Here is a 42,468-nt window from a genome sequence, read left to right as displayed (position 1 = left end):
GGGCGGTGCGGCCAAAAAACGCAGCGCCGCTTCGGCGGCGGCACGTTGCGCAGGGCTCAGTCCCCAGCGATCGAGTTCCGTCGCCGGGGCTGCGTCTGCCGTGCGCAGCAGGGCGGGTTTCGCTGCACCGCGCAGCAGCAGCGAGCATTCACGGTTGCGCCCAAGCGCGAGACACGTCTCGCAGTAGGCGCACGCCTTACGTCCGCACGATGCGCAATTCGTGCGGTGCACCATCCCGCTGCCACAACGGTTGCAGCGGAGTTCATGCGCACGCGCGGCAAACCAGCGCGTGCGTGGTGCTGGAGCGAGACCAGCGGCAAAGCTGAGTCGGCCTTGCAAATATGCAAGTTGCGCAGCTGAACGCCAAGTACGCTCCGAACCTGGCGCTGCCTCTGCCAGCAGCGCTTCGGCTTCCGGAACGAGCAACTGGCGTCCTGACAACAAATTAGTCAGCTCATTCGCTTGTCGTGTTAAACACTCCATATCCAATCCATCAAATCCTGTGACGAGGTTCCTTTTTTGAATAGGACGTAAAGCTCCATTTGTTTCCCGTATCTCATTCCTACTTTCTGTGCGAGAAGTCCAACCTTGTACACGATCCCAAATGCGTATATTTTCTACTCCTCCAGATAAAATTCGTGCTCCGTCAAAAGGCTCAAGAACCAGTTCACTCTTTAGCTGTGCGAGAATATAAGCCCACCACTGCCGATTCTCCCATCGCTCCATATCTGCTAATTCCCTAAATGTTTCGCACAGCCTTGCTCCCCAGGACAAGGGAAGCTCATCTCCTATTAACACCCACCTTTCGACAACATTCTCCTGCCCCTCATCTTGATTCATCCACCATGTCATATCTACTCGAATATCCACAGATAAACGGAGATTCCAATTCCCCTTATACCTGACTGCGTATACTGCAATTTTCACCTTCTAAATCTCCTTTCTTTCACAATTTTTTCTTGCTGCTTGTCACCACAGACCATAGCAAAAAAGCACACTCCTATGGCTAATAGCCTGAAGTGTGCTTCACATCAAGTAGATCTCAACGAAATCCCTATCGTCTTGCCTATGCAACTGTTTATATACATTTATATCCGATTTTGACCACGATGTCCACAATCCCCTGTCATTAAGGAACCAGTGGGGCGTCCGCCAACGGGTTGGCTGTTCTAAGATCAATAACAACCTGCTTTTCACCGCCTGACTTCGGTAAAACCGGGTTCCCAGGTGAAAAACGACTTGAAATGACTGAAACATCCATATGACTATAGCGCACCAGCCGTGTCAGAATCGGTAGCGTATCGTCCATAGATTCATCATCCAGTACCGTCACATGTAGCGGCCTCCGATGTAGCCAGGCAAGTATGCTCAACGAACGCATCACCCATTCTACACGATCTCCGTCATTGGACGTAATTACAATGTAGCGAGTCGCACGATGATCCAGAGATACCGCGCGTGCATCTTCGCCATTGTGATAAGCCTGAACCGCCTGTCGTATATACATGAGATGCACGACTGCGGCTCCCACACCGTATACAAGCAATATCCAAACCAAGTGAGCCGTCACGCGGGTTCCACCTCCTCCTATAGCGACAATATATGCCGTATAACAGGAAGAGGTGTCACGGTTATGTACTGGGTTTCCGTATGAGCGGACATATCGCTCCAAAAGAAAGGCGGTACAGCATTCATATCTATTAACAGCTGCATCGTCTAATGCATGGAAAGACTACACTTTACAGCGTAACCCATCCGTATTTGATTGAGTTAATAACCGCTTGTGTCCGGTCATCAACCTCCATTTTTTGCAAAATACTGCTGACATGGTTTTTGACCGTTTTTTCGCTAATGAATAAATATTCACCGATCATTTTGTTGCTCTTACCTTCAGCCATCAAACGCAGCACTTCAGCCTCACGGCGGGTCAACGGATTATTTTCGCCTGCAACAAACTTCACGCCTGCTTCCTTGGTATGACCCTCAGCCATAGCTCCGGTTTCATTCAGGTAGGTCATCCGACGGAGCTGCTGAATGAGCTTACCTGTTACCTTTGGATGAATAAATGCATATCCTTCATGTACTGAGCGAATAGCATTAATGAGGGACTCGGCCTCCATATCTTTTAACAGATAACCATTGGCTCCCTTGCGCAACGTCTCGAATACATAGCTTTCATCATCATGAATGGATAGAATGATAACTTTGACATCCGGGAACATCTCACGTAGTTTTTCGGTTGCCTCTACACCATTTTCAATTGGCATATTAATGTCCATCAGAACAATATCCGGTTTCTCTACATTACAGAATTCAAGCACTTGAATGCCGTCGCCACATTCTCCGATGACCTCAATGTCGTCCTCCATATTCAAAATACGTTTAAGTCCTTCACGGAACAACTGATGATCGTCCGCTAAGAGAACTTTAATGGGTGCATTACTGATTTCCTGATTTTCCATATTGTTACTCCTTCCCCTTTTCCACGTTGGTTGGGATATGAATCACTATCTTGGTGCCTTGATTCTCAGCTGATTCGATCTCCATTCTCCCCTCGAGCAGTTCAACCCTTTCCCGCATACCAATCAGACCAAAATGCCCATGATCTTTGCTTTTTTGCTGAAAAAGCTCTGGCTTGAAGCCCAGACCATTATCCTGCACCACGATTTTTACAAGCTGCGCCTGATAGGTAATCTCAACAAGCACATAGGTAGGATAAGCATGCTTGGCAGCGTTGGTCAAAGCTTCCTGGATCAGACGGTAAATGGCTGCTTCCATCGCGGAAGAGAGACGGTGTTCCTTGCCCCTTGTTTCAAAAAGCGATCTAATCTTCGTTTTTTCTTCAAAATCCTGCACATATTTTCGGAGCGTCGGAATAAGTCCCAGGTCATCCAGGGCCATAGGACGCAAATTGAAAATGACCTTTCGCATTTCCTCAAGACTGGAGCGAACCTGTTTCTTCAAGTCTACTATTTCGTCCTGAACCATCTTAAATTCCTGCTTGGCGATCATTCTTTCCACAATTTCCGTCCTAAGCACTAGATGCGCAAGGAGTTGCGCAGGTCCATCGTGAATTTCACGGGATATACGCTTACGCTCCTCTTCCTGAGCCAAAATAATTTTCAGACCAATAAACTGCCGGTTTTTGGCCGATTCGATGATCCGCGTCACTTGTCCCAATTCACCCGATAAATATTCCAGCACGACACCCATCTGCGAACCGATGGTTTCGGCCCGCTCTACAGAAGCCTCGACACTTTTGGCCCGCTTTTGAAGATCGTCTCTTCTGGCTTTGAGATACATTTCCTTCTCGCGGAAAATCATCACATCGAGTTGAAGCTGTGTTGCCTTCTCATAAGCCTGCTTGATATCCTCTTCCGAGTAGCGGACGAAGTCACGGCTGACCTCAGTCAACCGAATACGGGACCGCCGATAGTTCATTTCCAGCTGGTCCACCTTTTCGATCGTTTCCGCCGTTTCCTTCAAGACACTCTGGAGTTCCTGATTTAACGTGACCAGCTCGGTCCGGGCCGTGTCCAATATTTCGAACATCTGATATTTGCTGTTCTCCATCACCTGGATGGCATTTTTAATGACTCGGTCTATGATATCGGCTTGAAAGTCCACAAATGTTCTACTCCAATCCTAGCATTTCAAGTATATATCATACCATATCATGACTGGAGGGTGATGGTCTTCGTTTCTTGTTCCCATTTTACAGTCATTCCTAACTGCTCAGATACAAGCCTTAACGGGACTAAAGTCCTACCATCTAGCACAATGGGTGCAACATCAGTGCTCTGACGCTTCCCGTTTAGAACAACTTCCTTTTTCCCTACGGTCAAATCCATCAGCACACCGCCACGCATAATGGTGATCCGCTGATCGCCCGCATTCCATTTGGCCTGCCCGCCAAATGCGTCCAGCACATACTTGATCGGCACATATGTTGAACCATTGCGAGTCATCGGAGCTGCATCAATCGTAGTTGGCGTTCCGTTTACCGTCATTGATTTTTGTCCGATCGTCATTTGAGCTGTTCCTTTTTTGAGTCCTTCTGTACCGACCGTTCCCGGTGTATTAAAAGAAATATTATCAAAAGCGACATTGCCTGTTTTCGCGCGCTCATCCTGACCCTCGGCCACATTGACCACATAGAGACGCTTCAGCTTCGCCGGATACGAAATATTCAAACCGCTCATATCTGCGTTAATGGTTTTCCAGCCGTTCCAGTCGATCACTTTAGCGAGATCAATATATGCTGTTTTGCCTTGGGCATCCTCCAACTCCGCACGCAGCCAGTTCAGACTCTTATCCCCTCTGACATCAATCGAGATGGATGTAGCCGCCTGTTCAAGCGTTTTCCCGGATGTGCCGTTCAATTGGGCGTAAGCATACATTTTACCACTGCCGTTCGTCATGTCGTAGTTCAGCTCCAGCACTTTGGAATTGGCATGGTCGCCATCTCCTTGTACAACAGCCGCTGTGCCGGTAACACCTTCCACATTCGAAGTAAAATCAACCGGATACGAAACATTTTCGAAGTTCTCCCAGTTATTTGTACTTGTCCCGCCAGCGGACAGGAAGACGACCGCGCTGAAACCATCATAGCGACCGATGGCATAGCCCGTTTTCACACCCGCATCCACCGAATTTACCGTAAGCTGATTGTCCTTAACGCTTCCCTTAAAGCCAATGAACTCCCATTTAAGCGCATCTGACGTAATGCTGACACTCTGTCCATCTTTTGTCTTTGCCGTTACCGGTACAGCGATTTTAGCTCCAGCGGTAAGCGAGCCAGTTCCACTTCCTGCGGTGAGTGATGAAATTTCATCTGCTCCAAGCACGGTGACCTTGGTTGTAGCGCTGGCTGAGCCACTGGATGCCGTTAAAGTTGCAATTCCTGGTTTAGCTCCCTTCACAACGCCGCCGCTCACTGACACAACAGCCGGGTTGCTGGACTTCCACGTCACTTGTACTTTTGAGGTATCGAATGGATTGTAGTAGTTGTCATAGCCTTTGAAGGAATAGCTTCCGGTCTGACCAATCAGCAGCGTTTTATTACCCTTGATGGTGAAGCCTTTGAGCGTTCCTTTAGGAGCATTGGTATATACCCCCACTCCATTTACGATACTACGTTGCTCTGTACCATATTCCGTATTGAACGTAAGTCCCGCTGTCGTATCTCCCAAATCACGAGTCACCATGGTGGTAGAACCGCCCCCATCGAGGTTCATACCCTTCCAGACGCCAATATCTTTCATCAGCGTTTGCAGCTCGCTCAGGGATACACCAACGCTGTTCCCATTCTTCTCAACGGCAATGACATAAGCGTAACGCTTGTCGCGGGAATATCCCAAGGCTGTACGCGCACGCGTCCCGCCTATGCTTGTTGTGCTCCGGGAAAAAGAGGTTTTCTGACCGTCATTTACTAATATGGTATGTCCACCAATCATCATCTGAAGGTTGGAAGGATCTACTTCACTCCCTGTCGATTTAACACGAAGGCGATAGCTCGTTTCTACGGTCTGTCCCACGGTCAGATGCGCTTTGGCATAATCAGCCGCTTTACCGTGAGTACGTAAAATATAGCCATCCTGCGGAACGGTCATATTCAATGTAGCATTGTCGGAGACTTGCGTAACCACACCATTTTGTACCAATACCTCGGTAGGCGTTGTCGAACTGTTTTTGGGTCGCTCAATTGCTTTCCAAGCAGATGTATAAATATACATAGCATTGGAGTGGCTATAACTGCCCCCACTCGTCTCAGGCGAATACGAAGCCTTGTTCATCCCCGCCAAAGAGAAAGACGACCCGTCTCCAGCTTTTACTGTTCCTTCAAAAGTAAACTGCTCCACCATCGGAGAACCATCCTTGGTTACAGCAAAGGCATACATACCCGTTAAATCAGACGGAGTAGACATCAACACCCCCTTGGATACTTGTCCACCGATCGGAGCTCCCTCGCTGGAGGTATTAAAATAATCCCCGTTCACGCCAGCAACCGCCCCGGTCTCTTTTGCCATGCCGCCTGTACTCTGACGGGTCGTAAACTGTCCGTTCTTCCCCGTCATGACATCCAGCTTAACGTACGGATTTTGCAAGTCCACTCGAATGATATCAGCCAGTGCTGTTCCTTTGGACCCTTTAAAACGATATTTCAATAATGTTGCACCCGAAGTAATGATCTCTTCACCCAATTTTACAGTTGAACCAGAGGCTGCACTTGCGATTGGAGCAGACATCCAACCATTTAACGGGATTAGAGCCCCAGTTCCAGCAACCGGACCAACCCATAATACCCCTGCCAGTGTTAAAACGGCCCATCTTTTAGCGATTCCTCTGCCATCTACTTTCACTTTGCTCTGTTTTCTATTACTTAAAAACATTTGGATAATAGCTCCCATCTTCATTGTATTCAAGCGGATTGTTCCGCACGCGTCTCTACCAATAAACAAAAAAATCCTCTTATGTTAATAGACTTATTATATAGGCAAAAGTTACGAAAATCCCGTCAACTAATTCATAAAATCCAAAACTGTGAATTGACGAATGCAATATTAGCGCACTATAATACACATGAACTCATAAGTTCAAATAATACCAATCAGTTCAAGTCTAATATATGCCCCTATCGGAAGGATTGATAAACATGAATAAACAACGGGCCATCATTATACTCACTTTATCCCTAAGCATCGCAATCGCCGGATGTTCTACGGGGAAGAAAGATGCCGCTCTAGGCTCATCCGCACAGCCAACCGTTGTGCGCACCGCAATCGTCAAATCTACGCCACTTCATACTGCCTATAACTTGTCAGGCACTCTTCAAGCCTATGAGGAACGTACTCTGGCCTTTCAAAACGGAGGTATCGTCGCTAGTGCAGAAATCGCTACCGGTACGGCTGTACTGAAAGGTACAACCATTGCCCGCTTAGATGACGCTGACTACAGGCTACAGGTTGCACAGGCTACAGCTTCTATTCAAGAGGCCTTGGCCGGTATAGATAACGCACAGGCTAACCTACAGGCAGCAGCCTCTGCGATTCAATCTGCCGATGCTGGCATTACGAGTGCTCGCGCAAATGTCAGCAAGGTCAATAAGGGAGCACGCGCTCAGGAAAAACAGCAAGCGCAAGCCACTGTAGATAAGGCGCAAAGCGCCTATAACAAGGCCAAGGCAGATAGCGAGCGTACACAAAAGCTGTTTGAGGCTGGTGCAGCCACCGCGTCGGATAACGAAAATGCCCGCCTGAACGCTACCGCTACTCTTAAAGATCTGGAGCAAGCGAAAGACTCCCTGTCCCTTTTGCTGGAAGGGGCAACAACAGAAGACCATCAATCGGCCCAGGCTTCCTTTCAGGATGCGCTTGCAGGTAAAACCAAAGCTCTTGCAGCTAGCGAACAGGCTGAGGCTTCCAAAAAACAAGCCAGTGCCAACTACGAAAAGGCCCTTGTCGTCAAGGGTCAGGCAGAGCTGGCACTTTCACGCACCCGTTTAACTTCTCCTGTGAACGGCGTGATCTTAGATAAAACTGTGAATACAGGTGATTTGGTCGCGTCAGGCCAAGCCATCTATCGCATAGGCTCCATTGACCGTCTCAAAGTACTGCTTCCCGTACCGGACAGTGAAATTAGGGATTGGAAAAAGGGGCAACAGGTGAATGTAGTACTCTATGAAGAAACTCGTCAAGGTACGGTGTCCAACGTCTATCCTTCAACTAGTACCGATACGGGAAGCGTTAACGTAGAGGTTGTTATAAACAATCCACAGCGAGACTGGTTACCCGGTCAGGTCATTAAAGCTGCTCAACAGGTGACAGACAAGAACGGCATTCTCGTTCCCGCTGAAGCGGTCATTAACACGGGAAGCAAGCCTTTTATTTTCAAAGATGTTCAAGGAAAAGCTGTTAAAACCCCTGTGGAGCTTGGCAATCAGGTTGTAGAAAATCAGTTGCAAATCATATCGGGGCTTCGTGAAGGTGAACGTATTGTCGTTAAAGGGGCAGAAAACCTGTTTGATGGAAATGCGATTCAGTCGGAGGAAGGCGGGCGCCCATGATTGAGTACATCGTAAAAAAACGAAAAATTACGCTGCTGTTTTTTGTCATGTTGATTTTAGTTGGAGCTTTCGGTTTTTTCCAGTTACCGCAGCAGGAAATGCCAGATGTCACCATACAGAATGCTATGGTAACAACAGTCTACCCTGGTGCTTCACCACAAAAAGTAGAACAAACCGTAACCAAAGAGTTGGAGAAACGCATCAAGGAAGTGGAAGGCGTCAAAACGATTAATTCGACTTCTGGTAACGGATTCTCTTCTATTTTAATCGAATCCAAAAATGGAGTTGATCCTCAAACGGTTTGGGATGATATGCGTAAAAAAGTGCAGGATGCGCAAGCTGATCTTCCTCAAGGCGCTGAAGTGCCTGTTGTAAATGACAAGCTGACCAGCTCGTTTATCGGCTCCTATGCCCTGACGGCTGACTCTTCCGCACCACTGTATAAACTAAATGATTTGACCACAACTTGGAAAGATCAGCTCAATACCATTTCTGGCGTATCGAGCGTCAAATTCAATGGTCTCCCCGATCAAGAAGTACGTGTCCATATCGACAACCAGAAGCTTCTGCAATACCAGCTGTCGTGGGGACAAGTGGCACAGGCGATCCAGTCTCAGATTGATCGGGTCCCTACCGGTGATATTGAATACAACGGGCGTACCTTTCAACTCATTGTCCGGGAAACCCAAAAAGCCGAGGAATTAAATCAGGCCATTCTGACACGTACAGAGGAAGGGGCTCCTGTTTATTTGCGAGATGTCGCTACAACAGAGCTGGCACATTCTAAAACGGAATATTTTGCCTATGTAGGGGGTAAGCCTGCCATTACGCTAAGTATTGGAGCGGAAACAGGCACAGACATTCCCTCTATGAGCGAAAAGGTCAATACCAAGCTCAAAGAGCTGGAGAAAACACTCCCTGCAGGTGTTCACTTTCAAACTCTTTTTGCACAAAAGGATCAGGTATCCCATATCTTTGACGACTTAAAGCGTGAAACGATTCTTGCGATTGCGGCTGTTATTCTCGTTTGTATGTTGGGCTTGAATTTGCTCACCTCTGCTTTTGTCGCGCTGGCAATTCCTATTTCGGTTTCGATTGCCATTATCTTTTTGCCTATGTTCGGCATTACTCTAAATCAGATTTCCGTTGTCGGTCTAATCATCGTACTCGGCATACTCGTAGATGACGCCGTAGTGGTAAACGATAATATTGAGCGTAGACTTACGGAATTAGGAGAATCGCCCTCAGTTGCAGCTGTAAAAGGTACCAAAGAGGTCATGCTTTCTATTTTGGTTGCAACCCTGGCCACCATCTCAGCTTTCGCTCCATTGTTGTTTCTTCCCGGAAATGTAGGTGCCTTTATTAGACCCATTCCCGCTATTGTTTCCCTGACCATGCTTGCCTCTATGATCATGTCGCTCACCATCATCCCTATTTTTCGAGAATGGTATGAGAAGCGCAGACAGGCTCGTCACCCTCAGGGTAAATCTAAACCAGCAGGCTTGTTGGGCCAGCAGATTCATTCTTTAAACAAGCTCTATTCGCAAAAGCTGATGCCTAAAGTCATCCAGCGTCCCTTGTTGACGGCCATGGTCGGACTCCTGCTTGGGACAGCCGCTTATGGATTAGTTCCCTTTACCTCAGTTGAACTTTTTCCTGAATCGGAAGATCCTCATGTTGCGCTAAATATAAAAATGCCCGTAGGCACTTCAATTGCGGAAACTGACCAGGTGGTTAAAGACCTTGCAGGCTGGGTAAAAAAGCAACCTGAAACTTCCAAGGTCGTCTACAGCGCCGGAGGGACTGCCCCACAGCTGTTTAGTGACATTAATAGTATGGGTGGAAATATTAGTTATGACGAAACTGTAGGTCAAATTGCTGTCGTCGGCAAAGAAAACGTATTCGATCTCAATACGACAGTTGATGATTGGGAACAACATGTTAAGAAATCCTACCCTGGAGTTACGGTTACGATGTATGTTCCTCGTCTCGGGATTCCAGTGGGTAAGCCCGTTTCTATTCGTATCTCGGGTCAGAATCTGAATGAACTGCAAACCCTTGCCCAAAAAGCAAAGGAGCAGATCGCGACAGTAGAGGGCACAACGGGCATCGTGGATGACATAGGAATTGAACGATATGCACTGGAGCTTGAGGTCAACAAGCAAGCGATGGATCAGTATCTGGTAAGCTATACAGATTTGACTCGTACCCTGCTTCTATTAAAAGAAGGAGCTCAAGTCAGCCAATTTGATACTGGAAACAGTCTGGTAGATATTAAAATGTATTTGAATCACAGTGACGAGGAGCCAAGCAAGCTTTTCCAACAATTAAGTGTAGTTAATGCAGCTGGTAAGCAAATTCCATTAAACCAGCTTGTACAGATGAAGCCGTCATTTGCTATTCAGCAAATCAAGCATTACAATATGGAGCGGACGATTACGGTGGAAGCCGACTTGAACGGACGAACTGCAAGCGAAGCGATGATAGATGTAGAAAGCAAACTGGCACAAATGAAGTTCCCTGAAGGCTATAAATGGGAGGTAGGCGGCGAAACATCCGATCAGTCCACCATATTCGCGGATTTAGGGAAGCTGGCGATCGTTGTAGTCCTGCTCATTTTACTCTTAATCACCATGCAGTTTTATTCGCTGTCTATTCCTATTATCATAATGACCACCGTATACCTGGCAGCAGCCGGCGGTATTATTGGTATTTTCTTGACTGGTATGCCTATCGGTTTTATGAGCATCATGGGAATTATTGCACTCGCAGGTATTGTTGTACGGAACGGTATTGTGTTAATTGAATTTATCGAGGATGCTCGGCATGAAGGAATGGAGCTAAAGGAAGCTGTGATACAAGCAGCCGCTGCCCGCTTTAGACCGATTTTATTGACTTCTCTGGCGGCCATTGTAGGAATGATCCCGTTAGCTCTGTTGGGAAGCCTTCTCTTCAAGCCACTAGCGTTTACCGTCATTTTCGGTTTGCTATTTTCAACCTTGTTAACCTTGTTTGTCGTGCCGTCCTTGTATATGATTATGGCCAAGTTCAAAATGCGCCGTCAACTCAAAAAACAGCAACACACAGTTATCACACACGACCAACCTTTGTAAAATGTATGGAGTAAAACGGCGTGCTGTCGGATTGGCCCCTAGGGGGTAATATGTATGGAAAGCAAAAAAAATGATATTTTACAGGCAGCCATTCGGCTGTTCTCCAGAAAAGGCTATTATTCAACATCTGTTGAAGAAATCGCCAAAGAAAGTGGGATGGCGAAGGCATCCTTTTATAAATATTTTCAAGGAAAAGAAGAACTCCCTCTGCAAATGTGTATCATTCTTGAAAATAACATTGAACAAGACATCCGGGCTCTCTACAGTAAACCTGACCTTTCTAAGCACGATAAACTGCACGGTTTTATTGTACTCTACTTGAAAAATCTCGTTGAAAATAAAGTGTATCTCATGATGGATCTTCCAGAGCCATCCATGCTTATTTTTCAGAATGAACAACTCAATTGCGTGTTCGAGCAGCATGAATACAAATTGTACAAATGGGTTCGCGACTGCCTGATTGATATTTTTGGACCGAGCATTGAAGATCATGCATGGGATATAACCTTTGTGCTAAAAAGCATTGTGTTTGAATATATTCGCTTCTTTGCCGATCGGATGAATGATGAAACGATTGAACACCTGACACAGTTTATCATCTTCTTATCCAATTCCTTAGTAGCCAGCCTGAACCATTCTGATCCCGCTCCACATTTGTTCTGGAGCAAGCAAGGCTGGTTACCCGAAAGTATTCTAAGTAATCCCTTTGACCAAGGCCGTCAGATAAACGGCCTTCTCCACTCCCTAGAAGACAGTATACTGCTGTCTTCGTGGAGTTCAGAGGAGAAACAGGAGTGTCAGCAAATTTACGCTCTATTAAAGGAAGAGGCTCTGAAAGCGAACCCTCAGAAAGGCCTCCTAAAAGCCCTTTTTGCGTATTTGGAGCAGCATAAGGAACTGCAAAAGGTTTGTCGTTTACTCAAAAATTTATTGGACCTTGCACCGATATCCGAATAGTAACTCAGCATTCGGTACATCGGAGCAAGTTCATACTTAACAGCAAAACACATCAAAAAAGACTGTTCATGCAAAGCATGAGACAGTCTTTTTTGTTATTGCTTTATTTTGATAACATACGAGGAATTACAAACCCGCTTGTTCTCTCAGGATTTCAGCTTTATCTACGCTCTCCCAAGGTACATCCAAATCTGTACGGCCAAAGTGACCGTAGGCAGCTGTTTGCTTGTAAATTGGACGACGCAGATCCAACATGCGAATGATGCCTGTTGGGCGAAGATCAAAGTTATTTCGGATCAGTTCAACCAGTTTCTCATCGCTTACTTTACCCGTACCGTATGTATCGACGTTAATCGAAACAGGCGTGGCTACGCCAATGGCATAAGCAAGCTGAATTTCTACTTTGTCTGCCAATCCAGCTGCCACGAGGTTTTTCGCTACATAACGAGCAGCGTAAGCAGCAGAACGGTCCACTTTGGTCGGATCTTTACCGGAGAATGCTCCCCCGCCATGACGCGCATAACCACCATACGTATCCACAATAATTTTACGGCCTGTCAGACCTGCATCTCCTTGAGGACCACCAATAACAAAGCGTCCTGTTGGATTAATGTAATACTTGGTTTGCTCATCCAGCAATTCGGCAGGAACAACTGGCAAAATAACCTTTTCTTTGATATCTGCTTGAATTTGCTCCAAAGTAGTATCTTCTGCATGCTGCGTAGAAACCACAATGGCATCAATACGAACAGGCTTGCCATTTTCATACTCTACCGTTACTTGGGTTTTACCGTCTGGGCGAAGGTAATTCAGTGTTCCATCCTTACGCACTTCAGACAAGCGTCGTGCAATACGGTGAGACATAGCGATAGGCAGAGGCATCAACTCAGGTGTTTCGTTCGTAGCAAAACCGAACATCAGCCCTTGATCCCCAGCCCCAATGTTTTCCGTTTCTTTATCTACTTCAGCAGGATCACGGCTTTCCAAGGCAGCATTAACCCCTTGAGCAATGTCCGGCGATTGTTCATTCAAAGAAGTCAATACAGCGCAAGTATTATAGTCAAAACCGTATTTCGCACGTGTATAACCAATTTCCTTAATCGTATTCCGTACAATGGATGGAATATCCACATATTCCGATTTGGAGCTGATTTCACCAATGACAAGAACGAGACCGGTAGCTACCGATACTTCACATGCTACCCGTGCATTAGGGTCATTAGCCAAAAAAGCGTCCAATACAGCATCGGATATCTGATCACAGATTTTATCCGGATGGCCTTCTGTTACAGACTCGGACGTGAACAAATGACGGCCTTTTACAGACATGAATTTCAACCTCCCACAATTAAAATACATGAGGATTTTATAAAAAAAATCCTAACATGGCAATGGCATTATTCAGTTACCTTCAAGCCAACAAATGACGGAAGATATCTTTTACACTTGATTAACAAAAAATGAACCTTTTCCGGTAGGAAAAGGTTGCGTACAAGCCTCAAATGCCATGATATCCTATTTAAAACAAGGTGTCAATTCATGTCGCCCAATAACAACATTCGAAATTGAGGCAAGTTTACATGTGAACCATTTTTGATTCACATGTAAATAGCCCCAGGTTTTTGCTACTATATGTTCAAAATCTGTAGAAATTATTGCAATTTACAATGTACCAAATTCAGATAAGCTACGTTCAGCGGATTGTACCAATCGCTTAGTAATTTCACCGCCAACAGAACCGTTTTGTCTTGAAGTTAAATCGCGCCATGCCACATTTTCGGCCCCAGCAAACTCCCCCAATTCTGCAGCAAATTCACTGTCAGCTTTGGGATGTATATGTGCATATTGAGGATTATAAACAGGTAACCCAAACTCAGCAGCGATTTCATACTTCAAATCATCTAACCTGGCACGACTTTCGGGAATTAATCGTCTTTGACCTCTTGACGCCATCGTATACACCCTCCACTAAATGTATTGTTTTACATGAAGTTAGTGTGCAGCGTTTAAAGTCAATTTAGCCAAGAACAATTTGCTATCCCAAGCAGTATTTAAGAAAAGAGCATCTTAAGCAGCTTATATACAAAACAGTTTACTGAACAGTATAACTGCCTCGCACCATAACGACCAGACCAAACTTCTGGCCTTCTTTTACTTGAATACCTCTTCCTTCTCTAGGAAATGATAATAAATGATTTTTTTCGACAGCCTGATTATGAACAATTTCCGTTCCAGAAGTAATATCAATAGCACCACTGGTATCCATACTATACACAACAGCATTTCCATTACGTAAAATAAATTCCGAACCTGCTTTGGCAATCAGTTTTTGACCAGGCTTTACATCAACAACCTTCAAAGCCTCTGTCTGTTCCGCTGTGGAAGTTTTTTCTGCACTAGAGGCTCCTGACGTTGTTGTATTAGATGTAGCTTTTGTTGCTGGAGTAGTCGAACTAGTCGTTTTACTACTAGTGCTACTTCCTGGTGCTTCACCCTTGATTGCTTGAGCAATTTTTTGGTCAACATAGCTTTTGGTTACGACTGGATCATCAGCTGTACCAGGTTGTCCAGAACTGGAGGCTCCATTAACTGAATTGTTCATTAAGGAGCCTGCAACAATTCCTCCCCCAAGTAAAACAGCAGCCAACGATACTTTATAGCGTGATTTCATGAAATCCTCCTACAGCAGGTTATAGCAAGTATAGGTTAAGCTTTAATTATTGTGCGCTTGCTCCAGAAGAACCTTGCATAGCCCATGGCTTGTCATAAGCCAGCTTCAAAGTATCAATACTTGTAACTATATCTTCGGCCTGTTGCTCAGCGGTAGTCACTTTCAAATTAGCTTCGTAAACCTGAAGCTCTGTAGCCAACCCAACATCAAATTGCTTCTTAGCCATATCAGCCGCACTTCTAGCACTCACCAAACCAGCTTGAATCTGTGAGTACTGACTTTCCAATGCTTTAATGTTGTTATAAATTGTTCTTACGGCTTCTTCGAGCTGTCTCTTTGTACCTTCTGTAGCATACTGAGCTTTTTCAACATTAAGTTGTTCAGCTTCGTAAGGCGTATTTCCTGCAGTATTAAAATTGTAAAGCTTCAGGCTCAATTCGGCCAAATCTACTTTTTGCTCACTTAACCAAATGGCAGTGCTGCTAGTAAGTACTTGGCTTACTTTTGTCTCTACATTATCTTTAAATTCAGAATAGACAGGCTTATCCTTCAATTCATAACGCTGCTCTGGTTTGTAGCCAATCACTTGATTCAAAGACACATAAGCACTATCCAGGTCTTTTTTAGCTTTTTCTAGAGCAGCCTGATTTTGAGTCACCTGATTGGTTGCTTGGGTAACCTCGTAATCACTCGACATTTGGTTATCTCTTTTAATTTGTGCAACTTTCAGCTTGCGCTCGGAATCTTCAATATTCAAAGCAGCCAACTTAACGGCATTCTGCTTTTGAAGAAGCTTATTGTAAAGATCCTTCACATTATATTGGATACCTTCCTTGGTCATATCCAAGTTCTTTTTAGCAGCCTCATAATTAAGGTTAGTTTGAGCATAACCTTTAAAGGCTTTATCTTGACCTTCATCACCTGCTTCTGCTGGAACAAAGTCTATATTCTTGCCTGCTTCTTTCATGATTTTCCCAGATTGATCGATATTCGTTTCTGCTGTTTTAACTGAAGTACTATCAGCTATAGCCAGTTTAACTGCATCTTCATAGGTCAAAGAATCATTATAGTAGGTGTCATAAGTAACTTTGGTAACAGGAGCAGCGAGAGGCTTACTGGACAAACTATTGATCTGATCACCAGTGGTGCTTCCCTCAGATTGATTCGAAATGGTCACTGTTCGTGTAGTCTGATCCCAATTTACTTTGGCGCCTAATGATTGGCTCACAAAACGTAAAGGAACGAGTACTTGACCCTTTTGAATTTGAGTTGCTGCATCCAGCTGTACAGGATTACTATTCTTATAAGCAAGTTTAGAACCAACATTCAAAGTTAACGTATCGTCGTTTTTAGATGCTGTCACTTTTTTAGCTTTGCTATCCCAATTGACTTGCGCTCCCAAGCTTTCAAAAACGCCACGAAGAGGCACCAAGGTTGTATTTTGACTGACTATCGGGGACTGTGTATATTGTTGAGTTACACCGTTAATAATAACCTTTATATCACCTGATTGAGCTCCTGCAAGATTGGCAAACGCAGAAGTAAGAACCAATGTGGACAGCACTGCCACTCCAAAACGTTTCATAATTTCTCTCCTTTGTCAATAAGACTAATAAAAGAAAAGGGCTCCAAAAGGAACCCTCTTCTCATCTAATTCAGTTAACTCAAAAGAGTTGCTCTTAAATTAGTTGTTGTTTTCAACAGTAACTGTTTTTGCAGTTGCATCATAGTTGATGGATGCATCCAGCGCTCTGCTCACCCAGAAGATAGGCAGTACAGTACGGTTTTTGTTAGTTACAGCTTTAACGTCCATACGAACCACAGAACCGTTAATAGTCAACAGGTTAGTGTTCAGTTTGATTTGAGCAACGCGGTCACCTTTAATCAGGGTAACTGTGGAAGTTGCTTTGTCAAACAGGATGTTTTGTGGGGATACACCCAAAGCTTCAGCTGCATAACGTACTGGCAAGTAAGTGCGTCCGTTTTCAGCATAAGCAGCTACATCAGCTGTTTTACTTTCGCCGTTCACAGTGTAAGAAGTGCTTCCCAGTGTGAAGACAGCTTTAGTTTTAGTAGCACCTGGAGCTGGAGTACCAACAGTTGCGATTGCTACTTCAGCAGCTGCAGTGTTGTTGTCTTTCCAGTTTTGAGTGTTGTCAGTTGCGCCTTTGTATGCAGTGTAAGAAACTGCGCTACCTTTCAGCTTAGCAACGATGTCGCCTTGAGCTACAGTACGGTCAACAGTCAGCTTAGGAGCCGAAATTGTGATTGTACTTGGAGTAGCACTTTCGCTATCGATGTAGAAGCTCAGACGGCCTTTGTTGCTTTCGCCGTAAGTATCAGTAGATACGCTCTTCACTTTAACGTCACCAGCTGTAACTTTTACATCTGGAGTAGAAGCAAAACGTACGCCTGTTGGCAATTCCAAGATTACTTCACGGCTACCATCTTTCTTAACGAAAGCTTCTTTAGCAGCTTCAGTGATAGTGATATCGCCAACTTGTTGATCGCCCAGACCGATTGTCAGGGTTGGTTTGGAAGCAGCAGCCAAAGTAACCGCTTGTTTCACAGTAGCAACCTTAACATTACCGCTCAGACCTTGGCTACCAGCAACTTCAACGTTCAGATCGCCAGAGAAACCTGGTTGCGTTGCAACTTCAACGTTTTTCAGTTTCAAAGTACCTGGATCTTTAGAGCTGTTAACGTTTTTGAAAGTCAATCTCAAAGTACGTTTGTCGGAATCTGTGTAAGATACGTCTGCTCCACCCAAGCCGTTAGTGTTTTCGAAAGATCCAGCAAAGTTGCTTCCTGGATTGTTACTTTCGAAAGTAGACTGCCAACGAGCACCTTCAGGCAAACGCAATGTTACAGTACGGTTGTTAACGAAAGAACCAGCAACTTTTTCTTTAATTACGATGTCACCGATTTTTTGCTCGTCATGACCAGCAAGGATTGTCGTTGGAGTAGCTACAGAAACACCCCCACCGATTTGACCATAGTTACCAACTACGAGAGTACTAACATCAGTAGTTGTGTTACCAGAGATGCTAGCTGTAACATCGCCTTCTTTAGCATTTGTTTCATCATCAACGTAGAAGCTCAAAGGCAGTTGAAGAGTTGTTTCTTTAGTACTTACTTTGCTCAAAGACAATGTAAGAGTATCACCATCTACTTTAGAAACTACATCACCAGATGCGATATCACCAAAGAGAATGCTAGCACTTCCTGGAGCGTTCCATTTAAAACCGCTAGGCAATTTCAGTTTGATGTTATTATTATTAGCCAAAGAACCTGCTGTTTGTTCTTTCACTTTCAACGTTGCAGTGAAATTGTCTGTATTAGAAACGGTATCCGCAGCAGACAAAGATACTTGACCGGAAGATACTACGTTTGCAATTGTAACTTCACCGCTAGTCAAACCACTTGCGGAAGAAGCATCAATTGTAGCTTTTACAGGTCCATTGCTAGGTCCACTTACATTGATGTTGGCAAAGTTCAGATATACATCAGCAGTATCTTTAGAGTTATCAAATTCGAGTGTTACTTTCGCAGAGTTACTAGTCAATTTTTCAACTTTCAGTGCAGTAGCTTCATTATAGCCAGTAGCTGGAATGTTGTCCGAATCAGAGTTATCTTGTGGATCAAGATATACACCCAAACCATAAGTAGCGTCAGTAGCGGAATAAGTACGGCCAACCTGAAGATCTCCAGATTTACCAAAGTCAAAACCTTTAGGCAAAGTAACAGTAAAGGAAGCGCCTTTAGAAATAGAAGCTTGGCTAATGCTCACTTTCGCTCTACCCAAAAGAGCATTGTCTTGTTGGTTGGAGCTAATACTAGGAGTAAACAGAGATTGGTAGCTAGAAGCTGCATGGATTGCAGTTGGTGCAGTCAATGCTGCGATTGGAGCTGCTACACCAGCAACCAATGTTGCTGTTGCCAGCACGTTGATCATTTTTTTATTAAACTTTGTCATAACCTTTTTTTCTCCTCCTTGAATATAAACAGAAATATTATTTTTGTCTTTTTGTCGGATCTTGTCACTCATCAGTCGTTACACCTCCTTTCCGAGCTTTATGAGAACCCTTATAAAATGATATCTGTGACAATATCACAGAAGCTTGGAATCTAGTTGAAAGAAAGCGTCCATTTATGACGTACTCCAGTATTATACAATGTGATAACAATGCAGTAAAGATTTTTTTTAGCGAATTTTGTCTTTACGCTTTTGTACCCCTTTGTTTCATACTCACCCAATTAGACGTAGCATGGGTTCAAAAAGTTGCGTCAGTTTCAAAAAAAATTTTATTTTTTTTGATTATGTATTCCGCCTTCCACAGTCATAATTATACTATTAAACCTGTTCCTCCGTCATCCTACAACTTTTACCTTCTCAGCCTTAAATGCACAAGGATTATTCCCGCACATCCAAGTCAGTCTTTAATGGAGTATATTCGTTAGGAATTATCCATAGAATATATAAAGTACATAAAGACTATATATCCCCTTGAAATCTAATACTCTAATACACTTTAAGTAGTAGGTAATGACGGAGTAACAGTGATTTACTGTAAATATAACCGGAACAAATTATTTCACTACATTAATCTTCGCACCATCCGTAAGCAAACTTACTCCCTTAACGACGACATTTTGCCCCTCAGCAAGCCCCTTAGTTACTTCAACCTGTTTGGCACTTTCCTGGCCTGTTTGCACTTCTACCCGCTTAGCAACAGTTCCTTCAACTACATAGGCATACTTCTTCCCTGCCTGCTCCGTAATGGCATCCTGCGATACCAAAATGTTTTTAGGAGCTTCTGACTTCATATATACAGTTACAACCATACCTGATTTTAATTCGCCAGAACCATTAGGAACTGAAATCTCGACAGGATATGCCTTGAGATCATTATCCATTACCGGATTGACAGCCGATACTTTGGCCTCAATTCGCTTATCTAACGAGTCCACACCTACAGTTACAGATGAACCTACCTGCAACTTAAAAAGCTCTGATTCAGAAACGTTGACTTTAGCAATAATAGGATTAGTATTCGCTATTGTAGCAACCGCGGATTGTGCACTAACCATTTGCCCCTGGGTTCCTGTTACTACCGATATCGTGCCGGAAATCGGAGCTTTGACTACAGCATCCACCAGTTGGCTACGCGCTGTGTCTAAACTGGATTTAGCCTGATTCACAGAAGCTCGTGCTACGTCTATGCCCGTTTTCTGTTGTGCAAGACGCAATGATTTTAGAGCATTATTATATGTTGTTTGTGCACTTTCCTTGGATGTTTGCGCATTATGAAGTGTGATCTGTGCATTCTCCACCGCAGTTACAGCCCTTCTATGCGCTATTTGAGACTGCTCTAACTCGGATTGAGATAGAGCACCCGCGCTAAACAACTGTTGGTTGCGATTAAGGGTATTTTGAGCATCCCGCACGGAACTCTGAGCATCGACCAGACTGGTCTGTGCTTGAGTGATGGTGTTGTCTTGCTGGACAAGCGCACTTTTGGCTTGATCCACGCTAGATTCTGCCTGCTGCACCGATTGCGCTGCGCCTGACTCTGCCTGCTTTAAATTGGCCAGGGCAACCTGGTACGACTCCTGGGATTGCTTAATCGTGTCCTGTATATCCTTTTGATCTATAGTAAACAATGTGTCGCCTTTGCTTACTTTTTGCCCCACTGTAAGATTAATACTTTGAATCTTACCACTAATTTTCGGAGACACCTGAGCCGTCTCTTTGGGAGCAAAGCTTCCAATAATACCTGTTGAATCGTTAATACTACCTTTGGCCACTTTGGCCACTTGGACCGGAATGGCTTGCTGCGCCGTAGTTGGTGCGGCAGGGGCCTCCCCCCCACCGCAACCCGCTAATGCAACTGATAAAAGCAAAGTTGTAGCAATCAGAGCACTTTTTTTATTCATTATGTTTCTCCACCTCACCTTATATATGAACACTTTTTTGTAGTTTCGCTTCTTTTTTTAATTCTCTCTTCGCTTGTCTTTTTAATTTCCGATTCTTACGTTTTTCTATCATATTATCCATGATGACGTAGACTACCGGAATAAGAATCAATGTAATAACAGCTGCGAAGGATAACCCGAACACAACAACAACTGCCATCGGTGCTTGTGTCTCGTTACCACTGCCTGTAGCAAATGCCATTGGGAGCAAAGCTAGTACAGTAGCCAGCGTGGTCATCAAAATCGGACGCAACCGCTCAGACGCTCCATGAATAATAGCTTCATCCCGATCTTGGCCGTCTTTTCGGAGCTGAATTATAAAGTCAATCATAACAATGGCATTGTTGACGACCAAACCAACGAGCATGATATAACCAGTCAAAGCTGATACGCTAAGACTCGCTCCTGTAACAACCAAGCCAATAAGCACACCTATTAATGTAGGCGGAACCGAAAACATAATAACAAAAGGCGTAAGCAAAGATTCAAACTGACCTGCCATAACCATATAAATGAGCACAACAGATAGCAGTATAGCTATTGCCAGATTTGTAAAGGACTCCAGCATTTGCTCATTTTGTCCGCCTCCTGTATCTGCACTATAACCTTCAGGGAAATGAGTGTTTTTCAAAAGAACATCTATTTTTTGATTAATAGTAAGAATGTCTCCTGTTCCATCTACGTCAGCAGTAATTTGCACTTGACGCGTTTGGTCTTCACGAGTAACAGTATCCGGTACAGTCCGTTTATCAATACTTACTACTGAAGACAAAGGCACATCAATACCTTGTGAAGTAGTGATCCGTAAGGCCTGAAGATTTGACAAATCATGGCGATTTTGCTCTGGTAAAGATATCTTCACATCAATCTGATCTTCGCCTGTACGATAGCTTGTGGCGACTGATCCATTAAAAGAAGTATTCACTGCAGATAAGATTTGAGTTGCTGATAAGCCATATCGACTCGCAAGCTCACGATTAACGGTAATCTCATATTCTTCGCGAACGGCACTCAAGCTACTTTTCACATTGACTGTACCTGGTATCTTTTTCACGTCCGCAACGAGATTGTCCGAGAGTTCTCTCAGGACGTCAATATCGTCACCTTTTAGATTAATGTTAACAGCCGCTCCACTCGAAAGGCCCGTTGCAGACGCCAGTGTAATCTCTGCATCCGGAATACTATCAAATTTCTTACGAAGGCCCTCAACTACACCATCTGTTGGCTGATGTCCATCCTTCAGCGTTACGCTTAGATCCGCCGAATTGGTTGGAGTTGCACCTGAAAAGGCCGAATTTCCACCAGAACCAACCGTTACTGTCATTTTATCCAGATCAGGAACTTTCAAAATTTCTTTTTCTATATCTTGAACAACCTTTTCCGTTTCTTCCAAGACCGTTCCATTAGGAAGTTTCACGTTAACTGTGAATTCACCAGTATCGGATTCCGGGATAAATTCAGCCTTAACCAAAGGAACCAGAGCCCCTGCTGCTACAAACATTAATAAAGTAATGATTAATACAGATTTTCTATGGTTAATTCCCCACTTCAGTATACGTCGATACCCACCCTTAAATTTCTCGAAACCGATATTAAACCATACAATAGGGTTAATACCTTTATAAGTACCTGAAGAGTATATGGATTCATCCGGTATGGTAGGTAACCAACGTGAGCCGAGCATTGGTACAATCAGAAGCGATACAAACAAGGCTGCAATATGGGAAAAAATAACAGTTAACGCTAGCGGTTTAAATAGAACTCCCGCAATTCCATCAACAAAAACAACTGGCAAAAATACTACGATCTGTGCAAGTGCAGACGCCATAACGGCATTACCCACCTGCTTGGAGCCATCAATAGCCCCTTGTAGCATGCTTTTCCCTTCATGTCGCTGCCTAAAAATATTCTCAATAATAACAACGGCAAAGTCGACAAAGGATCCTAACCCCAGCAGCAAACCGCTCAATGAAATAACATTAATGGTTTGTCCGGTGAAATACATCATCATAAACGTAGCTACGAAAGAAATTGGAATAACGATAGCAGCAATAATGGTAGAACGTATACTATTCAAAAATAAAAGCAATACAATGGCTGCGATAATAAGCCCCAATATAGCATGCTCTACTAGTGAGTGTACGGAGTCGCTAATCGGTTTGGAAGCATCTGTTACCATCTCTAATTGAGTTCCCTGAGGCAATTCCTTCCGTATCGAATCTAAACTATCCTTCACAGAATTGGCGATTGAAAGGGTATTCCCCCCTGTAGCTTTAGTAACAGAAATATTGACACTTGGCTTTCCATTAAAGGTAGAAATGGTTGTAATATCATCCAAGGAATCTTCAACAGTCGCAATGTCCTTTAGCTTAACGCTCCCCTTCCCTACTGGAATTGGCGTTTCACCCATTTCTGAAACAGCTTTATATTCACCCTGAACCCGAAGTTGGATTTCTGTATTGCCTCGGTACACTGAACCAGCAGAACCAGCTACGTTATTAGACGATAGCGCTTGGCTGATTTGATCCAGCGTAATACCATAGCTTTGAAGCTTGGCTTGATCTACAGTAATCTTCACAAGCCGTTCTTGCCCGCCTGACATGCTGACTGAAGCTACTCCCGCAATTCTTTCAAGCCGCGGCTGAATAATATCCTCAGCAATAGGCTTCAGCTTGTTAACATCCTGGTCCCCTGTAAAAGAGAGTGTAATAACCGGCGTTGCGTTAAGATCCAATTTAAGTACGCGCGGTGAATTTGCCGCCTTTGGAAGAGACCCTCGAACTCCATCAATTTTATCTCGCATGTCGAGGGTTGCTTGATTTATATCTACTCCCCAATTAAATTGAATTATGACCATAGATGATCCTTCTGAAGACTCAGACTGGATCGTATCCACATTCTCAATAGAAGCCAGACTCTTTTCAATAGGTTTGGTCACCAATTCCTCAACTTCTGTCGGTGTCGAGTTCGGAATACTGGTCGCTACCACAGCGATAGGCAACTTCATATCCGGCATCTGCTCGACAGGAAGCCTTAACGCAAAAATACCGCCCCCGATTAGCAAAGCAATAATTAACATAAATACGGTTACAGGACGGCGTATTGAAAACTGAGACATCTCATCACTCCCCACTCACTTCTCTATGTAATATTTAAGCACACACATCCTCTATTACGATGAAATAGGCGTAAAGTTTCAGATAAATGTGCAAAAAAAACATATAAAAAAATAATAAACACATTTTGAGATAAACACTCAAAAAAAAGAAGTTAATTACATACGTTTAATGTAAATCCAAAATAAAAAACGTCATAATGCCTTACCCAAAGTTTTCTTTCCACTGATATTATGGCATAGGCCCTTAATCCCAGTCAAATAGCTGATTTATAAAAAACATCCCTCTCATGTATATGAAAGGGAATTACCATTTCGCATGGAGGGATGTTTAATAATTTCAGGTATTTAAATGATTAGATTTTAGGAAGCAGCTTTTTATCAGCCATAACTTTAGCTACAATAATGGCTGCATCTCCACGCAAGGTCAAGGATGTAGGATTAAACATATATCCTTTTTTCAGATCGCTTGCATCAATAGGTGAACCCGTAATAAAGCCTTTCTTGGCAATAGCCAACACAGATGCTTGCGCATAGTAATCAATTTTGTCCGCATCTTTAAAGGTTTTAGACAGATTCTTCATGATCTTGTCATGATCTGTTTCCAGCTTCAAATTCAATGCCTTGGCGATAATAACTGCTGCATCTTGACGTGTGATTACATCTTCCGGCATAAAGATTCTTGGTTGCGAACCCTTGACAATACCGGCACGCGCAGCTGTTTCAATATAACGATAATCATAGAGCGCATCTGCTGATATCGTATTTGGAATAGACACGTCGTCAAAATGCTTCGCTCCACTGAAATTAAGCGGAATTTGCAGACCTTTTACGATCATCGACGTGAATTCGCCTCTTTTAATGTAGTTGTCAGGTCCAAAACTATTAATTGGATCCATTGGGTTCATGACACCTTTAGCCAGAATGGACTCAATGTAATCCCTAGCGTACTTGTGCTTGATGACATCACTATACGTTTCTCCAACCTTAGCGACTACATAGTAGCCGAAACGATCAAACGGTACTTTAATGGTATGTTTCTTCGGATCCACCACACCACCAATGTTCTGCCAGTCTTTAAGATCAGAATCAAAATAGAACACCGTCATTTGTTTCCCTGCATCCTGAGCAATACTGTTGTCATACGTCAAGGTTAATGTAGCACGCTTGGATGGTACTAATTCGTTAGACGGGTCACGCCAGTAGAAGTTTTTGATCTTACTACTGTCATTTTGCGACTTGTTAGCCAATTGATAAGGATCGGCACCATGAGTTACCGGATCGTAAGCATCTGTTTTGATATCATCTGCTGTACCCGGGTCAATCCAGAATACCGGACTGGACATGTTAAAACGACTTGGGAAGTCTCTGTTGAAGTATCTACTTCCATCTGCAATCAAGCTCTGCATATCGGACAGTGCTTTTTCAGTTTCAAATTCGTGACGGTCCACCACACCATCTTCGCTATTTGCTATCGCAAAGTACAATGTATGACCAGAGAAAACCTGGTTTTTGAATTGCTGCGGTTGATCGTAGTCACGGCGAATCAGACTCGTTCCCTTCGCAAAGGCAAGTGTAAGATTGCCATCAAACACTTTATGCGATGTTTTCATTGCTTCCATGTACTGTTCGCCTGGAATATTAGTAGGCACGTATTTTACAGTAATAGTTTGTTTCAATTTTTCCTTGCCTACTGTAACCACTACGTCAATTTTATTATCTTTGTTTGCTTTTAGACCTGTAACGATGGCTTTATAAGTTGAAGGATAATCAATTTTGCCATCATAATCAGAGTCAAATCCCTCTTGTACTGCCTTTTCCTTACCTACCATAACGCTATCTGCATTACCTGCATTCACAACAACTTCCACAAAATTTTGATTCACGATCCTCTTTTCAGGAAGCGGACGCAAAATATCAAAAGATGTGGATTGGCCAGATACTTGCAATCGGAATGTTGCAAATGGTCCGCTCTTGCCACTGTTGTACAAAGTAATGTTATAGGCTACTGGTGTTCCATCTTGCGAAATAGTTTGGTTTTTCAACACAAAGCTGAAATACTTTTTGTCCGGATGATAGTAAACAAGCAGGTCCTTTAAATCTTTACTTGTAAATTTATCTGTAGTAGAACCGGAGTTGTATGCTGTCTTAGCATCTTCTGCTGAGTAAAACTCATTACTTAGAGTCCAGTTAACTTCACTGCCGTCCGAGCCCTTAATTTCCAAAATATATTGATCTTTATTCGCAATATCACTCAAAGAGCCATTTACCTGATCCGCTTTACCCAAATCAGCAATACTGAAAGTACCAAATACATTGATATTTTTCAGGGATGTATTGTAATTAGTATCATCTACTTTAGTGAAGTTAGCATCTTTTGCTTTCGGTGCAATTTCGCTATATTTAGGTGCACTGCTCAAGCCACTAACTGGTGTGAAAGGAATAATCCCTTGTGTATTTGGAACCGGAATTACTGGAATATTCGTCTGTGTAAAGTTTACTTTTACCGTATTGCTATACTCAATACCTGGCTTGTACACAAACTTGATTTCATTATTCCCATTTGCCAGCGCATTGGCTGCGGCTGTTTCCGAGGAAGCAGCAAGCTTAAAGTCCGCTCCTGAGCCATCCAGATCAACTAGTACATTATTAATATACAAGAATACATTTCGGTTACTTCCAGTGTAATGAATATCTGCTGCGTTGCTCACATCAAGCAATTTACCTTTAAAGTAGCCCAATTGAGTCAGTTTATAGGTATTCAAGTTAGAACTGGATGTGTTCAACGGAATTTGTTGCCCATCATAAATCGTATCGTATTTCATGAACGGACCCTGCAACAGATTCACCGTTGCTTTAATTAACTTGGTCGAGTCACCATTCAGGTAAAAATTCAGTGCGTTTTGTCCTTCTTTAGGCAAAGTGTCTACATAAGCAACGATTTTCTTCACTTGTGTTGACTTACCATTGATTGTCCGAATCACATCTTGAGGTGACCCTACAGTATGAACCGATACACCAGAAAGTTCACTGATTGAAGAAGGTGCGCCGTTAACAACGATGAACTCCATACCTACAGGAACAGATGGAGCATCTGTAGTCTTGTTCTTCATAGAGCTTCCAGTTAATTTCATAGCTTCATCTATGGCAGCTGCCTGATCAGACCCGCTTCCATTAATTCTGCTTAACAATTGGTTGTTAAAATCAGGAAGATAGTTTACATCATCAATATACGGCTGAGTACTGCTGCGCAATGTAAATTGGACAGCCGATGGAGCTGGAGGTGTACTGCTATCCGTATAAGTTATACCCAGGGATGCTCTGGTCAAATGATCAATTACAGCCTCTGAAGGTACAGTCACCTGAAATGGATATACCTTATAGCCATTTGATGTAACCACATTAGCAGTATCAATCGTGGCATCAATCCCACTCGCACTACCGACTGCACTGCCATTGTTACTTACATCTGTAAAGCGTGCATTGATTGTAGCTACCCCCGGATCGGTTGCACCGCCTGGAACCAAAACCTTACCATTCAAAACAACTCCACTCGTAGACGATACGGTAAAGTCAGGCGAAGTGGTCAGATCGGCAGAAACATTCCCATCCTTGTTCAAGGTCAAATCAGAGAATTCCGGTTTACCCGTATAAATCGTAATTTCACGTGTAACTGTAAGAGCCTGAGTTCCGTTATTCACTTTAATAGTCACTATATTTTTACCCGGACTCAGTACAACACTACCTGTTAGTTTATAGCCGGTATAAGAGGTGACATTATACGAGTTACTGCTTTTTGCAGACGTGAGCGTTACACTGTCAGCATTAGGTGCCGTACCTTGAATGACTACTTTCACGTCATCCGAACCGCTATTTTTAGCGTCTGTTAACACAGCTGTTTGGTTCTCTACCAATTGCTCAGTTTCACCATTCAGCGTAGCAGACAGATCATAAACCTTGGGTCCATCCTGGTACTCTACGTAAATAGAATCCTTCATATCAGCCGAGTTTTGGCTGCTTTGGAATGTGATTCGGTTCAAACCTGGAAACAGCTTAATGTCTGTAACTTGAAGTGTAGAGCCATTGACGGTAATTCCGCCTTTTTGACTCTCATTTTTATTCACCACGTTAAGGGTCGTTCCATTTTTAGAAAGCTGGAATACACTATATGATATCGTGCTTCCGTTCACTCCGTTAATCGTACCGTTAACTGTAATACGGTCGGTGTTTACCGATCTGGCCGAATCCGCATCATATTTTTCATTTGGAAAAATGAAATAAGTTCCTGTCGCAGCATGAGCCGTACCTACCAGGGCCGCCGGCACCAAGCCAATGATGAGACCAACCGTCAGCAACATGGATAGCAATCGTTTCAAATCATTGTCCTCCTTTAATTCTGTCGCACCTTGGGGTACGTAATCATTCAATACTTTTTTTATCGGTAGTAAACATACAAAAAATTAGTAAATTCTCAAAAAAGGAGGGAGTTTTTTTACAGCAATCAACAAAAAAGCCCTCAAACCCGCGGTATACCGCTAAGTTTGAAGGCTTACTTTTAAAATAAAATTATAATTTCGACCGCGTCTGGGAATCTGGCTTAGCCAACAACCGAATCAGTGTGTTAATAACTGGGCGTTTGGTTTTGCCAACGAGGCCAATAACCTCTGCACCAATCTGTAGGAAGAACATCATAATACATATCACGACAAAGGTGACCCAGTTCGCTTCATTAAGCGCAGCAGACGATTGAATCACGGCTAATATACCGAAAAATGCAGCAATACCGTAGATAATCAACACCGTCTGTCTGTGACTGAAACCTAGTTCGCGTAAGCAGTGATGCAAATGACCTTTATCCGGTGAGAAAATCGGTTTTTTCTGCAACTTGCGACGAATGATAGCAAAGAATGTATCTGACAAAGGTACACCGATAATAATCAATGGCGTAATAAAAGATACGATAGCAATTTGCTTGAAACCAAGCATGGATAGCATGGCCAGACAGAAACCTAAGAATAATGACCCTGTATCACCCATGAATATTTTCGCAGGATGAAAATTGAAAAATAAAAATCCGATAATGCTGCCCAGCAGCACAAGGCAAAGCATGGCTACCATGTAATTGCCCATCAGTACCGACATTACAAAGATAGTTCCAATCGCAATTCCTGAGACACCCGCAGCCAGTCCATCCAGACCGTCAATCAAATTGATGGCATTCGTTACACCTACGATCCAGAAAATCGTAAGCGGAATGGAAATCCAGCTTTCCAAAGACGAGTATGCATCCTGAAAAGGTACATTTACAAAATCCACACGAATATCAAAAGCAAACACGACCATACACGCAACGGCAATTTGAGCCAAAAATTTCAGTTTTGCATTGAGATCGAAACGATCATCGAGAGCACCAATCAGTGTAATCAGTGTACCACCAATCAGAAAGGCTGCGATAAAGTTAATATCCCGCGAGGACAGCATTCCGTCAGGCACAAAAGGTAACATCGCCAATAAGGATAACAGAAATGCCAAGAAAATCCCCAGTCCGCCAAGACGCGGCATAATTCGGGTATGTACTTTTCGGGCATTCGGCACATCGACGGCTCCAACCTTCACAGCGAATTTCTTGACGAGCGGTGTCAGTAACAGCGCAAGTCCCAGTGCCATGATGAAACCAATAATATAGATCAATAACATTTGATCATTCGACCCCCAATTTTAAAGCAATCCCTTTTCAGATGTAACCGCATTGAATTATACTCTGATCAAAAATAAATACCAAGCCTCATATTCTGGCAAATTAGCGGGTTTTGAAGGCAGATTCAAGCTATTTATCACACTTTTGTGACGTTTTCTTTTTCACGCATCACTTTCACGGCGAATTTCGGCAGCGCAAGCATTCTTTTGTAACGGCTTGGCTCTTTGATTAGCCTATAAAGCCACTCGGCTCTAAGCTTTTGGAACAATTTAGGTGCTCTTTTCATTTTACCAGAAATGATATCAAAGCTACCGCCAACCCCCATCATCACCGGCACGCTCAATTGTCCCTTATATTTACCAATCCAGGGTTCCTGTGTGTCTGCTCCACGTGCTACAAACAACAAATCAGGATTCGCTTCACGAATGGCTGCAATCACCGCTTCGTCCTCTTTAGGTCCAAAAAAACCATCACGCTTGCCACAAACCGTAATTCCAGGATAAAGCTCATGTACCCGCTGTGCGGTCGCTTGAATCACCTCAGATGTTGATCCGAGTAAATAAACTTTCCAATGATAGTTTTCTCCAGCTGCAAGCAATTCATGTAACAAGTCAAAGCCCGCTACTCGCTCAGGTACAGGATGCCCTACATAATTTGCGGCCCAGACCACGCCAGTCCCATCCGGAACAATCAACTCTGCCTGTTTCATCACGTTCATATACACTGGATCTTCCAATGCAGCCATTACCATTATCGGATTGGCAGTGATCACTTGATGGGGCCGCCGAGACTCCACCGCTTGAATTAATACATTTAATGTATCTTTCATATTAAGCCTTGATACCTGAACACCGAAAATCGGGACGGTAGGCACATTCGTAACCTTATCAACTGTCACTGTATCCATCATCCTTTGCGACACAAGTAATTAACGATATGCTGTGCCGGTAAGCGAGCCTCGCTTTTTAACAAAGCAATTGCCGCTCCCTGGCTCTCGATCCATTGACTTCGCTGATCCAGCAGCTGCATAGACTCAGTAGCCAGCTTTTGTCCATCCAAAGCTTCTGTAGTGCCTACAGGCTGGCTACCGACACGACTGAGGAAATGATCAATTTTGGGATCGTAAGATATCCCCAACGGGGGCACCTGATGGGATGCTGCATAGATCAAGCTGTGTAGCCGCATCCCGATCATCAAACTGCAACGGCTGACTTCCAAAAGCATCTGTTGAGGATCGGTGACTTGATCGCACATGCTGACAAGGCTTCCCGTTTCCCTAATATCCCCCAACAAATCCATAACCATCCTTGAAGCCTGCTCGTCATCAGGCAAATGGAAAGGTAAAAAGCGCAAGTGTACGCGGCGCTCAGCAGCTAATCTTTTTAAGCCGTCCGCGATAGCCGTTAAATCGCGATGTTCTTTATCCCAGTAACGTACAGACACGCCCACGATCGGAAGTTTATCCTTATCGCTCTTAGTTGCTGCTTTATGCAGCTCGGAACCGGAGGGCAATGGAAGCCCCATTACCGGATCAGGAACAACTTCGACAACCGGGCGCTTCAGTTTCATGGTACCCAGTAGTGCGGCAGATTGTTCATCTCTTACAGAGACATATTCACAGCGCTGAAACACAGACCGGATCATAGGATAAAATATCTTCCGTTGTACCGGGCCAATGCCCTGAGCATATACAAACGTCGGCTTTCCAGCCCATTGAGCCAGTTTCAGAATCGCCAGATAATACGGAATGCTTTTAGGGCTTGTTGCATCCTGGAGCAGACTTCCGCCGCCACTAATTAGTCCATCGCTGTTTTTAATCGCTCTCTGAACTTCCCCCAGACTCATACGCGGTACAGCTTCTACTCCGTACATTTTCTGTGTCCAAGCGGGGTCTGAAGACAGAACAACAGGCTTGACCGTAATCCCCGCCTGACGGCTCTCCTCCTCTAAAGCTGTCAAAATCGACTTGAGCACCGCCTCATCTCCACTATTGTGGAAGCCGTAATAGCCCGAGATTATTATCGTTTGAGCTGTGGTGACCATTTCTTCCAACACCCTTCCAGCACTTGCCACACGACAATTGCGATGATTCCCAGCACCAGACCCAGTCCCAATCCTAACAGCCCACGACTAAGCGAGAGTGCCGCTGGAGAATGAATGTGAGCAAAGGTATCCACCATAGAGGCTTGACCAATAGCAGCTATAATGAGCAAATAGATTGCTTTGCGGTATTTCAAAGCCAGGAATGCCCCTGCAATAAACAGTGGGTGAGCCATCAAGAATTCCTTATTGCGCGGACGTACACCAAACGCATTCTCAAGGAAATTTCGGAAAACCAGCTCCGTGTTCGACACCGTACCCGCATTTCCGGTACGAGTCAAATAGTAATAACCTGCAGCTCCGATAACAGCCAGTGCGATAATCCACAATACAGTAATCGGCGTACGTAGCAGCTTGGAAATTTCCTCGCGTATAGAAACGCCACGATAAAAGAAAATATATATCGCTGCCAAGAAGATCGGCAGAATGTGAAGCAAACTTACACCTCTAAATTGGTTCAGCACAAGGCTGTAGGCAATACTGTTCAACAGCGCAATAACGAAGGGCACCGCAGCCAACGACAAGATCGCTGTCCGTACGTACAGTATAAGCGTTTGAATTAAACGCTGACCTACAGAAAGTTCAGACTCTTGTTCACGTTTAATTCTAATCGTACGCACAGCAATGACCATTGCAACCGTAGGTCCGCTAATCGCTGCCAGCAGAGCCAAGCCTTGCTCCATCAAGCTGGAGTTCAGAACATAAAGACCTGCTGAACCTACCAAACCGAGTGCAAATGCCAGCAAGGTCAATGCCGGGACGAAATAGGACACCATGATGGAGAAGAATGCCAGCGCACCCAGTACGACGATCATCTTCAGATAGCGCTGAATTGACGAATCGACGACTTGGAACGGTTCAGCTTGTCCGAGTTCAAACCCCTTTTTCTCCATCCGTTGTACAGCGTTACCCGGCTCGTCCAAGCTATGGATCAGGTTGTCGACCGAATCCTTTACCTTGGCCTCGGCAATACTGCGGCTAGGTGCGGTATTCAGATACAACATGCGAATATTACGATCCTTGGTGGCCAGTGCAAAACGATCGGCCAACGTCTCCACATCGAGCGTTGAATCTTTATCGCTCAGTGAGTACAAACGCACAACGTTATAGTGTATATCGTAAGCGAGCTTATTGAAGCCTGCTTGCGGTTTTTTTAAGTTTTCGATAGCAGCTAGGCCAATATCGTATTTGTTCAGCAATTTAGCAAATGCCGCGAGGCTATGCTCTTTCTCGTTATCCGTGAAGCCTTTGACTGAATCACCTTCAAACAAAATGCGTTTCACACCATTCTGCTGGAAGGAAGCCAGCATTTCTTCCGTCAAATCCTGGTTGTAAGGAAGACTGTCACTCATCCGTGGAACAATAAAAAATCCTTTGCTCCGAAGCTGCTTCATGGCAATCGGGTCAGGCTGCATGGGCTTGAGATACGCATCCTCTGGAGATGTTTCCACAACTAACCCTTCCTGCCCCTGATAACTCCAAGGCTTTACGTTGATGCCCAAGCTTGTAAACGTACGTAAAATTAATGGCTTTAGTGCCTCGGCATTTTCTTTATCAGCAAAAACAACGTACGTAAAATTCTCATTTGCAGGTGAAAGACGTTTTTCCATATCAGCAACGTTCTGAGTCGTATAGGTTACGACGCGGCCCGCTTTACGGAAATCATCCAGCGTACTTTCATACATTGCCATGCTGTTCACACCCGCCTGCTTTAGGCGGTCAAGCTGCTCATTCAGATAATCCTGCGGGTGAGCCTGATATGAAGCTGCCTCCGTCAAATCCCGATAATCGAATACAATCTCTACTTTTTTACTCGAGGATTCTGTCTTCACACGATCGGCGATGACTGGAATGGAAGCCAGCAAGCCGACAGTCACCAGAATCCATAACCATTTTCGAGAAGCCGTATTCCAATACTGCCATTTCTGATACACCAAAGAACCTCCTTAATATTCAGGATTTTGCAAAATTCAATGCTGCCCACCTTGCCATACTCAGCCTTTTGGTAGGTCACTCATTGAATTTTGCAAAATCCTCCGTTCCCGGAATAAGCCTATTTTCCCAAAGCCTCTTCCAGATTATTCTGCAATACAGAAATGACCTCCACGGCGTACTGCCCTTTGCCGTGAGAGGTCACCGATTACTTATTTCATATCCAATTACCTTAACCTATTCTATTATAAAGGGATTTTTCTCAAGCGTCTACGCGAGCCATAACAGCATCGACCAGGTGGCTGATTCTTTGCTCCGCATCTGACAGCGAGGAACCGCGTACCGCAAAGTATACTTTGATTTTTGGCTCTGTGCCCGAAGGACGCAGGCAGAACCACGAACCATCCTCCAGTAAAAATTTGAGTACATTTTCATGTGGGAGTCCGTCCAGGCCTTGCGAGTAGTCCAGTACCTTGCCTACCTTCACGCCTGCAATCTCTTGGGGCGCGTTGCTGCGCCAATCCGTCATTTTGCCCTGAATTTGCGCCACTCCATCCTTACCCTTGAGTGTACGAGACTCCAGCCTCTCAAGGAAGTAGCCAAACTGCTCGTACAGCTCCTGTAAAACATCATACAGCGTCTTACCTTGGGTACTGTAATAAGCAGCAGCTTCAGCGATCAGCATAGCCGCCAAGACAGCATCCTTATCGCGAGCGTAATTGCCTGCCAAGTAGCCGTAGCTCTCTTCATAACCGAACAGGTAGGTATAATCTCCAGTTTGGTCAAACTGGTTCATTTTCTCGCCAATATACTTGAAGCCAGTTAGCGTGTTAAACACGGTTGCTCCAAAATGTTCGGCAATGACTGCGCCCATTTCGCTGGTTACGATGGTTTTGATAACCGCCCCGTTATTCGGAAGCTTGCCTGTTTCTTTCAGCTGATTCAACAAGTAGTAAACCATGATCGCGCCAGACTGATTACCGGACAATACCACATATTCACCATCACGGTTTTTCACAACCGCACCCATACGGTCAGCATCAGGGTCTGTTCCGATCAACAGATCCGCACCAATTTTCTCACCCAGCGCAATTGCCAGCTTAAATGCATCACGTTCTTCCGGGTTTGGCGACTTGACGGTGGAAAATTCAGCATCCGGCAGCTCTTGCTCAGGAACAATATGTACCTGCTCAAAACCGATTTTCTCCAGCACACGACGAACCGGTACATTTCCAGTGCCATGGAGAGGTGTAAACACAACCTTGAAGTTTTTACCTGGTCCAGTTGCAATCAGTTCCCGGTTCACACTCACACTGGCTACCGTATCTACAAACGCTTCATCTTCCTCTTCTCCAAGCCAAACCAATAGTCCCTGAGCCTCTGCTTTTTCACGTGTCAGACGGTGAATGTCAGCAAAAGAAGGAACCTCACGGATATAACCAATCACCTGTTCAGCCTGATCAGGAACAAGCTGACCACCTTCATTGTTATATACCTTGTATCCATTATATTCAGGAGGATTGTGACTCGCTGTTACAACAATCCCTCCACTGGCTCCCAAATGACGTACGCTAAACGAAAGCTGTGGCGTCGGACGCAAGGATGGGAACAACTTAGCTACGATACCATTGCCCGCCAGCACCAAAGCTGCATCCAGAGCAAACTCTGGCGAAAAATGACGCGAATCATGTGCAATGACAACCGAAGGCTTGCCTTCTTTACCAGCATGCTGCTCTAAAATATAGCGAGCCAGCCCTTGAGTGGCACGTCCAATGACGTAACGGTTCATCCGGTTACTACCTGCTCCGATCACTCCACGCAGACCGCCTGTACCGAATTCCAGCTCTTTGTAAAAGCGATCCTCCAGCTCCTGCTCGTTGCCTTCCAATGCGCGCAACTCCTGTTTGGTTTCTTCATCAATATAAGGGTCTTGCAGCCAGCTCTCAATGCCTTCTAATGCTTTTTTACTCAACTGCGTCATACGGAATTTCCCCTCTCCATTTTTGGGTTGTCAAAACAGGATTTCTATGTACACATGCACTCGGTTCAGACGTCGTGCTTATGTCGGCAGAGCTTATTTATTGGGGAGGGTCTGATAAAGCAAACATGATTTCGCCCTCAGCTACTACCGTATCGCCTACTTTAGCCGTAGCTTTCCCTTTGCCAAATGAGCCTTTGGAACGGGTAATTTCCACTTCAAGTGTCAGCGTATCCCCAGGAACCACCTGTCCACGGAAACGGAAACCATCCAGCCCTGCCAAGAAGCCGATTTTGCCGCGATTTTTCTCTAGGTGCAGTAATGCGACAGCCCCAACTTGCGCCAGTGCTTCAGTGATCAGCACACCAGGCATAACGGGATATCCCGGAAAATGTCCAATGAAATGAGGCTCAGTCATCGTTACATTTTTAATGCCTACTGCTCTTTTCCCTTCCTCCAGTTCAATAATACGGTCCACCAACAAAAATGGCGGTCGATGCGGAATAATCTCCTGAATTTGATTAACATCCAATTGTAATTTGTCCATTTATCTTAATAACTCCTTCCGCTTGCAGGTTCGACTCTGTATCAGTCATGAGTTGCTGCAAGCATAATATTACCCCGCCTGCGCTGCATAAAAACAGCTCATGACGGCAACAATGTTAGATATCCTTCACTTACTGCAGAAGTGAAGGTTGAGATAAGGGGCTTTTTCCGCCGGTTACGCAACCTGAGGCGCGAAGAAGCCCTTTTGCCCGTGCTTGGTTTTACCCCGCAGTGTTATAAACTTCCCCATCATTATACAGTTATCAGATGCAAAAAGAAAATTACGCGGAAGTACCATATTGGTTGCTCCTATTATGGGGGTGAATCGAAGTTTCAATTTGAGTCAAGGAGGACGGGCTACGGGAATGGATCATTCTTCCGATCGCTGTTAACCTCGGATTTTTTTCAATGTATAAGAATTCAAGGGTAAAATCCGAGGTTAAAGGCGAACGCTATCGCTTCTTCAGAACGATTCCATCCCCTCCGCCGAGTTACTTTTGGCTCAAAAAGAAAGCTCGCTTCAATAATGCTCGCTTGTCGTGAAGGGCGAAACAAACCGAAGGCCTCTGCGATTGCCTTCATTGGCTGCAAGCTGTCCGCGCTACGTTTGAAGGCTCCTGTCGTTAAAGGCACAACAAAACCCTGTGCCGCTGGCACAGGGTTTTGTTATTTTATATACTACCCACACAAATTGCGGGGTTGATTTACCTTAACAAGAGTGGGCCCTGATGGCGGGTAGCCAGCGGAGCGGTCTTTTCCCGCCACCTCACTCTTTTAAAGTAAACTTAAGGCGCAAATATAAGATCAATGACATGCTGCCAGGTTTTCCATTCAAATACGCCTGCCAGCCCTTGCTTACCTACAATTACATATCCTGCAATTAAGCCGCCTAACAGCGAGAACAGGAGCAGCAACGGAACTACGAAATAACGAGCAGTACGCCAGCGGGACTTAGTCATTTCAGGCACCGGACGGGAATCGGATTGTTCTTCTTTCATCACCAAATCCTTAAGCCCTCAGATTGTTGGCCAGGTTCATCATCGTATCGCTAGAAGTTAATGCCCGTGCCGCCATTTGATACATCCGCTGAACTTGCATCATATCCGTCATTTCGCCCGCTAAATCCACATTAGACTCCTCCAGATAACCGGAACGCACAGATACGTCTGCTGGAACAGCACCTGCCACACCTGCAGCTCCGAATACATTTGCCTCTGTTACTCCATTCGCTAATACGAACAGGTTATCATCCCGCTGTTGCAGCCCTTCTGGACGCTGTACATCCATTAGCTTGATTCGCTGACCAACTGTCGGATCGCCAGTTCCATTAGCACGAATCAGCAATTCGCCATCCGAGTTAATAGCTACCTTGGAACCCGCTGGCGCGGTTACAGGAACATCATTGTTATCCAGCACGGAATAACCTTCGGCAGTGGTCAACATCATCGTCGCGCTATCATTCGGATCAGGAATAAAATGAAAGCTACCGTCACGGGTCCAAGCTTTTTGCCCATTTCCCTGAACTTCAAACAAGGCATTACCCTGGATCGCCAGATCAGTAGGAAGTCCCGTCTCCTTGAGCGGACCTTGCTCCATATTTTTCATAATTGTGGCCGTTTTAACTCCGTAGCCCAAATTATAGCCGAGCGGCATCGCCCGTCCATTTTGGAGATACGTTGAAGGCTGTTGCTGCACATTGGCCAATACATCTTCAAAGGAACCCTGTTTACTCTTATAACCAACCGTATTGACATTGGCGATATTATCGGCAATCAAATCCAAACGCTGCTGCACACTGGCCATAGATACCATTGCGCCAATCATGGAGTTGTTCATCACTTACCCCCTGTTATACACGGCCTACTTCATTAACGGCCTTGTCCAAGCTTTTATCATAAAATTGAATAACCTTCTGATTCGCTTCATACGCTCTTAACGCAGCCATCATATCCACCATCGACTGTGAAGCATCTACATTAGATACTTCCAGATAACCCTGACGAACAGACACAACATCGTTAGCGGTCATCATTCTGGCTGTAGCACCGTCTGTATCATTCAGGCGGAAATTCCCATTGCCCTCACGAACGAGCTGGTACGGACGATCAATGACACTAATCCCGAGCGTAGTCCCCAACGTCTGGTTGGACTTGCTATCTACCAATTCGCCCCGTTCATTTACTTTAAGCGCTGAGACAGCCCCCGTCAATCGAATCGGTTTTCCATTCGTATCCAGCACTGCCGAGCCAGTCGACGAAAGCAATGCTCCCACTCCATTTACTTGAAAATGTCCATCACGTGTATAGCGCACATTGCCATTATTGTCCCGCACCGTAAAAAACGCTTCTGGACGATAGGTGACTTCACCGTTAGCATTGATGAATTTCCCCGCCTGATCAAAAGCCATAGGTTGGCCAGTCGCCGGGTCGTTCACATTGATATTGGACTGTATTGCAAAATCAGTTGCTTGTCCACTGTCCTTCAATGCCCCCTGAATGTAAGGGGAGAGGCTTTCCTCAGCAAAAACGCCAGTATTGAGCTTGCCGACCGTACGGTCCGGGTTATCAGGGTTACCACCCGTCATGGAAATAAGCATTTCGGGGAAAGAGCGCTGAACGCTGTTCTCCTGCTTGTATCCCGTCGTATTCATATTAGCAATATTTTGCGTCACGGTGTCATGGCGTCGTTGTTGTGTCATCAATCCGGCGGCCGCAGTATATAAACCTCTCAACATGTATCGTGCACCCCAATCCTATACTCTGCTAATCAATCATATGCTCGCGCGGAGGCACGAAAACCAAAATGCTAGGCAACCTGCCTGACCGCAAACGAGTCTCTTATAGACACTATCGGCAGATTAGAACTTTTTCTTAACCACATGATCCAAATTATCCAGCATAATTCCTGTACCTTTAACAACACAATGCATCGGATCTTCGGCAACCAGTACCGGAACACGCAGTTCTTCAGCAAGCAGCTCGTCCAATCCGCTAAGCAAGGCACCGCCGCCAGTCAGAATGACACCACGGTCAATAATGTCAGCTGACAGTTCCGGTGGGGTCTGCTCCAATACAAACTTGGCCGCAGCAACAATCGCTGACACGGGATCTCTAAGCGCATCCTGCACTTCATCCGCAGAAATACTTAACGTCTTGGGCAATCCGGTTACCATATCCCGTCCACGGATGTCCATCTCTGCACGCCGTCCGCTCGGATGCACGGTTCCGATAGCAATCTTGATATCCTCAGCCGTACGTTCCCCGATCAGAAGCTTGTACTTCGTTTTTACATATTTCATGATGGCTGTATCAAATTTGTCCCCTGCCATTTTAATTGAAGAAGCCGTTACGACATCACCCATAGAGAGGACTGCAACGTCTGTGGTCCCGCCACCAATATCTACTACCATGTTGCCGCTAGGCTCAAATATATCCATTCCTGCCCCGATGGCAGCCGCTTTTGGCTCTTCTTCCAAAAATACTTCCTTGGCCCCGCTACGCTCCGCCGCTTCACGAATCGCTTTTTGCTCCACTGAGGTAATGTTCGTCGGCGCACAAATCAGAATACGAGGGTGGCTGTACCAGCTTTTTCCCCCTACCCGATTGATAAAATACTTTAACATCGCTTCCGTCACTTCAAAATCGGCGATGACACCATCACGCAATGGGCGGATGGCTATGATATTACCAGGAGTACGTCCCACCATACGGCGCGCTTCCTCTCCAACAGCCAGAACTCTTTTTGTATCGCTTTCTATCGCAACAACGGAAGGTTCGTCAAGAACAACCCCCTTCCCTTTGACGTGAATAAGCACGTTGGCCGTACCGAGATCGATACCGATATCATTACTGAACATATTAAAAAGGCCCCCAAAGTGATATTTTAAAAAGCTAAGATTCGACAAGAAGCGGCAAATATATGTATAAACCTACGATTACATGTCATTTTTCGTCTTGTACCATCTTTTAACATATCATACTTCAGGGGGTTGATTCAATGGCTTTGCCAGCCAATTCACTATATATTTTTAAGACTTACCGGAAACGAGAATTCCCCTTCGTTTGCCATTCGTTTTTTTGTACTTAATTTTTGTCGCTTCCCCTCCCCGCAGATGGCGGATGGATTTATGGTATTCGAGAATGTGCTTCACCTGATCGGCAAGATCCGGGTTGATTTCAGGCAGCCGTTCGGTCAGATCTTTATGCACCGTGCTCTTGGAGACACCAAATTCCTTGGCAATCGTACGGACCGTATTCCTTGTTTCCACGATACAGCGACCGATTTTGATGGTCCGTTCCTTGATGTAATCGTGCACGCTCCCGCCTCCCTACTGTGGATAGTTTGGTACATTATATGAGGAGCGTGCCTATATATTCGCGGTTTGGCGGGAAGACATGCTTCGGAAGGCCTATTTATTTGGCAAAAGCAACTTATGTTTACCTTATGCACAAAAACTACACAAGAAAAAAAGCAGGGAATATGGATTCCCTACTTTGCATGCAAGGCCATGACCGAATTTATTTTTTAGGAAGCAGACCTGCTGGATTCACCGGCTTGTCATCCTGATACACTTCAAAATGCAGATGTGTTTTCAAATCCTTTTCAAGCTCGTTGCGACCTGCTGAAGCAATCACATCATTTTGTTTCACTTGATCGCCTTCTTTTACTTTCAGATCGCTCAAGCTTTGGTACACAGTTTTGAGATTATTATCATGCGTGATTTCTACGACATTACCTACCAGCGGATGTTCTTCCACACGGGATACTTTGCCACTCAGGGCGGCTCTCACTTCAAACGCCTGATCGTCGGTCCGAGAAAGATCAATCCCGGTGTTAGCGGTAAATGTCTTATCGTACTCTACCATAGCTGCCGCCTGCTCATCAGCTGTCGCGTTTTCGTCAAAGAACGGCTTTACGACCTGCACTGCGCCAGCATCTGCTACCGGCCATGCGATATTTTCCGACTGGGCAACAACTTCCACACTTTCTGGCTGTTGTCCGTTAACATCGGTATTCACTGCGCTTGTGCTTTGTACCGATGGACTAGCTGGGTCAGGTTTGAAAGACTTCTGGCTGGCATCCTGATAGACCCACACTAAGGTTAGTATAATGGCTGCTGCGGCAATGTAGGCTGCCGGGTATGCCCACCTTTTGGACAACAGCTTTTTCCACGAAGACGGCTGCGAAGCTCTTCCACCCTGAAAGGTTTTGGGTGTTTCTTCATGATTTTGGTTCTGGTTTTTATTTTGTTCACTCATTTGCTCATCACCTCAGTAACCAGTGTTACCGGGTGCAACTCTTTTATACTTCAAAGTTTCGAAAAATTTACTAACTTAGAATACGAGAGGCTTGCGCAAAAGAAATGCCAGTATAATAGTGAAGGAGAATTTGAGTGGCAGTATGGCCTTCCTTGGCCATTCCATTGGCTCCCCACTGACTCATACCGACGCCATGACCATAGCCATAGGTTGTTATAGCAATCCGGTCCCCTTCGGCCTTCCACGTAAATTCAGCCGAACGCAGCCCCAGTTTGTTACGGATTTCCGGTCCTGTAAAGACTGAGCCTCCCACCTCAATCTTCTTGATGCGATGCCCTTCTGTCTTGGAGAGTATACGAATCTCTGGCATCATACTCCCTCCTCCAGTAGAAGCAGCAATCGCAGTACGACCCAATCCCAATCTATCGAACACACTCTGACGGCTCAGTGTGACCGTTTCTGTATAACGGGGGGCCAGCTGCTTGTCCCATGGACTTGATACGCTTCGTAAATAGGGTACTGCCTTTGCCCATACATCCTCTGAATTTTCGGTATAACCGTTGCTAGTAGAAAAAAAGGAAGCCGTAATGGGTTTGCCCTCATATACCATGATCGTATCTTTGGTGTCGCGTACGGCCTTCTGAATTTTAGCTAGTTCTGCTGATTTACCAGAATGCCCCCACTCTCTAGTAAGTTTAGCTTTGGAGATGTAAGCCTGATGTTTAACGGTATCCGTCACATCTGCTCCCGCCGGAGCGCCGCTAGTGTCGTCTGCCAGCAAACGCCGGGCAATGAAGGTACGCGCGGCAATGGCCTGTGCTTTCAGCGCCTCATCCTCGAAACTGGGCGGCATTTCGGCGGCTACTACGCCGACAATGTATTGCTCCAGCGGTAGCGTCTCCGTGCGACCGGTGGACGTGACGTACACACGCACGTCCGGCTCTGCCGCTGCAGGGACGCTGCGCGCTGGAGCAGCGGGCACAGCCGGTATGGGCGGGACGCCTGGCAGACGCGTGACGGGCGTCTCGCCCTTTGCAGTCGCGCCAGGCACCGCCGGTG

28 protein-coding genes and 1 pseudogene are annotated in these 42,468 nt (G+C 44.9%); 3 read left to right on the top strand and 26 right to left on the bottom strand.

Going from position 1 to position 42,468, the window contains the following annotated elements:
• From AC6EJC_RS24935 to AC6EJC_RS24915, 5 genes and pseudogenes are all read right to left on the bottom strand, one after another.
• Positions 1–927: pseudogene (locus tag AC6EJC_RS24935) on the bottom strand (DNA/RNA helicase); the annotation flags it as partial.
• Between the two features lie 202 nt (positions 928–1,129).
• Positions 1,130–1,570 (bottom strand): hypothetical protein, encoded by a 441-nt coding sequence (locus AC6EJC_RS24930; RefSeq protein ID WP_444956244.1) that lies wholly within the window; start codon positions 1,568–1,570, stop codon positions 1,130–1,132.
• Positions 1,571–1,739: 169 nt separating this feature from the next.
• On the bottom strand, positions 1,740–2,462 hold the full coding sequence (locus AC6EJC_RS24925; protein ID WP_007432713.1) for a response regulator: 723 nt from the start codon (positions 2,460–2,462) through the stop codon (positions 1,740–1,742).
• Between the two features lie 4 nt (positions 2,463–2,466).
• Positions 2,467–3,627: a sensor histidine kinase gene (locus AC6EJC_RS24920; protein ID WP_013312293.1), complete on the bottom strand. Its 1,161-nt coding sequence runs from the start codon at positions 3,625–3,627 to the stop codon at positions 2,467–2,469.
• A gap of 47 nt (positions 3,628–3,674) precedes the next feature.
• Complete coding sequence (locus AC6EJC_RS24915) at positions 3,675–6,392, bottom strand: stalk domain-containing protein (protein WP_444956243.1); 2,718 nt, start codon at positions 6,390–6,392, stop codon at positions 3,675–3,677.
• A 263-nt stretch (positions 6,393–6,655) separates the two neighbouring features.
• Between AC6EJC_RS24915 and AC6EJC_RS24910 the strand changes: the two genes are divergently transcribed.
• The 3 genes from AC6EJC_RS24910 to AC6EJC_RS24900 are packed head-to-tail and all read left to right on the top strand — an operon-like array spanning position 6,656 to position 12,135.
• Positions 6,656–8,065: an efflux RND transporter periplasmic adaptor subunit gene (locus AC6EJC_RS24910; protein ID WP_444956242.1), complete on the top strand. Its 1,410-nt coding sequence runs from the start codon at positions 6,656–6,658 to the stop codon at positions 8,063–8,065.
• Positions 8,062–11,178 (top strand): efflux RND transporter permease subunit, encoded by a 3,117-nt coding sequence (locus AC6EJC_RS24905; protein WP_444956241.1) that lies wholly within the window; start codon positions 8,062–8,064, stop codon positions 11,176–11,178. The genes AC6EJC_RS24910 and AC6EJC_RS24905 overlap by 4 nt, the downstream gene beginning before the upstream one ends.
• A 54-nt stretch (positions 11,179–11,232) precedes the next feature.
• Complete coding sequence (locus AC6EJC_RS24900) at positions 11,233–12,135, top strand: TetR/AcrR family transcriptional regulator (protein ID WP_444956240.1); 903 nt, start codon at positions 11,233–11,235, stop codon at positions 12,133–12,135.
• Between the two features lie 126 nt (positions 12,136–12,261).
• On the opposite strand, the gene metK is transcribed toward AC6EJC_RS24900, so the two are convergent.
• The 21 genes from metK to spoIID form a co-directional block, all read right to left on the bottom strand.
• Positions 12,262–13,464 (bottom strand): methionine adenosyltransferase, encoded by a 1,203-nt coding sequence (gene metK / locus AC6EJC_RS24895; RefSeq protein WP_444956239.1) that lies wholly within the window; start codon positions 13,462–13,464, stop codon positions 12,262–12,264.
• A 333-nt stretch (positions 13,465–13,797) separates the two neighbouring features.
• The gene (locus AC6EJC_RS24890) at positions 13,798–14,088 is read right to left on the bottom strand and encodes an alpha/beta-type small acid-soluble spore protein (protein ID WP_444956238.1); all 291 of its coding nucleotides are present in this window, start codon (positions 14,086–14,088) and stop codon (positions 13,798–13,800) included.
• Between the two features lie 139 nt (positions 14,089–14,227).
• Entirely contained in the window at positions 14,228–14,806 is a 579-nt protein-coding gene (locus AC6EJC_RS24885; RefSeq protein WP_444956237.1) for a hypothetical protein, read from the bottom strand.
• A gap of 46 nt (positions 14,807–14,852) precedes the next feature.
• Positions 14,853–16,391 carry a stalk domain-containing protein gene (locus tag AC6EJC_RS24880; RefSeq protein ID WP_444956236.1) on the bottom strand — a complete coding sequence of 513 codons (1,539 nt, stop codon included), beginning with the start codon at positions 16,389–16,391 and terminating at the stop codon, positions 14,853–14,855.
• 99 nt (positions 16,392–16,490) lie between these two features.
• Positions 16,491–18,854 carry a copper amine oxidase N-terminal domain-containing protein gene (locus tag AC6EJC_RS24875; RefSeq protein WP_444956235.1) on the bottom strand — a complete coding sequence of 788 codons (2,364 nt, stop codon included), beginning with the start codon at positions 18,852–18,854 and terminating at the stop codon, positions 16,491–16,493.
• Positions 18,855–19,396: 542 nt separating this feature from the next.
• Positions 19,397–20,743: an efflux RND transporter periplasmic adaptor subunit gene (locus AC6EJC_RS24870; RefSeq protein ID WP_444956234.1), complete on the bottom strand. Its 1,347-nt coding sequence runs from the start codon at positions 20,741–20,743 to the stop codon at positions 19,397–19,399.
• A gap of 19 nt (positions 20,744–20,762) precedes the next feature.
• A complete protein-coding gene (locus tag AC6EJC_RS24865) occupies positions 20,763–23,900 on the bottom strand; it encodes an efflux RND transporter permease subunit (RefSeq protein WP_444956233.1) in 3,138 nt (1,045 codons plus the stop codon).
• A gap of 353 nt (positions 23,901–24,253) precedes the next feature.
• Complete coding sequence (locus AC6EJC_RS24860; RefSeq protein WP_444956232.1) at positions 24,254–28,273, bottom strand: S-layer homology domain-containing protein; 4,020 nt, start codon at positions 28,271–28,273, stop codon at positions 24,254–24,256.
• Between the two features lie 190 nt (positions 28,274–28,463).
• Positions 28,464–29,594, bottom strand: coding sequence for a glycosyltransferase family 4 protein (locus tag AC6EJC_RS24855; protein WP_444956231.1), 1,131 nt, complete (start codon positions 29,592–29,594; stop codon positions 28,464–28,466).
• Positions 29,595–29,731: 137 nt separating this feature from the next.
• Complete coding sequence (locus tag AC6EJC_RS24850) at positions 29,732–30,493, bottom strand: WecB/TagA/CpsF family glycosyltransferase (protein WP_444956230.1); 762 nt, start codon at positions 30,491–30,493, stop codon at positions 29,732–29,734.
• 8 nt (positions 30,494–30,501) lie between these two features.
• The gene (csaB, locus tag AC6EJC_RS24845; protein WP_444956229.1) at positions 30,502–31,638 is read right to left on the bottom strand and encodes a polysaccharide pyruvyl transferase CsaB; all 1,137 of its coding nucleotides are present in this window, start codon (positions 31,636–31,638) and stop codon (positions 30,502–30,504) included.
• Complete coding sequence (locus AC6EJC_RS24840) at positions 31,614–33,629, bottom strand: DUF5693 family protein (protein ID WP_444956228.1); 2,016 nt, start codon at positions 33,627–33,629, stop codon at positions 31,614–31,616. Before AC6EJC_RS24840 ends, csaB begins: the two co-directional genes overlap by 25 nt.
• A 260-nt stretch (positions 33,630–33,889) precedes the next feature.
• Positions 33,890–35,608: a phospho-sugar mutase gene (locus AC6EJC_RS24835; protein ID WP_444956227.1), complete on the bottom strand. Its 1,719-nt coding sequence runs from the start codon at positions 35,606–35,608 to the stop codon at positions 33,890–33,892.
• Between the two features lie 97 nt (positions 35,609–35,705).
• The gene (gene fabZ / locus AC6EJC_RS24830; protein WP_444956226.1) at positions 35,706–36,152 is read right to left on the bottom strand and encodes a 3-hydroxyacyl-ACP dehydratase FabZ; all 447 of its coding nucleotides are present in this window, start codon (positions 36,150–36,152) and stop codon (positions 35,706–35,708) included.
• 784 nt (positions 36,153–36,936) lie between these two features.
• Positions 36,937–37,149, bottom strand: a complete 213-nt coding sequence (locus tag AC6EJC_RS24825; RefSeq protein WP_444956224.1) for a DNA-directed RNA polymerase subunit beta — start codon at positions 37,147–37,149, stop codon at positions 36,937–36,939.
• Positions 37,150–37,159: 10 nt separating this feature from the next.
• Complete coding sequence (locus AC6EJC_RS24820; RefSeq protein ID WP_444956223.1) at positions 37,160–37,987, bottom strand: flagellar hook-basal body protein; 828 nt, start codon at positions 37,985–37,987, stop codon at positions 37,160–37,162.
• A gap of 13 nt (positions 37,988–38,000) precedes the next feature.
• Positions 38,001–38,885, bottom strand: coding sequence for a flagellar hook-basal body protein (locus AC6EJC_RS24815; RefSeq protein WP_444956222.1), 885 nt, complete (start codon positions 38,883–38,885; stop codon positions 38,001–38,003).
• A gap of 123 nt (positions 38,886–39,008) precedes the next feature.
• Positions 39,009–40,007, bottom strand: a complete 999-nt coding sequence (locus tag AC6EJC_RS24810) for a rod shape-determining protein (protein ID WP_444956221.1) — start codon at positions 40,005–40,007, stop codon at positions 39,009–39,011.
• 171 nt (positions 40,008–40,178) lie between these two features.
• Positions 40,179–40,466 (bottom strand): sporulation transcriptional regulator SpoIIID, encoded by a 288-nt coding sequence (spoIIID, locus tag AC6EJC_RS24805; protein ID WP_444956220.1) that lies wholly within the window; start codon positions 40,464–40,466, stop codon positions 40,179–40,181.
• Between the two features lie 202 nt (positions 40,467–40,668).
• Positions 40,669–41,409, bottom strand: a complete 741-nt coding sequence (spoIIQ, locus tag AC6EJC_RS24800; RefSeq protein ID WP_444956219.1) for a stage II sporulation protein SpoIIQ — start codon at positions 41,407–41,409, stop codon at positions 40,669–40,671.
• Between the two features lie 70 nt (positions 41,410–41,479).
• Positions 41,480–42,468 (bottom strand): stage II sporulation protein D (spoIID, locus tag AC6EJC_RS24795; protein WP_498475315.1); only part of this gene is annotated, 989 nt, incomplete at its 5' end.

This window comes from Paenibacillus sp. TY11 (assembly GCF_059772165.1).
This window is presented reverse-complemented; position numbering and strand designations above follow the sequence as displayed.

Bases quoted from the DNA above. Each gene is read 5' to 3' on its own strand.
- AC6EJC_RS24925 (WP_007432713.1), bottom strand. From the start codon at position 2,462: ATGGAAAATCAGGAAATCAGTAATGCACCCATTAAAGTTCTCTTAGCG.
- AC6EJC_RS24915 (WP_444956243.1), bottom strand. From the start codon at position 6,392: ATGTTTTTAAGTAATAGAAAACAGAGCAAAGTGAAAGTAGATGGCAGA.
- AC6EJC_RS24910 (WP_444956242.1), top strand. From the start codon at position 6,656: ATGAATAAACAACGGGCCATCATTATACTCACTTTATCCCTAAGCATC.
- AC6EJC_RS24905 (WP_444956241.1), top strand. From the start codon at position 8,062: ATGATTGAGTACATCGTAAAAAAACGAAAAATTACGCTGCTGTTTTTT.
- AC6EJC_RS24900 (WP_444956240.1), top strand. From the start codon at position 11,233: ATGGAAAGCAAAAAAAATGATATTTTACAGGCAGCCATTCGGCTGTTC.
- metK (WP_444956239.1), bottom strand. From the start codon at position 13,464: ATGTCTGTAAAAGGCCGTCATTTGTTCACGTCCGAGTCTGTAACAGAA.
- AC6EJC_RS24890 (WP_444956238.1), bottom strand. From the start codon at position 14,088: ATGGCGTCAAGAGGTCAAAGACGATTAATTCCCGAAAGTCGTGCCAGG.
- AC6EJC_RS24885 (WP_444956237.1), bottom strand. From the start codon at position 14,806: ATGAAATCACGCTATAAAGTATCGTTGGCTGCTGTTTTACTTGGGGGA.
- AC6EJC_RS24880 (WP_444956236.1), bottom strand. From the start codon at position 16,391: ATGAAACGTTTTGGAGTGGCAGTGCTGTCCACATTGGTTCTTACTTCT.
- AC6EJC_RS24875 (WP_444956235.1), bottom strand. From the start codon at position 18,854: ATGAGTGACAAGATCCGACAAAAAGACAAAAATAATATTTCTGTTTAT.
- AC6EJC_RS24870 (WP_444956234.1), bottom strand. From the start codon at position 20,743: ATGAATAAAAAAAGTGCTCTGATTGCTACAACTTTGCTTTTATCAGTT.
- AC6EJC_RS24865 (WP_444956233.1), bottom strand. From the start codon at position 23,900: ATGTCTCAGTTTTCAATACGCCGTCCTGTAACCGTATTTATGTTAATT.
- AC6EJC_RS24855 (WP_444956231.1), bottom strand. From the start codon at position 29,594: ATGTTATTGATCTATATTATTGGTTTCATCATGGCACTGGGACTTGCG.
- csaB (WP_444956229.1), bottom strand. From the start codon at position 31,638: ATGGTCACCACAGCTCAAACGATAATAATCTCGGGCTATTACGGCTTC.
- AC6EJC_RS24835 (WP_444956227.1), bottom strand. From the start codon at position 35,608: ATGACGCAGTTGAGTAAAAAAGCATTAGAAGGCATTGAGAGCTGGCTG.
- fabZ (WP_444956226.1), bottom strand. From the start codon at position 36,152: ATGGACAAATTACAATTGGATGTTAATCAAATTCAGGAGATTATTCCG.
- AC6EJC_RS24825 (WP_444956224.1), bottom strand. From the start codon at position 37,149: ATGAAAGAAGAACAATCCGATTCCCGTCCGGTGCCTGAAATGACTAAG.
- AC6EJC_RS24820 (WP_444956223.1), bottom strand. From the start codon at position 37,987: ATGAACAACTCCATGATTGGCGCAATGGTATCTATGGCCAGTGTGCAG.
- AC6EJC_RS24815 (WP_444956222.1), bottom strand. From the start codon at position 38,885: ATGTTGAGAGGTTTATATACTGCGGCCGCCGGATTGATGACACAACAA.
- AC6EJC_RS24810 (WP_444956221.1), bottom strand. From the start codon at position 40,007: ATGTTCAGTAATGATATCGGTATCGATCTCGGTACGGCCAACGTGCTT.
- spoIIQ (WP_444956219.1), bottom strand. From the start codon at position 41,409: ATGAGTGAACAAAATAAAAACCAGAACCAAAATCATGAAGAAACACCC.